Origin of the sequence: Pseudomonas sp. NFX5 (assembly GCF_049132125.1) — a bacterium.
In the GTDB taxonomy this organism is placed as follows: Bacteria; Pseudomonadota; Gammaproteobacteria; order Pseudomonadales; family Pseudomonadaceae; genus Aquipseudomonas; species Aquipseudomonas marginalis.
This window is the reverse complement of sequence record NZ_JAFMZG010000028.1, coordinates 281,963-339,633: the sequence shown is the minus strand read 5'-3', so window position 1 is coordinate 339,633 and position 57,671 is coordinate 281,963. Positions and strand designations below refer to the sequence as shown.

Here is a 57,671-nt window from a genome sequence, read left to right as displayed (position 1 = left end):
TCCGGGTCGAGCAGCGCATACAACGCCAGGCTCTGGTAGATGTCACGCGGTTTCAGGCCCCAGGCTTCCTGGTGCAACAGGGGTTCCTGATGCAGGTCGAGGATCAGCAGCTTGTCGACCTGGATCTCTTTGATCCAGCCCACGAAGCCCTGTTCGTCGACAATGAATTCATTGATATGCACGGCCGGCAGGTTGTCGATCAGTTGTACCTGGTGCCAGGTACGGCCATGGTCCTGACGGGTTTCGACCTTGCTGACACGGTCCCAGAACGAGCCGGTCATCATGTGATAACCACGGGACAGCATCGACACGTCGTCGACCAGTTGGTCGGTACTGTAGTCCTCGGCAGCGATCCCACACGCTCGTGCCTTGAGGCGCATATTGATGTCTTTGGTCACCAGCACCACGCGCAGGTCCTTGTCACGAGCGTGCAGGTCGATCAATTGGTTGATGATTTTGTTGTCGTTCAGGTTTTCCGGCAGCAGGCTGTTGGGCTCGCTGCGCTTGCTCATCAGGATCGACAGCAAGCCCTTGGGCCCGCTTTTGCCGCGCTGGATCGGCACGCCGACCTCAACGTCCTCGGGTGACGCTTCGCCCAGGGTCTTGTCGATCAGGCGGATGGCCTGGCGGCATTCGGCAGCCACGCTGTGGTGCCCGCTTTTGAGTTTGTCGAGCTCCTCAAGCACGATCATCGGGATGGCGACGTGGTGTTCTTCGAAGTTAAGCAGTGCGTTTGGATCGTGGATCAGTACATTGGTATCAAGCACATAAAGGATTGGCTGGTCGGAAGAAGGGTTACGTCCATGATCATCCATACTCGGTCACCTTTGTGGGAGCCAGTCGACGCAATACCACAACAGTGCTGCGCCTCGATTCGACCACCGACTGCACCTGAGTGACGTCAAGCGCAGTGCCCACATGAGGAGTCTTGGAAGACGCCACCTGTGTTGCAGGTTTCGGCGATCTGACTTCGTAATACCGCAAAACCCATGACAGGAAAAAGTACTTTGACGCTTTTTTGAAGTTTATTTTTCAGGATGACGAATAGCACTAGCCGAGTGCCCGACGCACCGTTAAAGTCGGAAGTCCGCCTGCATCGAAATGTCGCACAAAATCAGCGCCAAAATGCCTCCAACCCAACAGGGCCGGGCACTTCATCCTTTTAACGAAACGCCTCCCGGCAGTCCTGCCAACCCAGCCCACTCTGCGCCGTTGCCTGCAGCAACATCGGCAGTGCTACCCGCGCCTTGTCCTGGGTGTCGTGAAACACAATCACGCCTTTGCGCCACAACAGCATCAACGTCAGCACCCGTTGCGCCGACTCATCGGCCTTGAGCTTGCCCGGCTCGTCCTGGGAATCGATGTCCCATAACGCCACCTGCAAGCCCTGGGACTGGAAGAACCCCTGGCTGTCCGCGCGCCGCTGCCCGTAAGGCGGGCGGAACAGCGGCACGTAGTTTTCCGGCATCAGGTTCTGCACCAACTGCGCGCTGCGGGTGATGGAACTCTGCCAGTCCACCCAATGGCTGTGGGAACGGTACTGCCAGCCCTCGGTACCGACGCACTGTCCCTGGTACAACGCCTCCACCTCAGCGGCAGAACTGCGCTCCACACGGTTTTGCAGGCTGCTGCCGAGGACAAAGAAGGTGGCGTTCATCTTCTGCTTGCGCAGGTAGTCGGCGAGCCAGTCGGTGTTGCCGCTGACCGGTGCCGGACCGCCGTCGAAGGTCAGCAGGAACAGGCGGTCGTTGAACTCATCGCCATTGCGTTCATGGTCGCCAAAGCGCGCGACTTCGCTGCTGATCTGCGGAAACAGCGCGGCCTTGCGCAGCAGTTCGTCCAGATAACGCTCGTGGAAAGCATGGCTGGGGGCGGCCCAGCCTATATAGAAGGAGTCTTCGCTGATCGCCAGCTTGCCGGCCTGCTCGCGCAGGTCGTCCATGTTCTCCACCAGGTAGCAGAACGAGGCGTCGACTTCGCAGCTCTGCTGGGCGAACGTGTAGTTCTCCAGCAGGCGCTGCCAAAGCTCGCGACGCAGATCGTCGATGGCGGCCAGGTTGATGATCTTCAAGCCCAGGCGCTGCTTGAGTGCGGTTTCATCCTGGGATTCACTGGCCAGCAGGCTGTGGGCGAACATCAGGATTTCCGCACGCGAAGCCACGTCGAACAGGGCGGGACTGCTGAGTTTTTCCGGCCAGGTGCCACGGTCCAGGCTGGCTACATCCACCGGCGCCGCCTGGGCATTCAGGCACAGCAGGCACGCCGACAATAAAAGCGCTATTCGCACGCAGGGGTCTCCCTCTCCAGAGTCACCGGCCATCATAGCGGATCGCGCCTATCGCCATCATAGGTGGAGTCAAAACGCCCAACCCCCTAGAATCCCCGCACGATTTACAGGAGACGACTTCATGCTGATGGTGATTTCCCCCGCCAAGACCCTCGATTTCGAGACCCCAGCGGTGACCCAGCGCTTTACCCAGCCACAGTACCTTGACCATTCCCAGGTGCTGATCGAGCAACTGCGCGAGCTGAGCCCGGCGCAGATCAGCGAATTGATGCACGTGTCCGACAAGATCGGTGGCCTCAATGCCGCCCGCTTCGGCAGCTGGACCCCGGCCTTCACCCCCGAGAATGCCAAGCAGGCCTTGCTGGCGTTCAAGGGCGACGTGTACACCGGCCTCAACGCCGAGACCTTCAGCGATGCCGACTTCAGCTACGCCCAGGACCACCTGCGCATGCTCTCGGGCCTATACGGCCTGCTGCGCCCCCTGGACCTGATGATGCCGTACCGCCTGGAGATGGGCACCAAACTCGCCAACGCCCGTGGCAAGGACCTGTACGCCTTCTGGGGCACGCGCATCAGCGAATGGCTGAACGAAGCCCTGGCCGAACAAGGCGACGACGTGCTGCTCAACCTGGCCTCCAACGAGTACTTCTCGGCGGTCAAGCGCACGGCCCTGAACGCGCGGATCATCAACACCGAGTTCAAGGACCTGAAGAACGGCCAGTACAAGATCATCAGCTTCTACGCGAAAAAGGCCCGGGGCATGATGAGCCGCTTCGTGATCGAAGAGCGCATCAACGATCCGGCCAGGCTCAAGCAGTTCGATGTGCAGGGTTACCGCTTCAATGCGGAGCAGTCCAAGCCGGACAATCTGGTGTTCCTGCGCGATCACGCACCGGAATAAGGCCGTACCAACCTCTTTCAGACAATGACATCCAAATGTGGGAGGAGGCTTGCCCCCGATTGCGGTGGTTCAGTCACGAATCTATCGACTGATGCACTGCCATCGGGGACAAGCCCCCTCCCACATTTTTGTCCGCGCTTCACACCAAGAATCGTCATTTATTTGACGTCAAAAAATATCCAGACACATCCCTAACATTTCTTTCACTCGACTTTTCCGATTTTTTTTCGTAGTGGCACCACTTTTTTAAAACACTAGTGGCACAAAACTATCCCTTCGCGCCAACTACCCGTAACTACTGGCCCAGATAGCAAGTGCTATCAATATAGTACCAGTGCCATCTTTACCTATATTTCAAGAAATTTCGGGAAACAGGATGAGCGGCCCGGAACTTCGTCCTGAAGCGCCGCTCATACCACCGGTAACGAAATTCTCTGTTTCTGTAGGAGATGACTTACAAGGCGGACCAACGGAAGTAGCGAAGTTGTCATATTCAACTTTGACTCAGTGGTCACATTACCAACCGATTAGTTGAGAGCGGCGATAAGGATCCATTGCCACGAACTATAAGGCCAAGGCTGTGCTTACCCTAATGGGTCAGTGAGACAACCCAAGGCATTGATATGTAAAGGCTTACAGCCTCTATCAAGGCCCTGCGGCACTGGCGCCAGGCCCTTCTCCCAGGAAGGCTGGCTGCATTTCAGGGCAGGCCCCAATAACAAGGCCAAGTTGCGCACAACTTGAGTGCAATAGTTAGTCACTCGTTATTCAACATGCCTGTACGCGGCAAGTCGGCGTCTATTCGCCCAACTTTCGCGGCATTTGTGACGTTTGCAAACATGAACTCCGGCCATCTAATGGCATGATTTAAATACAGAGGTAATTGCGATGCGCATCAGCATATTTGGTTTGGGTTACGTTGGCGCAGTGTGTGCCGGTTGCCTGTCTGCCCGTGGCCACGAAGTGGTCGGCGTAGACATCTCCAAGGAAAAGATCGACCTGATCAACGCCGGCAAATCGCCGATCGTCGAGCCGGGTCTGGGCGAACTGTTGAGCCAGGGCATCGCAAACGGTCGACTGCGCGGCACCACCAACTTCGCCGACGCCATCCGTGATACTGACCTGTCGATGATTTGCGTCGGTACGCCGAGCAAGAAGAACGGCGACCTGGAACTCAACTACATCGAATCGGTATGCCGCGAGATCGGTTTTGTCCTGCGTGACAAGACCACCCGCCACACCATCGTGGTACGCAGCACCGTGTTGCCGGGCACCGTCGCCAACGTGGTGATCCCAATCCTCGAAGACTGCTCCGGCAAGAAAGCCGGCGTCGACTTCGGTGTTGCGGTCAACCCGGAATTCCTGCGCGAATCCACCGCCATCGCCGACTACGACCTGCCACCGATGACCGTTATCGGCGAATTCGACAAAGCCTCCGGCGATGTCCTGCAGTCGCTGTACGAAGAACTCGACGCACCGATCATCCGCAAGGACATCGCCGTAGCCGAGATGATCAAGTACACCTGCAACGTGTGGCACGCCACCAAGGTCACCTTCGCCAACGAGATCGGCAACATCGCCAAGGCGGTCGGCGTCGACGGTCGCGAAGTGATGGAAGTGGTCTGCCAGGACAAGACCCTCAACCTGTCCCAGTACTACATGCGCCCAGGCTTCGCCTTCGGCGGCTCGTGCCTGCCAAAGGACGTGCGCGCCCTGACCTACCGCGCCGGCTCCCTGGACGTGGAAGCGCCGCTGCTCAACTCGCTGATGCGCAGCAACGAGTCCCAGGTGCAGAACGCCTTCGACATCGTCGCCGGCCACGACAAACGCAAAGTCGCCCTGCTGGGCCTGAGCTTCAAGGCCGGTACCGACGACCTGCGCGAAAGCCCGCTGGTCGAGCTGGCGGAAATGCTGATCGGCAAGGGCTACGACCTGAGCATCTACGACAGCAACGTCGAGTACGCCCGTGTCCACGGTGCCAACAAGGACTACATCGAAGGCAAGATCCCCCACGTGTCGTCCCTGCTCAACTCGGACTTCGATGATGTGATCAACAACTCCGACGTGATCATCCTCGGTAACCGCGACGAGAAGTTCCGCGCCCTGGCGCAGAACGCACCGCACGGCAAGCAAGTGATCGACCTGGTGGGCTTCATGTCCAAGGCCACCAGTACGACAGGCCGTACCGAAGGCATTTGCTGGTAACAGCAACGGTAAGTTTCGAGCTGCAGGCGTACCAATCCCCAGCGCTTGCAGCTCGAAGCCTTCTTCACCTTCGGATGACGCTTATGTCCAAGTTAAAACACGTACTGCTCCAATCCGCCGGCTGGCTGTTCTTTCTGAGCCTGCTGATGGGTCTCGCCCTGCTGTTGCCGGCGAGTACGTTCGACTCCGAGTCGAAGAATTTTATTTTCCTGATTGGCGCTGTCGGTATCTGGCGCTACTCGATGGGTGCTACGCATTTCTTTCGCGGCATGCTGTTCCTGTACGTGGTCTACCCGCACCTGCGCCGTAAAGTGCGCAAGCTGGGCAAGGCTGCCGATCCGTCCCACGTGTTCCTGATGGTCACCAGCTTCCGTATCGATGCGCTGACCACCGCGCAGGTCTACAGCTCGGTGATTCGCGAGGCCATCGAATGCGGCTTCCCCACCACCGTGGTCTGCTCGCTGGTGGAAATGTCCGATGAGCTGCTGGTCAAGAGCCTCTGGGAACGCATGAACCCGCCGGATCACGTCAAGCTCGACTTCGTGCGTATCGCCGGTACCGGCAAGCGCGACGGCCTGGCCTTCGGTTTCCGCGCCATCTCTCGCCACCTGCCGGACGACCGCGCCGTGGTTGCCGTGATCGATGGCGACACCGTGCTCGCCGAAGGCGTGGTGCGCAAGACCGTGCCGTGGTTCCAGCTGTTCGGCAACGTCGGCGGCCTGACCACCAACGAATTCTGCGAAGTGCGCGGCGGCTACATCATGAGCGAGTGGCACAAACTGCGCTTCGCCCAGCGCCACATCAACATGTGCTCCATGGCCCTGTCCAAGCGCGTGCTGACCATGACCGGCCGCATGTCGGTGTTCCGCGCCAACGTCGTGACTGACCCGGGCTTTATCGCCGACGTGGAAAGCGACTCGCTGCAGCACTGGCGCCTGGGCCGCTTCAAGTTCCTCACCGGTGACGACAAGTCCAGCTGGTTCAGCCTGATGCGCCTGGGCTACGACACCTTCTACGTGCCGGACGCCGCGATCCACACCGTGGAACACCCGCCGGAAAAGAGCTTTATCAAAGCCAGCCGCAAGCTGATGTTCCGCTGGTACGGCAACAACCTGCGCCAGAACTCCCGAGCCCTGGGCCTGGGTGTGCGTCGGCTGGGCCTGTTCACCAGCATCGTGTTGTTCGACCAGCGTGTGTCGATGTGGACCTCCCTGCTCGGCCTGACCGTGGCAATCATCGCCACCTTCAAGTACGGCGGCGCGTTCATCCTCGCGTACCTGCTGTGGATCGGCATCACCCGCCTGATCCTGACCCTGCTGCTGTCGTGCTCCGGCCACAAGATCGGCCCGGCTTACCCGGCGATTCTCTATTACAACCAGATCATGGGCGCGTTGGTGAAGATCTACGTGTTCTTCCGCCTTGATCAACAGTCCTGGACCCGCCAGGACACCAAACTGACCCGCGATTTGGCCAGCTTTCAACGTTGGTTCAACACCTGGTCGTCTCGGACCATGACCTTCTCCGCCGGCAGCATCTTCGTTGCCGTGTTGCTGATGATGGTCTGACCCTGCCAAGCCTGAATTAACCAAGGAATTACACCGTCATGAACAGCCAAGTAAATGCCAACGTTGTCCACGAGTCCGAAGCCCAGCGTCAACATGCCCGGGTCAAAATCCCGGCCAAGCTGCGCTTCTTCAACACTGACCGCACCCAGACCGAAGCGCGGGTGATCGACCTGTCCGCCGGCGGCCTGGCGTTCACCGCCACCCAGCCGTTGACCGTGGGTGAAGTGCACAAGGGTCGCCTGCAGTTCGTCATCGATAACCTCGGCCTGGCCATGGATGTGGAGCTGCAGATCCGCTCCTACGACCGCCAGACCGGCCGCACCGGTTGCCAGTTCCAGAACCTCGACGCCCAGGATATTTCCACCCTGCGCCACCTGATCACCTCGCACCTGTCCGGCGACATCGTGACCATGGGTGACGTGCTGGCGACCCTGCAACGCGACAACTTCACCAAGGCGCGCAAGGTCAAGGACAGCGGCAGCAACATGAGCGCCTTCGGTCGCCTGCGCGCCGTGACGTTCAGCCTGGCGATCTTCCTCGTCGGCCTGGCAGCCTTCGGCTTCGTGTTCAAATCGGTGTACGGCATGTACTTCGTCAGCCACGCCCAGGCGGGCCTGGTCAGCGTGCCCGGCATGAACGTGACCATGCCCCGCGACGGCACCGTGCAAAGCCTGCTCAAAGGTGACGCGGTGGCGGCCAAAGGTGCGCCACTGGCGACCTTCAGCACCAGCATGCTGGATGTGCTCAAGGGCCACCTGGACGAAGACCAGCTGCAGCCGGCCAAGGTCGAAGAGCTGTTCGGCAAGCAAATGACCGGCACCCTCACCTCGCCATGCGATTGCGTGGTCGCCCAGCAACTGGTCGCCGACGGCCAGTACGCCAGCAAAGGCGACGTGATCTTCCAACTGGTGCCACGCGGCAGCCAGGCTAACGTCGAAGCTCGCTTTACCTATCGCCAGTTCGGTGACGTGCGCCCAGGCACCCCGGTGAGCTTCCAGGTGGCCGACGAAGAACAGACCCGCACCGGCACCATCGTCAGCAGCACCAGCCTGAACAGCGCCGACCTGTCCTCCGACATCCGCGTACAGATCAAGCCTGACGCCCCGCTGGACAGCGCCTACGCCGGCCGCCCGGTGGAAGTGACCAGCGACCGTGGCCCATCCCTGAACTGGCTGATCGATAAAGCCATGGCTGCGGGTCTTTAATCATGAGCGCCCTTCGAACCCTGCCGGTGCCCCTGGCGCTGGCCATCGCCCTCGCCGGTTGCGCCGGCCTGCCCGACCAACGCCTGGCCAATGAAGCGCTCAAGCGTGGCGACACCGTCACCGCGCAGCAGAATTACCAGCAACTGGCAGAACTGGGTTACAGCGAGGCCCAGGTGGGCCTGGCCGATATCCAGGTAGGCACCCGCGATCCGGCGCAAATCAAACAGGCCGAGGCCACCTACCGCGCTGCGGCGGATACCTCGCCGCGCGCCCAGGCCCGCCTCGGTCGCCTGCTGGTGGCCAAGCCAGGCTCCACCGAAGCCGAACACCATGAAGCCGAAGGCCTGCTGAAAAAAGCCTTTGCCAATGGCGAAGGCAACACCCTGATCCCGCTGGCGATGCTGTACCTGCAATACCCCCACAGCTTTCCCAACGTGAATGCCCAGCAGCAGATCAGCAAGTGGCAGGCCGCCGGTTACCCGGAAGCCGGCCTGGCCCAGGTCCTGCTGTATCGCACCCAGGACACCTACGACCAGCATCTGGATGATGTGGAGCGCATCTGCAAGGCCGCGCTGAACACCACCGATATCTGCTATGTCGAGCTGGCCACGGTCTACCAGAAAAAAGCCCAGCCGGAAAAACAGGCCGAACTGCTCAAGCAGATGGAAGCCGGCTACAGCCGCGGCACCGTCACCGCCCAACGCGTCGACAGCGTCGCCCGCGTATTGGGCGACGCCACGCTGGGCAAGACCGACGAGAAAACCGCCCAGGCCCTGCTGGAAAAAATCGCCCCCGGCTACCCCGCTTCCTGGGTCAGCCTGGCGCAACTGCTCTACGACTTCCCCGAACTGGGCGACGTCGACCAGATGATGAAGTACCTGGACAACGGCCGCGCCGCCGACCAGCCGCGCGCCGAGCTGTTGCTGGGCAAGCTCTACTACGAAGGCAAGTGGGTGCCGGCGGACGCCAAGGCGGCTGAAGCGCACTTCCAGAAAGCCGTGGGCCGCGAAGTGGCTGCCGACTACTACCTCGGTCAGATCTACCGCCGTGGTTACCTGGGCCAGGTCTATTCGCAAAAAGCCCTGGACCACCTGCTGACCGCTGCGCGCAACGGCCAGAACAGCGCCGACTTCGCCATCGCCCAATTGTTTTCCCAAGGCAAGGGCACCAAGCCCGACCCATTGAATGCCTATGTCTTCAGCCAATTGGCCAAAGCCCAGGGCACGCCAGAGGCCAACGACCTGGCCACGCAGCTCGAAGCCCCGCTTACACCGGAACAACGCGCCCAAGGCCAACGCCTGGTGCAACAGGAACTGGCCGCCCGCGGCACCCTGGCCCAGAGCACGCTGCAACTGCACGCCCTGGAAGAAGAAGACGGCGAGGAATCCCTATGAAGCTCAATCCATTCGTGCAGGCCGGCATCGGCCTGACCTTCGCCCTGCTGTGGTCGTGCCCGACCCTGGCCGCGCTGACCGAAGCCAAGAATTTCGGCCTGGAAGTCAAAGTCACCGGCCAGTCCGAAGATGACCGCGACCTCGGCACCCAGAAAGGCGGCGACGTCAACGGCATCGGCCTCGACCTGCGCCCGTGGATCTACGGCGAAAGCGGCAACTGGAGCGCCTACGCCATGGGCCAGGCGGTTGCTTCGAGCGACATCATCGAGACCGACACCCTGCAACAGTCGGCGGATGACGAAAACCAGCAAACCACCAACAACGACCGCAAGACCAAGAAAAACTACCTGGCCATGCGCGAGTTCTGGGTCGGCTACAGCGGCTTCACGCCCTACCCCGGCGAGATCCTCAAACTTGGTCGCCAACGCCTGCGCAACGACGACGGCCAATGGCGCGACACCAACATCGAAGCGCTGAACTGGACCTTCGACACCACCCTGCTCAAGGCCAACGTCGGCGTCGCCGAACGTTTCAGCGAATACCGTACCGACCTCAAGGAACTGTCGCCCAAGGATAAGGACCGTCAGCACCTCTACGCCGACGCGTCCTACCAGTGGACGCCAGGCCAGTGGATCGGCCTGCGTGGCCACCACACCCATGACAACGGCAAGCTCGACTACCCGGAACCGGGCGTCGCCACCGACTCCCTGGACAAGCGCGAGAACGGCGACCTGACCTGGCTCGGCATCGAAGCCAACAGCGACGCCTACAACTGGCGCAACACCAACACCGTCAACTACTGGGCCAGCATCACCGGCATGAAAGGCGACCGCGACTCGGTCAATGCCTTGAACGCCGACGGCACCCGCCCGACAGAGGCCAAGCGCAGCGATGACGTGAGTGGCTGGGCGACCGACCTGGGTATCCGCCTGCGTCTGGACCCGCAATGGCAAGTGGGTGCGGCCTATGCCCGCGCCAGTGCCGAGTACGAGCAGAACGGCCTGCAAAGCAACCGTTCGAACTGGACCGGTACCCAGTCCCGCGTGCACCGTTTCGGCGAAGCGTTTCGTGGCGAGATGAACAACATGCAGTCCATGAGCCTGTTCGGTTCCTGGCAGCTGCGTGAGGACTACGACGCCAGCCTGGTGTACCACAAGTTCTGGCGCGTCGACGGCAACAAGCCAGTCGGCAGCAACGGCATCGACGCCGTGCAGAACAACACCGATGACGTCACCGGCGCGATCCTGTCCAGCACTTCCCTGCCCCTTGAAGACGGCAAGAAAGACCTGGGCCAGGAGATGGACCTTGTCGTCACCAAGTACTTCAAGACCGGCCTGCTGCCGGCCGCGCTCAGCCAGTCGGTTGACGAGCCATCAGCCCTGGTGCGGTTCCGTGCCGGTGTGTTCAAGCCAGGTGATGCCTATGGCAGCCAGGTCGACTCGTACATGCATCGCGCGTTTGTCGACGTGATCTGGAAATTCTGATGGGAGCCTGCGCAATGAATGCTCAAAGCCTACTCGTCGCGGCAATGCTGATGGCCAGTGCCACAGCGTTTGCCGATACGGCGGCCAAGGCGCCGACCATCGCCAAGGAACTGCAACAGGCCAAGACCTACACCATTTCCAGCCCGCCGACCGCGCCGCTGGAAATGGCCAAGCCAGCCCTGCCTGACCTGTCGGGTTATACCGCCGCAGCGATGGAAAAGAAGATCGTACGCACCAGGCCCGGCAAGATCAGCATCCGCCGCATGATGCAGGAAGACGCCCTCAAGGACTTTATCGGCGGCGACAACAAGATGGCCGAATGGGTGGTGCGCCAGCACGGCATTCCCCAGGCGATCTTTGTCGACGACGGCTACATGAACCTCAAGGACCTGCTGGGCAAAGTGCCCAAGCAGTACTTCAGCGAAACTTCGCCGGGCGTGTTCCTGGCCAAGTTGCCGATCGTGGTCGGGCGCAAGGGCATCCTGGACATCGATAAAAACACCCAGGAGCTGCGCCTGTCCCAGGAGGGTGGTTCGTTCCTGATCAACGACGGTCAGCTGTTCGTGCGTGACACCAAGATCACCGGTTGGAGCGAAAAGGCCAATGGCCCGGCGCTGTTCAAGTCGCCCAAGGAATTCCGCCCGTTCCTGCTGGCCTGGGGCGGCACCGAGACTTACGTCTCCAAGACCAAGATGGCCAGTTTCGGCTATGCCAACAGTAAGTCGTACGGGGTGAGTATTTCCCAGTACACGCCGAACATGGCCAAGGTGCTCAAGCGCCCCGAGCCGACCGGCTGGATCATCGATTCCGAGTTCTCGGACATGTGGTACGGCTTCTACTGCTACGAGACCACGGGCTTCGTGATCAAGGGCAATACCTACAAAGACAACATCGTCTACGGCATTGACCCCCATGACCGTTCCCACGGCCTGATCATCGCGGACAACACCGTCTACGGCACCAAGAAGAAGCACGGCATCATCATTTCCCGTGAGGTGAACGACAGCTTCATCTTCAACAACCGCAGCTACGACAACAAGCTTTCGGGCCTGGTGATCGACCGTAACAGCGTGAACAACCTGATCGCCGACAACGAGATCTACCGCAACCACACCGACGGCATCACCCTCTATGAGAGCGGCGACAACCTGCTGTGGGGCAACAAGGTGATCAGCAACCGTCGCCACGGCATCCGCGTGCGTAACAGCGTGAATATCAAGCTGTACGAAAACACCTCGATGGCCAACGGCCTGACCGGCGTGTACGGCCACATCAAGGATTTGACCGACACCGACCGCGACATCGCCCTCGACCCGTTCGACGCCAAGGTCTCGCTGATCGTGGTCGGCGGTGAACTGGCGGGTAACGGCAGCGGGCCGTTGTCCATCGACTCGCCACTGAGTATCGAGCTGTACCGCGTGTCGATGCTGGCGCCGACCAAATCCAGCGGCATCAGCTTTTCCGGCGTGCTGGGCGATCGCCAGGAAGAAATTCTCGACCTGCTGGTGCGCCAGCAGAAAGCCGTGCTGATCGACCCTGTCGAACGCCAGACCGAAATGCAGGACTGAGGATGACCCTTATGCACCCACACATGATCAAACTGCTGAGCCTCTCGGGTCTGGCCCTCGGCCTGCTCGCGGCCAGCCAGGGCGTGCGCGCCGACGAAATCAAGGCGCCGACCTTCACCGCCGAACCCTGCTGCAGCCTGTGCCCGGCCGCCCATGACGCGAAGAACTACACCACGCGCTACCAGCAGAACTTCACCACCCTGGTGCAAGCCCAGGGCGACTGGCTGTTCCGTACCCAGGAAGACCTGCGCACCGAGTTCGACACCAGCCCGGCCGGCTACAAGCGCATGCAACAACTGCACGACGCGTTCAAGGCCAAGGGCGTGGAACTGGTAGTGGTCTACCAGCCGACCCGTGGCCTGGTGAACCGCAACAAGCTCAACCCCGCGGAAAAAGCCTCGTTCGATTTCGACAAGGCCCTGGGCAACTACAAGACCATGCTCGGCCGTTTCGCCAAGATGGGCTACGTGGTGCCGGACCTGTCGCCGTTGACCAACGAGCAACTGCCGGACGAACTGCCGGCCCACGACTTCTACTTCCGCGGCGACCAGCACTGGACTCCATACGGCGCCCAGCGCACGGCGAAAATCGTCGGCGCCAAGGTGCGTGCAATGCCTGAGTTCGCCGATATTCCCAAGCGCGAATTCGAGACCAAGCGCTCCGGACGCATGGGCAAGACCGGCACCCTGCACAACATGGCCGGGCAATTGTGCGGCACCAGCTACGCGATCCAGTACATGGACCAGTTCACCACCGAGCCGAAAGGCGAAGCCGGCGACGGCGACCTGTTCGGCGATTCGGGCAACCCGCAGATCACCCTGGTGGGCACCAGCCACAGTGGCAAGAACTACAACTTTGCCGGTTTCCTGGAACAGGAAATCGGTGCCGACATCCTCAACGTCGCCTTCCCCGGCGGTGGCCTGGAAGGCTCGATGATCCAGTACCTGGGCAGCGACGAATTCCAGAAGAGCCCGCCGAAAATCCTGATCTGGGAGTTCTCGCCGCTGTATCGCCTGGACCAGGAGACCATCTACCGCCAGATGATGGCGCTGCTCGACAACGGCTGCGAAGGCAAGACCGCCCAGATGAGCGCGAGCACTACATTGAAACCGGGCAAGAACGAATTGCTGGTTAACAGTTCGAACAAAGACCTGCGTAATGCCAATCACCAGGTTGATATCCGCTTCGCCGACCCGTCGGTGAAAACCTTGCAAGCCACCCTCTGGTACATGAACGGGCGCCACGAGGACATCAAGATCGAGAAACCCGAAACATCCGAAACAGACGGGCGTTTCGCCTTTGAACTGCGCACCGATGAAGACTGGGCCTCGCAGAACTTGCTGGCCGTGGAAGTGCAGGGCCCCGAAGCGGGCGCTGCCGCGCAGAAGGTCGAAGCGAAAATTTGCACACGCAACGTATTCCCAGCGGGCGGTCAACAGACTGCCTCGACAGGGCAATGAGGTTACTTATGCAGAAGTTATGGATTCCATCGTTACTGGGCCTGGCGATCTTCGCCGGTTCGGTCAACGCCGCCGCCCCGCTGCGTCCGCCCCAGGGCTACTTCGCACCGATTGAAGCGTTCAAGACCGGCGACTTCAAGGAAAACTGCGACACCATGCCGACGCCCTACACCGGGCCTCTGCAATTTCGCAGCAAGTACGAAGGTTCCGACAAAGCCCGTTCGACCCTGAACGTGCAGTCGGAAAAAGCCTTTCGCGACAGCACCGCCGATATCACCAAGCTGGAAAAAGACACCAGCAAGCGCGTGATGCAATTCATGCGCGACGGTCGCCCGGAGCAGCTCGAATGCACCCTGAACTGGCTGGTGTCGTGGGCCAAGGCCGATGCGTTGATGTCCAAGGACTTCAACCACACCGGCAAGTCCATGCGCAAATGGGCCCTGGGCAGCATGGCGTCGGCCTATGTGCGCCTGAAGTTCTCCGACTCGCACCCGTTGGCCAACCACCAGCAGGAGTCGCAACTGATCGAAGCCTGGTTCAACAAACTGGCCGATCAGGTGGTCAGCGACTGGGACAACCTGCCGCTGGAAAAAACCAACAACCACTCCTACTGGGCCGCCTGGTCGGTGATGGCAACGTCCGTCGCCACCAACCGTCGCGACCTGTTTGACTGGGCCGTCAAGGAATACAAGGTTGGCGTCAACCAGGTCGACGACCAAGGCTTCCTGCCCAACGAGTTGAAGCGTCAGCAGCGTGCCTTGTCGTACCACAACTACGCGTTGCCGCCGCTGTCGATGATCGCCAGTTTTGCCCTGGTCAACGGTGTCGACCTGCGCCAGGAAAACAACAGCGCACTCAAGCGCCTGGGCGACAAAGTGCTGGCCGGGGTCAAGGACCCGGAGATCTTCGAACAGAAGAACGGCAAGGAGCAGGACATGAAGGACCTGAAGCAGGACATGAAATTCGCCTGGCTCGAACCCTTCTGCACCCTCTACACCTGCGCACCGGATGTGATCGAACGCAAGCATGGCATGCAGCCGTTCAAGACCTTCCGCCTCGGGGGTGACCTGACCAAGGTCTACGACCCGACGCATGAAAAAGGCAACAAAGGTTCCTGAGCGAACTCGGTAAAAAATGTGGGAGGGGGCTTGCCCCCGATAGCAGGGTGTCATTCAACACAGATGGCGACTGTTACACCGCCATCGGGGGCAAGCCCCCTCCCACATTTTTGAGCCAGTTTCGTCAGTAGGAATGTTGTACCGCCCTCCCCGTCTTTTCGTGGGGGGGTTTGGGGGGGCTCTGGCCCTTGACTGTTGGTTAAACATGGAGAGATCGGGATGGTTTTCTCGTCCAATGTGTTCCTGTTTCTGTTCTTGCCGATCTTTCTCGGCTTGTACTACTTGAGCGGGCAACGCTATCGCAATCTGCTGCTGCTGATTGCCAGCTACGTGTTCTACGCCTGGTGGCGAGTGGACTTCCTGGCGCTGTTCGCCGCCGTCACGCTGTGGAACTACTGGATCGGCCTCAAGGTCGGTGCCGCCGGCGTGCGCACCAAGCCGGCCCAACGCTGGCTGCTGCTGGGCGTGGCGGTCGACCTGTGCATCCTCGGCTACTTCAAGTACGCCAACTTCGGCGTCGACAGCATCAACGTCATGATGAAGTCGGCCGGCCTGGAGCCTTTCATCCTCACCCACGTGCTGCTGCCGATCGGGATCTCGTTCTACATCTTCGAGTCCATCAGCTACATCATCGACGTGTACCGTGGCGATACCCCGGCGACCCGCAATCTCATCGACTTCGCGGCGTTCGTGGCGATCTTCCCGCACCTGATCGCCGGCCCGGTCCTGCGTTTCCGCGACCTGGCCGACCAGTTCAATAACCGCACCCACACCCTCGACAAGTTCTCCGAGGGCTGCACGCGGTTCATGCAGGGTTTCATCAAGAAGGTCTTCATCGCCGACACCCTGGCGGTGGTGGCCGACCATTGCTTCGCCCTGCAAAACCCCACCACCGGCGATGCCTGGCTGGGGGCGCTGGCCTACACCGCGCAGTTGTACTTCGACTTCTCCGGCTACAGCGACATGGCCATCGGCCTGGGCTTGATGATGGGTTTCCGCTTCATGGAAAACTTCAAGCAGCCGTACATCAGCCAGTCGATCACCGAGTTCTGGCGGCGCTGGCACATCAGCCTGTCCACCTGGCTGCGTGACTACCTGTACATCACCTTGGGCGGCAACCGTAAAGGCACGCTGACCACCTACCGCAACCTGTTCCTGACCATGCTGCTCGGTGGCCTGTGGCACGGTGCGAACATCACCTACATCGTGTGGGGTGCCTGGCACGGCATGTGGCTGGCGATTGAAAAAGCCATCGGCCTCAACACCGCACCGCGCAGTTTCAACGTACTGCGCTGGGCCTTCACCTTCCTGCTGGTGGTGATGGGCTGGGTGATCTTCCGCGCCGAAAACCTCCACGTCGCGGGCCGTATGTACGGTGCGATGTTCAGCTTCGGCGAGTGGTCGCTGTCGGAACTCAACCGCGCCAGCCTCACCGGCCTGCAAGTCGCGACCCTGGTGGTGGCGTACGCAACATTGGCGTTCTTCGGCCTGCGCGACTTCTACACCAACCGCCCTGCCGAGAAAACCAAGCCGGCCGACCCGAGCCTGATCAAGGCCGTGCCGGGCGACAACCCGGGCAGCATCCACGAGCCAGGTTTCACCGTAGGTCGTGACGCTGCCGTGCAACCGGCCTACTGGACCGCTGACTGGCCACGCTACGCCATGCGCGCGGCGGTGCTGCTGCTGTTCGTGGCGTCGATTCTCAAACTGTCGGCGCAGAGTTTCTCGCCGTTCCTTTACTTCCAATTCTGAGGGAGCCGACCATGACCCGTTCATTACGCGTCCTCTATATCGGCCTGTTCCTGGTGCTGCTGCTGGCCCTGGGCGCCTGGTCGCTGCGCAGCTTCCTGGGCTTCAGTACCAACGCCGACGCGACCGTGCTCAACGGTCGCTGGACCAAGGCCGTCGAGACCCATTACGACGAGGAGTTCCCGATCAAGCGATTGGGCACCAACCTCTGGGCCGCGCTGGACTACAAGCTGTTCAATGAAGGCCGCCCTGGCGTGGTGCTGGGCCGCGATCACTGGTTGTACAGCGACGAGGAGTTCAACCCCGCCGTCAACGAAGACCAGAACCTTCAAGGCAACTACGCGCTGGTCGAAGGCGTACGCCAGAAACTCAAGGCCCAGGGCATCCAACTGGTGATGGCGATCGTGCCGGCCAAGGTGCGCCTGTACCCGGAGCACCTGGGTGAAGTGAAACCGGCGAGCATCCACGCCAACCTGTACCAGGACTTCCACGCCCGTGTGGCCGCCGACAAGATCATCGCCCCGGACCTGCTCGGCCCGCTGCAACAGGCCAAGCTGGGCGGCAAGCAGGTGTTCCTGCGCACCGACACTCACTGGACCCCGGACGGCGCCGAAATCGCTGCCAAGCAATTGGCTAAAACCATCGCCGATAAGACCCCGCTCCACGGCGAGCCGCAGCGTTTTGTCACCGAGGCCGAGAAGACCGAGCCGCATAAAGGCGACCTGCGTCTGTTCCTGCCCCTGGACCCGCTGTTCGAAAACCTGATGCCACCGAAAGAGCCGCTGGAAAAACGCGTCACGCACCTGGCCGAAACCAAAGGCGACGACGCGCTGTTCAGCGACAGCGAAACCCCGGTGGCCCTGGTGGGCACCAGCTACAGCGCCAACCCCAACTGGAACTTCGTCGGCGCCCTCAAGCAAGCCCTGGGCAGCGACGTGGTCAGCTACGCCGAAGACGGCCATGGCCCGATCCTGCCGATGCTCAGCTACCTGAAAAGTGACGACTTCAAGAACAGCCCGCCACAGGTGCTGATCTGGGAGTTTCCTGAACGCTATCTGCCCGTGAACAACGAAATCGGTGATGCCGACCCATCGTGGGTTGCGCAACTTAAACAAGCCGGTTCGCGCCAACAAAACATGGCACTGAACACCCCAGCTAAAAACCCAAAATCCGAGACGCCCGACCGGGCGCAAAACTGAAAGAGAGGTAACTCACATGACTTTCACTACTACTCCGCGTCGTCTCGCTAAGACTCTGGCCCTGGCTGCCGGTATGAGCTTGGTATCCCTGTCCGCCTTCGCCGGTGACGCTGCCTTGTACGGCCCAGTCGCACCGAAAGGCTCAAGCTTCGTGCGGATCTACAACGCCTCCAACCAGGAAGTCAGCGCCACTGTCGGCAGCACCAACCTCAGCGACGTGGCCCCTCTGGCCAGCAGCGACTTCAGCTTCATGCCCGGCGGCGACTACAGCGCCAAGGTCGGCAGCCAGACCGTGCCGGTCAAGCTCGCCCCGGACCACTACTACACTCTGGTCAACAACAACAGCGGCCAGCCGCAGCTGATCGAAGAGCCACCGTTCAAGAACAAGCAGAAATCCCTGGTGCGCGTGCAGAACCTCAGCGACAAGGCCCTGACCCTGAAAACCGCCGACGGCAAGACCGACGTGGTCAAGTCGGTGGCCGCCAAAGGCCGTGGCGAACGTGAGATCAACCCGGTGAAGGTGAGCCTGGCGCTGTATGACGGCGACAAGAAAGTTGGCGACGTCAAGCCAGTGGCCCTGGAGCGTGGTGAGGCAGCGGTGCTGTACGTCACCGGTTCGGGTTCGAGCATTTCGCCAGTCTGGGTAAAACGCCCGGTGTCGACCCGCTGAATGAATTTTCCGGGTCGGCTGCGGCCGGCCCGGACACGAGACAAAAACAAGAGTGAAACGACAAACCTTCGTAGCTCTGACCCAAATTGATTCAAGGAGAAACACATGATCCCAGTAATCCTTTCCGGTGGTAGCGGCTCACGTCTTTGGCCGCTTTCCCGCAAACAGTTCCCCAAACAATTCCTGGCCCTGACCGGCGAGCACACGCTGTTCCAGCAAACCCTGGAACGCCTGGTGTTCGAAGGCATGGACTCCCCGATCGTGGTCTGCAACAAGGACCATCGCTTCATCGTCAACGAGCAACTGGCCAACCGTAAACTGGAGTGCCAACGCATCCTGATGGAACCCTTCGGCCGCAACACCGCGCCGGCCGTGGCCCTCACCGCGATGATGCTGGTCAACGAAGGCCGTGACGAACTGATGCTGGTGCTGCCGGCCGACCACGTGATCGACGACCAGAAAGCCCTGCAACGCGCCCTGGCCCTGGCCACCGTGGCCGCCGAGCGTGGCGAGATGGTGCTATTCGGCGTGCCGGCGACCCGTCCGGAAACCGGCTACGGCTACATCAAGTCCACCAACGATTCGCTGCTGCCCGAAGGCGTGAGCCGCGTACAGCAGTTCGTGGAAAAACCCGATGAAAAACGCGCCGTCGAATTCGTCAAAAGCGGCGGTTACTTCTGGAACAGCGGCATGTTCCTGTTCCGCGCCAGCCGCTTCCTGGAAGAGCTGAAAAAGCACGATCCGGACATCTACGACACCTGCGTGCTGACCCTGGAGCGCAGCCAGCAAGACGCCGATACCGTGACCTTCGACGAAGCCACTTTCGCCTGCTGCCCGGACAACTCCATCGACTACGCCGTGATGGAAAAAACCCAGCGCGCCTGCGTGGTGCCGTTGAGCGCCGGCTGGAGCGACGTGGGTTGCTGGGCTTCGCTGTGGGCGGTCAACGATAAAGACGCCAACGGCAACGTCACCAAGGGCGACGTGGTGATCCAGGACAGCAAGAACTGCATGATCCACGGCAACGGCAAGCTGGTGTCGGTAATCGGCCTGGAAAACATCGTGGTGGTGGAAACCAAGGACGCGATGATGATTGCCCACAAGGACAAGGTCCAGGGCGTCAAGCAGATGGTCAACACCCTCAACGAACAGGGCCGCAGCGAAACCCAGAACCACTGCGAAGTCTATCGTCCGTGGGGCTCCTACGACTCGGTGGACATGGGCGGCCGCTTCCAGGTCAAGCACATCTCGGTCAAGCCGGGCGCGTGCCTGTCGTTGCAGATGCACCACCACCGCGCCGAACACTGGATCGTGGTCAGCGGCACCGCCGAAGTCACCTGTGACGAGAACGTGTTCCTGCTCTGCGAGAACCAGTCCACCTACATCCCGATCGCCTCGGTGCACCGCCTGCGCAACCCGGGCAAGATCCCGTTGGAGATCATCGAAGTGCAATCGGGCAGCTACCTGGGCGAAGACGATATCGAGCGCTTCGAAGATATCTACGGGCGCTCGACGCCGGTTGAACGTGGCGTGTCGGTGAAAACTATCGCGCAGTAAAACAGTCGTACAAGAAGCCCTCGCCCAGCCCATTGCGTCCCCTATCCGCAGTGGGTTGGGTGGGGGCTTTTTGTTTGGGATTTACGCTGGCTGGGCGGGCCTCATCGGGGGCAAGCCCCCTCCCACCTTTGATCTGCGAATACATTCAAATGTGGGAGGGGGCTTGCCCCCGATGAGGCCGGCACACCCACCACAGCACTCAAGGTAGCCAATCCCACCTACGCTTAAGTTAGGATGCTCGTTCCCTACTCGAGGTGGTCTCCATGTTCTTCGGCGTTCTACTGATCATCACCTGGCTGATCCTCCTGCTGCGCTACCCGGCCAAGGCATTGCCGGTGTCGTTGGCCGCTGCCGTCGGCCTGGGTCTTGTCGCGGTGTGGGTGGTGTGGCTGGACAACCGCGAAGCCTCGCAACTGGCGCGCCTTGAACTGCGCATCACCTACGCCCCGCAGGAATGCCCGGCTGACCGCCCGCTCAAGCTGACCCTGAACAACGGCAACGACGTCCCCCTCACCGAACTGCGCTGGCGCGTCGCCGCCTATGCGCCGGGCGATACGGTCAACCTGGCCGACAACGTCTACGCCGCCCCGCGCTATCGTGGGCCCGGCGAGTTGCAGGCCGGCGCCACTTGGGACGACTGCCTGCCCACCCCGCCCCTGCGCCCCGGCTACCGCGCGCAAACCCTGGAATTTCGCGCCGAGCATCTGCAAGGCAGCTTCTCGGACTGACAAAGGACTGATCCATGCCCAACGTACTCATCACCGGTTGCTCCAGCGGTATTGGCCGCGCCCTGGCCGAGGCCTTCAAATCCGCCGGTTTCGACGTGTGGGCCAGCGCCCGCCGCCCGCAAGACGTCACCGCCCTCGCCGCTGCGGGTTTCAATGCCGTCGAACTCGACGTCAACGACAGTGCCGCTTTACAGCGCCTGGCCGAACAACTGGGAGAGCTGGATGTACTGATCAACAACGCCGGCTACGGCGCCATGGGCCCGCTGCTCGATGGCGGCACCGAGGCGATGCAGCGCCAGTTCGAGACCAACGTATTTTCCATCGTCGGCGTGACCCAGGCGCTGTTCCCGGCCCTGCGCAGGCGCAAAGGGCTGGTGGTGAATATCGGCAGCGTTTCCGGCGTGCTGGTCACGCCGTTTGCCGGCGCCTACTGCGCGTCCAAGGCGGCGGTGCATGCATTGAGTGATGCACTGCGCATGGAGCTGGCACCATTTGGGGTGAGGGTGATGGAAGTCCAGCCCGGCGCCATCAATACGAGTTTTGCCAAAAACGCCGGCGCCCAGGCCGAGCTGTTAATCAACGAAAAATCGCCGTGGTGGCCGTTGCGCGAGGGCATTCGCGCACGCAGCCAGGCCTCTCAGGACAAGCCCACCCCGGCCGGCGTGTTTGCAGCGGATGTGCTCAAGGCGGTGCAACAACCACAGCCGCCGCGCCTGTTGCGCTCGGGCAATGGCAGCCGGGCGTTGCCGTTGATGGCCGCGTTGTTGCCCAAGGGATTATTGGAAGCCGTGTTGAAAAAACGCTTTGGTTTGAATGGGAGTTTGTAAATGATCGACTACAGCGATTTTTTTGAAGAAGTGATCCAGACCCACGTCGAGATCGAGCAATGGTTTGCCGGGGTTGCGCCGGAAGGCACCCTGCAAAGCCTGCTTGCGCGCTTCTCCCCCGAGTTCAGCATGATCGCCCCCGCCACCGGCACACGCGTCAATGCAGCCGGGGTCAACGCGCTGTTCACTCGCCTGGGTGGTATGCGCCCGGGGTTGAAGATCACCTTGAGTGAAATGGCTGGGATTGACCGGCATGCGCGCGGCGCAACGGTGACTTATCGCGAGCATCAGATCGATGCCAGCGGCACGCAGACAGATCGCCGCGCCACGGTGGTGTTTGAAAAGCAGGCCAGCGGTGCGTTGCTGTGGCGTCATCTGCATGAGACTTTTGTGCCTCAGGCGCGCAGCCAATAATGGCCAACTAGCACCTGTCAGATTTGACAGTAGACGCGGTATCACACCAAGACCAGACTGAAAACGTCGCCGGGTTTGAGCACACGTTGTATCCAGGGGGCAGACTTTCCTCTCCAACCAAAGAAGGGATGCGTTGATGCGTAAGTCAAAAAAACCCTCAAAGACGCAACCCGGCACGCTGGATCCCGACTTCGGTATTGGAGGGGTGCAAGCCCTGGAAAAAATTCTCGAAGATCATGGTGATCTGAACGTTCGCTTTCGCTTCGGAGGACTTGCAACCGCGAAGGATGGCAAGCTTTTGTTCAGCGCCAGCGTGTATAGAAACCACGACGACCAGTACCTATACGGCTTGGGCCGCCTGAACGCCGACGGCAGCCTGGATAAATCGTTTGGAACGAACGGGCTGGTCATCGGTGATTTTTTACCCTCGCTGCCGGCCGGTGGTTCAAGGCTGGCCGTACAATCGGCCGGCAACATCCTGATGCTGGGCTGGACATGGCGCAGTGCATCCAATGGCTGGGCGAACTTGGTGATTGCACGTTTCAACAGCGAAGGTGAGCCCGACACGAATTTTGCCGAGCAAGGGCGGTGCATTCTGCCCACCAAGGACTACGAAGAACTCATAGGAGAATCAGCGACAGTACACGTCCAGAGTGACGGACGTATTTTAGTGAGCGCCAACTATGTAGCCCACGACAATCAGGACCAGACAGTGGGTGTGCTGTTTCGCCTGCAGCCCAATGGTGCACTGGACGAAAGCTTCAACAAAACTGGCAGGCTGGAGTTCAAACTTGCCGGCTCCAATGTGGCCACGGCGGTCAACGCGTGTATCAGCCAGGGCAGTGATCACAAAATAGTGTTTGTTGGACATGCCCGGTTTATCCCCACCCTCAAGACCGCCCTGTTTGCCCGCCTCAACCCTGACGGCAGCCCGGACGCCGGCTTTGGCAGTCCCAAGACGCCGGGGTTTCATCCCATGGACAGTATCAAGGATCACACCACCTTCAACGCTCTGACCGAGCGCGCGGACAACAGTCTTGTTGGCGCCGGCCAAATTGGGCAGGGCGGCGCCGAAAGCACAAAAGGTCTCATGCAGGCGATTACCCCAAACGGCGCCGTGCACCAACTGTTCAACAACGGTAAACCCCTGGTCAGCCAATTCGACAGCAACCACGACAATGGCTGGCAATGCATCATGCAAACCAGCACAGGCAACCTGGTGACGGCGTCAACCGGCAACTGGATCTACATCGCTCAATTCAAAACCCACGGCGTGCTGGATCTGGCCTTCAACAACCAGGGTTACAACGACATGCAGTCCGAACCCAGATCCCCCCCTGTGCTGCTGACCGAACGGGGTGACCAGCGAATCATTGCCGGTGCGAACGTCTCGGGTATCGATGATAAGGGTGTAGGCCAGCTAAGGTGCTTATTCGGCCAGGGGCACGCTATCGACAATCACCGTGCAGGTAATCCCCGCCGCCAATAACACCCCCTGCGGCACTTCATCAATATGAATCCGCACCGGCACCCGCTGGGCCAGGCGCACCCAGTTGAAGGTCGGATTCACATCGGCGATCAGCTCGCGACTCTCCGGGTTGTCGCGGTCGTAGATGCCGCGCGAGATGCTTTCTACGTGCCCCTTCAATGTCTCGCCGCTCATCAGTTGCATGTCAGCTTTGTCACCGACTTTCACATGGGGCAGTTTGGTTTCTTCGAAGAAGCCATAGACCCAGAACGAGTTCATATCCACCACGGCCATCTTGGCTTCGCCGATGCGTGCGTAGTCGCCGCGATGCACGTTGAGGTTGGTGACGTAGCCGTCCACTGCCGCCACGACCTGGGTGCGTTTCAAGTTGAGTTCGGCCGCTTCGAGTTGTGCCAGTGCGTGCTGGTAATCCGCCAGGGCCGAGTCGGCGATGTTGCTGGCGTCGTCGCGGTTTTCCCTGGAGATCACCAGGGCGTCGAGGTCGGCGCGGCGGTGGGCGTTGACCTTGCGCATTTCCCAGGTGGCTTTGCGCGAGGCGACCAGGGATTGCGCCTGTTTGACGGCGATGCGGTAGTGCTCGGGGTCGATCTGCATCAGCAGGTCGCCCTTTTTCACCAACTGGTTATCGCGCACGGGCACGTCGACCACTTCACCGGTGACGTCGGCGGCCACGTTGATGATGTCGGCGCGCACGCGGCCGTCGCGGGTCCACGGCGTTTGCATGTAGTGCACCCACAACGTGCGGCCAATCCAGATCGCCAAGGCCAGTACCAGCAAGGTCGCGAGCAGGCTGAAAAACTTTTTCATCGGGGCATTCTCAACGGTAGACGGTCAGCGCCAGGGCGCCGAACAGGCAAACGAACAGGCTCAGGCGCAGCAGCGCCGGGTGCCAGAAAAACCGGTACAGGTCGAAGCCGGCCAGGAAGCGGTCCAGGGCCCAGGCCAACGCGGCCGCGATCAGGAACATCAGGGTCATGGTCGGCATATAGATGCCGTGGAATGCGATTTCACGAGGCATTCGGGGTTCCTTTGAGGGCCGCCAGCGGTGATTGCGGGTCCAGCAACGAGGTGCGGATAAAGTGCAGGTAGCTTTTCACCCGGCGCAGGGCCGAGGTATCGAAGTGCGGGGCGAAGGGTTCGTCGGTGGCCTGCACGCGGCTGATCGCGTGGTCGACGGCGATCAGGCCACGCTCCAGGTTGCTGGCGCTGGGTTGCAGGAACAGGCGCACCAACGAGCGGCCCATGACCCGGATCGCCTGGCGCCACGGCTGGGACTCGGCATAGGCCGGGTGTACCGGCAGGATCGCCTGTTCCTTGCGCAACTCGATGATCGCGTGGCCGACTTCCAGCACCACGAACATCCAGCGCAGCAGGTCGCGTTGCACTTGCGGCTGGCCGACAGCGAGGCCATAGGCCTGGTGCAGCAGGTCTCGGGTGCGACTTTCGAAACTCGATGCCAGCCCCTTGAGCTTGCCGCTGATGGCATACACCACCTGCTCGCGCAGGTCCTGCTCCAGGCGGCGCCACAGCCAGCGGCTGTTGGGCGGCAGGATGATCGCCCCTGCCGCCGCGCACACCAGCATGCCAATGATCATGGCGATGTAGTCGTTGATAAAGGTGTAGGGGTTGTAGACCGTGAGGTTGTCCGGCACCGAACCGGTGCTGAAGAAAATCAGCAGGCCCACGCCCACACCGGCGTATTGCGGGCGTGAGGCGAGGAACGCGCCGAGGATGATCACCGGGGCGAGCATCACGCATAGCAGCGGGAAGCCGTCGATCCACGGGAACACGAAGAACATTTCCACAAAGCCCACCAACGCGCCGATCAAGGTGCCGCAGGCCATCTGGAACGCCATGCGCTTGGGATTGGGCGTGGCGGCGGACAGGCCGACGGTGGCAGCGGCGATCAGGGTCATGGTGGCGCCGCTGGGCCAGGCCGTGGCCACCCAGTAACTGCCCAGCACAATCAGGATGAACGACGCGCGAATCCCCGAGGCGGCACAGGCCAGCCAGTTGGTCTTGGGGCTGAAGGCTTCGTCCCATTGCTCCCGTGCATGGCTGTGATCGGCCAGGGACGCATGGGTTTGCGCGTAGTTGTGCAGGTCATCGACGAAGCGGTAGAGCAGTTCATAAGCGGTGTGAAAATCCAGCTGTTCGGCCTCACTCGGGTTGCCCTCCTGGAAGGTCGCACGCAGGCTGCGGACTTTGGCGGGCAGGCTGTCCTTGTAGGCGCTGAGCTGGTTGACCAGGCGCGCGGCGTCGGGGCTGGTGAGGGCGCGGCCGGAGAAGCCGTCGAGGACTTCGGCGAGGTCCTGCAGGCCCGGCTTGATCGCCGCCACCACGTGATCCGCGGCGTCCGTGCGCAGGCGTTCGAGCAACTGGTGCAAGGCATTGAAGCGGGTGGTGATGCTCATGAACTCGCTGTTGAGGCGGCTGAGCCGACCGTTGCGCCGGCGCATATGCGGGTCTTCGAACACCGTGAGGCTGCGCAGACCTTCCAGGCCCACGGCCTCGGCGATAAAGCGCACATTGCTGGCCTCGAACCCTTCGCGCTGGCTACGCCCGCGCAGGCCGTCGGTGACGAACAGCGCGAACACGCCAAAGCGCTGATAGAGCGCGTTGCGCATCGCGGCGCTGGAGGTCTGCGGCAGGATCGCCGTGCTGACCAGGGTGGAACACAGGATCCCCAGGGAGATTTCCAGCACCCGCCACACCGCCGCCATAAAGGCGCCGTCCGGATGGGCCAGGGCCGGCAGGCCGACCATCGCCGCCGTATAACCCGCGAGTACAAACCCGTAGGCGCGAAAGTTACGGTTGCGTGTCGCGCCAGCGGTGCAAATGCCGACCCAGATCGCCAGCGCCCCGAGGAACAACTCGGTGTTCTGCGCAAATAACGCGATCAACACCACCATCACCGCCGACCCCGCCAGGGTGCCGAGGAAGCGATAGAAGCTCTTGGCGAACACCTGGCCGCTCTGGGGTTGCATCACGATAAATACGGTGATCATCGCGGTACGTGGTTGCGGCAGTTCCAGGCGCATGGCCAGCCACAGCGTGAGGAACGCGGCGATCAGCACCTTGAAGATGTACACCCAGGTCACGCCGTCGCTGCGTGCCCAGTCGAAAAAACCACGGCGCCACTCAAGGGAATGCAGCCAGCGCAGCGGTGCAGGCAAGGGAGTCATCAAATCCTACTCAGTGATCAAACACGGCAAGCGCCGCCGGGGTCTTGCTCGGGAGGGTCCTGGCGTCCTGCGGTACGTCTTTGCCGGCGTCGAGGCCGCCACCCAGTGCGGTCACCAGTTCGGCATGGGCGCCAAGCCGCGCGGCCTGGACCTGCTGCTCGACCTGTTGCTGGCGAAACAGCAGGGTCTGGGCGTTGAGCACATTGAGGTAATCGGTGAGGCCGCGCTGGTAGGCGATCATCGCGATATCGTAGGTCTTCTGCGCCGAGGCCACCGACTGCGCCGCAAATGAGGCTTGCTTGTCCATGGACTCGCGGCGGATCAACTGGTCGCTGATGCCCTTGAGCGCATTGACCAGGGTCTGGTTGTAGCGCGCCACGGCGATGTCATAGCCGGCGCTGGCTTCCCCCAGCTCGGCACGCAGGCGGCCGCCGTCAAAGATCGGCAAGGTGATGGCCGGGCCGACGTTGTAGTTGAATTTCTTGCCGGCGAGAAACGCCAGCATGCCGCCGCCGGTGGCCATGTAGCCGAGGCTGCCGACCAGGTCGACGTTGGGGTAGAAACCGGCGTGGGCAACATCGATGCCACGGGCTTGCGCCGCGACCTGCCAACGGCTGGCAACCACATCCGGGCGCTGGCCGAGCAATTGCGCGGGCAGGCTCGAGGGCAGTTTCAGTGGTGCGGCAAGGGACAGCGTCGGACGCTGTAACGTGGCCCCCTCCCCCGGGCCTTTACCGGCGAGCGCCGCCAACTGGTTGCGACTCAGGGCGATTTCCTCGTCCAGGGCATCCAACTGGCGATGGGTTTCCGGCAGCGGCGTTTCGGCCTGGCTCACGTCGAAATGGGTGCCGATCCCGGCGTCCAGGCGTTTGTTGGCCAAGTCGAGGATCTGCTGTTGCTGGGCCAGGGTCGCCACGACGATATCGCGGTTGGCGTAATGCAACGACAGCTGGATATAGGCGCGCACCACGTTGTTCTGCAGTTCAAGCTGGGCCTGGCGGGCTTCGGCGGCGCTCATGTGGGCCAGGTCGACGGCACGCTCGGTGGCGTTGCTTTCGCGACCCCACAGGTCGAGGGCGTAGCTCAACCCCAGGGACGCATTGTTGTCCCAGGTGTTGGCACCGCTCAATTCCCCCGGGCCGTAGAACTGATCCTTGGGCCAATTGTGGCGTTTGAGGGTGGTATCAGCGTTGATCTGCAGTGACTCGGCCGACTCGGCAACCCCGGCCATGGCCCGCGCTTCCCGCACCCGCGCGGCCGCCATGGCCATGCTCGGGCTGTTTTGGGTGGCGAGTTCGACCCAGCGGTTGAGCTGGGGGTCGCCGTAGGCCTGCCACCATTGTGCGGTGGGCCAATGGGCGTCCTGGGCGGCGCTGCGGATCGCTTCGTCGGTGGCCAGGGTAGTGGCGTTTAGGGGCTGGCCTTGGGGGGCGATTCCTCCGGTTCCGATGCAGCCGCTGATTGCTAACGATAAAGCGCAAACACTGAGAGCCTTCAGCGCTCGGTTAATGAGAGTCTTCAGCTCTCTGCTGATGCGACGCGGCACGGCGAACGAATTCCTGAGGTGGTATTGCGGGGAGAGGTGGCGCAATTCTAGGCGGCGCCATGGAGGGCGATAAGCTGGCATTCCTGTGAATCTTTGTTACCGTTCAAGCGATAATCCGTTGGTAGGGATCACTGGACGGCGTAACTTTCTGTCACAATTTGGCATCTCCCCTGAGAACTCTCCATGGACACTTTGCAAAACATGCGCGCCTTCAGTTGCGTGGCCGAAGCCGGCAGCTTCACCGCCGCCGCCGCGCAACTGGATACAACCACCGCCAACGTCTCGCGCGCGGTCTCCAATCTTGAGGCCCACCTGCAAACCCGCTTGCTCAACCGCACCACCCGCCGCATTGCCCTCACCGAGGCTGGTAAACGCTACCTGCTGCGTTGCGAGCAGATCCTGGCCTACGTCGAAGAAGCCGAGGCCGAAGCCAGCGACGCCCACGCCCGCCCCGCCGGACAGCTGAAAGTGCACACCATGACCGGCATCGGCCAGCACTTCGTCATCGACGCGATCGCCCGCTACCGCCGCACCCACCCGGACGTGACCTTCGACCTGACCCTGGCCAACCGCGTGCCGGACCTGTTGGACGAGGGCTACGACGTATCCATCGTGCTGGCCAGCGAGCTGCCGGACTCGGGCTTCGTCTCCCAGCGCCTGGGCATCACCTACAGCATCGCCTGCGCCTCGCCGGACTACGTCAAGGCCAAGGGCTGCGCGCAACGGCCCCAGGATTTGCTCAACCACGCCTGCCTGCGCCTGGTCAGCCCGGTGATCCAGTTGGACAAGTGGACCTTCAACGGCCCCGAAGGCCAGGAAAGCGTGGCGATCAATACGTCGCCGTTCCTGGTCAACTCCGCCGACGCGATGAAAACCGCGATCACCAGCGGCATGGGCGTCGGCCTGTTGCCGGTGTATGCGGCCATCGAAGGCCTGCGCAACGGCACATTGGTGCGGGTCATGCCCACCTATCGTTCCCAGGAGTTGAACCTGTACGCCATCTACCCGTCGCGCCAGTACCTGGATGCGAAGATCAAGACCTGGGTGGAATACCTGCGCGGCTCGTTGCCGGAGATCCTGGCGGCGCACCAGGCGGAGCTGGTGGCGTATGAGTTGAGCGGCAGCCTCAGCGGTGCACGGCTGGCGAACTGATTTCTACCAGGCGATACAAGTCTTTAAATGTGGGAGGGGCGGTGTCCTGACAATTGCCGGCAGGAATGTTAGCGTGCTTGGCATTCTTCCGTAGTCGATGAGCCCGCCTGCAATGAAAAAGACCGTCCTCGCCTTCAGCCGTGTCACCCCGCAAATGATCGAACGCCTGCAACAGGATTTCGACGTGATTGCGCCCAACCCCAAGCTGGGCGATATCAACACTCAATTCAATGAAGCCCTGCCCCACGCCCACGGTTTGATCGGCGTGGGTCGCAAGCTGGGCCGCGCGCAGCTCGAAGGCGCGAGCAAGCTGGAGGTGGTGTCCAGCGTGTCGGTGGGCTACGACAACTACGATGTGCCGTACTTCAACGAGCGCGGGATCATGCTCACCAACACCCCGGACGTACTGACCGAAAGCACCGCCGACCTGGCCTTCGCCCTGCTGATGAGCAGCGCGCGCCGAGTGGCCGAGCTGGACGCCTGGACCAAGGCTGGCCAGTGGAAAGCCAGCGTCGGCGCGCCGCTGTTTGGCTGTGACGTGCATGGCAAGACCCTCGGTATCGTTGGCATGGGCAATATCGGCGCGGCCGTGGCCCGGCGTGGGCGCCTGGGCTTCAATATGCCGATCCTGTACAGCGGCAACAGCCGCAAGGCCGCGCTGGAACAGGAACTGGGCGCGCAGTTCCGCAGCCTGGACCAACTGCTGGCCGAGGCGGATTTCGTCTGCCTGGTGGTGCCGTTGAGCGACAAGACCCGTCACCTGATCAGCGCCCGCGAGTTGGGGCTGATGAAGTCCAGCGCGATCCTGATCAATATCTCCCGTGGCCCGGTGGTGGACGAACCGGCGTTGATCCAGGCCCTGCAAAACCACACCATTCGCGGTGCCGGCCTGGATGTGTATGAGCAGGAGCCGTTGGCCGAGTCGCCGCTGTTCCAGTTGAGCAACGCGGTGACCCTGCCGCACATCGGCTCGGCGACCCATGAAACCCGCGAAGCCATGGCCAACCGCGCGTTGGACAACCTGCGCAGCGCCCTGCTCGGCCAGCGCCCGCAGGACCTGGTGAACCCGCAGGTGTGGAAGGGCTGACACGGGCCCAGCCCGACACAAAATCGGGTTAAAGCCTGGCTCTCCCGAGTCGATAACCTTCAATAGAAGTTCGTCATCCCTGATCCACAGAAGGTTTTTATGTCCACCACCAAAGCCCGCGCAGACTCACTCTCGCTTCTGCTCTTTACCTTGCGCAGCGGCAAGCTGATGGCCATCAACCTGCTGAAAGTCAGCGAGATCATCCCTTGCCCGCCGCTGACCAAGCTGCCGGAGTCCCATCCCCACGTCAAAGGCATCGCCACCCTGCGTGGCAATTCGTTGGCGGTGATCGACCTGAGTCGCGCCCTGGGGGAAATGCCCCTGGAAGACCCGAACGGCGGCTGCCTGATCGTCACCGACGTGAGCCGTTCCAAGCAGGGCCTGCATGTGCAGGCCGTGAGCAAGATCGTGCACTGCCTGACCACCGATATTCGTCCACCGCCCTACGGCTCCGGCGGCAACCGTGCGTTCATCACCGGGGTGACCCAGGTGGAAGGCGGCCTGGTGCAGGTGCTGGACATCGAAAAAGTCATCCACGGCATCGCCCCGGCGCCGATTGAAGCGGCGCCTACCGACCTGACCATGGAAGAGGCGGAAGTGCTCGGCAATGCGCGGATCCTGGTGGTGGATGACAGCCAGGTCGCCTTGCAACAGTCGGTGCACACCCTGCGCAACCTCGGCCTGACCTGCCACACCGCGCGCAGCGCCAAGGAGGCCATCGATGTGCTGCTGGAACTGCAAGGCACCGCCGCGCAGATCAATGTGGTGGTGTCGGACATCGAGATGTCCGAAATGGACGGTTATGCCCTGACCCGTACCCTGCGTGAAACCCCGGACTTCCAGGATCTCTACGTACTGCTGCATACCTCCCTGGACAGCGCGATGAACAGCGAAAAGGCGCGCCTGGCCGGTGCCAACGCGGTGCTGACCAAGTTCTCCTCGCCCGAACTGACCAAGTGCCTGGTGGTCGCCGCCCAGACCGTGGCGCAACAGGGGCTGTAACCGGTGGCGGAGTATTTCCAACTGCTGCGCCGCGACCTCACCGGCAGCCTGCCTGCACCGCAATGGCCGGCCCATACACAGTTGGATCACTACCGCGACGAGCTGGCCCCGGCGATCCATGCGGTGCTGCGCATGACCCAGGAGCAAGGGGGTGGCCGCGTTCCCCATCTGCACGCCTGGCAGCATCTGTTCGTCAGCGACGCCGAATTCGACCCCACGCTGTGCCTGGTGGCCAGCAATGGCGATGGCATTCTCGGCGTGGCGCAGTGCTGGACCAGCGCGTTTATCAAGAACCTGTCCGTGCATCCTTGCGCTCAAGGCCAAGGCCTGGGCCGCGCGTTGTTGCTGCACTGCTTCCAGGTGTTCAAGCAGCGTGGCGAACCCTATGTCGACCTCAAGGTGCTGGAGAGCAACCGGCGCGCCCGACAACTGTACGAAAGCGCGGGCATGGTCTTTGTGCTGCGGGATGTGGTCGCCGACGACTGACAGGCGCTGGCGCATAACTTGCTTCCAGAGCAGCACAACGGTGGATAGAGGTAAAAACCCGTCACTGTTCCTGCGTGCCCTCTGACCTAGCCTGGTGACAGATCCGCCATGAACACCCATTTTTCCTGCGTCGGTTGCGGCAAATGCTGCAGCGATCATCACGTCCCCCTGACCCTGCAAGAAGCCCGCCAATGGGCGGCTGACGGCGGTAACGTCATCGTTCTGGTGGAGGGTTTCCTGAGCAATGGCCTGGGCCTGCCTCAACTGCAGCGCGAACATGCCGAGCGCCGTTCGGTGGTGGTGCCCAGCGGCAACACCGAGGCGTTTGTGGCAATCACCTTTGCCGCCTACAACGCCGGGCGCTGCCGGAATCTTGACGCAGACAACCGATGCCGCATCTACGAGCGCCGCCCGTTGGTGTGCCGCATCTACCCGATGGAGATCAACCCCCATATCCCGCTCAACCCCGCCGCCAAGGATTGCCCGCCGGAATCCTGGGAACAGGGCCCGGCGTTGATCGTCGGGGGTGAATTGATGGACCCGGAGCTGGTGGAACTGATCCAACGCTCGCGCCAGGCCGACCGAGACGATGTGCAGACCAAGGAGGCGGTGTGCGCCTTGCTGGGCATCCGCACCACGGCCCTCAAGGGTGATGGGTTTACCGCGTACCTGCCGGACATGGGCGCGTTTGCCCAGGCGATTGAGCTGGCGGTGGACCGGCCGGCCGTGGCCAATGAGTGGGTGTTTCATGTATCGGGGATGGATATCGCCGAACAGTTGCTGGATGCCGGCGCGCAGATTGCCACCGAGGTGCCGGCCAACTATGCGTTTATCTCGCTGCGGGCGGCGTAGACCTTGAAGGCCGCCGATCAGTGCTCTGCAGGAACGGCGTCAAGGCGGTAGGGCTGGATGATCCGCTGGTACTCGCCGCTCTGCTTCAGTTGTTCAAGGGCGCAGTTGAGTTCGTTGCGCAATGCGGTGTCAGGTTTGCGCACCGCGATGGCCACACCATCGCCCAAAAGCTCGGACGAAATGGCAGGGCCGACGAAGTCGAAATCGTGGCCGTCTTCGGTGTCGAGCAAGGCTTCACGAATTTCTACCGTGCCTTGCAGGGTCGCATCAATCTCGCCGGTTTTAAGGCTGCTGACCAATTCATTGTTGAGCCAGAAACTCTTGACGATGACGCCATTCGGCGCCCACATCGAGCGGGCAAACGCCTCACGGCTACTTCCCAGCAACACGCCGATACGCTTGCCCTTGAGCGACTTTACCCGCGGCTGCAAGTTGGACATCCGGCGCGCCACCAGGCGCGTGGTGAAGGGGTAGAGGTTATCGGTGAAGCCCACCCAGCGTTGTCGTTGCGACGTCGGCGCTATCCCCATGATCGCGTCGAACTTCCTGGCTTCAAGGGAGATGAAATCTTCGGCAAGCACCTGGTCGACCCAGATGCAGCGTGCATTCAACTGCACGCACAGGGCGTTGCCCAACTCGATATTCAAGCCGACCAACTGCCCTTGCGGGTCGCGGCTCTGGAACGGGGGGAACTGTGCAGCAACGGCGAAACGGATTTCACGCTGCGGTGGATCATCGGCCGCAGAGGCATCCACCGCAAGCAACAGGGCAAACACTACACAGATGTGTATCAGAGCCAAGGGAGACGTCCTTTTCCGGAAAGACCAGCATCGCCCTGCTTCCCCCTGAAATCACAGGGGCAGAGCAAAGGCTGTGCAAGCTTTCAAGAAACGGTCGTAGGCCTACAATCAGAAATTTCAGCAGAGGCTGTAGGCAATAATCGACACGATGTGCGACTTGTTAATCTCAGCGTTTACCCATCGAACGACGAGTACCCGGCGGTGCCATGCCTGGCGACTTGGTATGGCCGTTCTTGGCGCCGTTTTTGTACCACGGTTGGGCCGCATTCCTGGCCCCAGCCAGCTCACCCGGCTTGAACGGAAACTTGAACGCCGGGATCTCGGCTTTTTCAACGCCTTCGGCGCTGGCCGGATCGACGATGTCGGTCGCTTCAACAGGGGGTTGTGTCGGGGAAGTCATGAAAGCTCCGGGGCGTGCAAAAAATGATGCGGGGCCGGCTTGCGGGCCACACTGGCGCGCAGTATACCTGCGAGCTTCAGATCTTTAACCACCACCGGTACGAATGGTCGGAGTTTGCTGACAGCGCTGTCAGTTAGCCGTCACCGTGCTGACCGGGTTGAAGGGCTATAAAGACCGCTCACTCTCCCCATCCTTTGCCCCGGCGCCTCACCCATGCACATTCAACGAAAAACTGCCCTGATCGTGGGTGTCCTCGTGGTCGTGGCGGTTGCAGCCTGGGCGCTGACCCGCCCAGCCAAGGCCAGACTGGCAGCACCCACCGCGATCCCGGTGCGGGTGGTGAGCGTAGCGCAGCAGGACATTCCACGCTTTGTCAGCGGCATCGGTACGGTGTTGTCCCTGCACAGTGTGGTCATTCGCCCGCAGGTCGACGGCATTCTCACCCAATTGCCGGTCAAGGAAGGCCAGTGGGTCAAGGCCGGTGACCTACTGGCCAGAATCGATGATCGCTCGATCCGCGCCAGTCTCGACCAGGCCAGGGCGCAACTGGGCGAAAGCCAGGCGCAGTTGCAGGTGGCGCTGGTCAACCTCAAGCGCTACAAGGAATTGAGCGTCGACGACGGCGTATCCAAGCAGACCTACGACCAGCAACAAGCCCTGGTCAACCAGCTCAAGGCCACCGTCCAAGGTAACCAGGCCGCCATCGATGCAGCCCAGGTCCAGCTGTCCTACACCCAGATTCGCTCACCGGTCAGTGGCCGCGTCGGTATTCGCAATGTGGATGAAGGCAACTTCCTGCGCACCAGCGATACCCAGGGCCTGTTCTCCGTGACCCAGATCGACCCGATTGCCGTTGAGTTCTCTTTGCCGCAACAGATGCTGCCGACCCTGCAAGGCCTGATCGCCGCGCCTGCCAAGGCCAGCGTCGACGCCTACCTGGGTGCCGACACCGACGGCCAGACCGGTGACCTGCTCGGCGAAGGCCACTTGAGCCTGATCGACAACCAGATCAGCTCCACCACCGGCACCCTGCGCGCCAAGGCCGAGTTCAACAACGCCTTGCAACGCCTGTGGCCGGGGCAACTGGTGACCATCAAGATCCAGACCGCCCTCGACAAAAATGCCTTGGTGGTGCCGCCGACCGTGGTGCAACGCGGCCTGGATTCGCACTTCGTGTACCGGGTCAACGGTGACAAGGTCGACGTGGTGCCGGTGCAAGTCACCTATCAAAACAGCGATATCAACATCATCAAGGGCGTGCAGGCCGGTGATCTACTGGTCAGTGATGGCCAGTCGCGGCTCAAGGCCGGTGCCCAGGTGGAGGTGCTCAAGGAACCCCCGCAGGTGATCCAGACCGTCGATGCCAAGGTGCAGCCATGAACGGCAGCCGTTCGCCCTCGGCCTGGTGCGTCGACCACCCGGTCGCCACCCTGTTGTTGACCTTCGCCCTGGTGCTGCTCGGGATCATTGCCTTTCCGCGCCTGGCCATCGCGCCACTGCCGGAGGCGGAATTTCCGACGATCCAGGTCACCGCACAATTGCCTGGCGCCAGCCCGGACACCATGGCCTCCTCGGTGGCGACGCCGCTGGAAGTGCAGTTCAGCGCCATCCCCGGCATGACCCAGATGACCTCCAGCAGTGCCTTGGGCTCAAGCATGTTGACCCTGCAATTCACCCTCGACAAGAGCATCGACACCGCCGCGCAGGAAGTGCAGGCAGCGATCAACACCGCATCCGGCAAGCTGCCCAGCGACATGCCGAGCCTGCCCACCTGGAAGAAGGTCAACCCGGCGGACAGCCCGGTACTGATCCTCAGTGTCAGCTCCGACAGCATGCCCAGCACCGAGTTGAGCGACTATGTGGAAACCCTGCTGGCGCGGCAGATCAGCCAGATCGACGGCGTCGGCCAGATCAACATTACCGGCCAGCAGCGCCCGGCGATCCGCGTGCAGGCGTCCCCCGACAAACTCGCGGCCATCGGCCTGACCCTGGCCGATATCCGCCTGGCCATCCAGCAATCGAGCCTCAACCTGGCCAAGGGTGCGATCTACGGCGAGAACAGCGTGTCGACCCTGTCGACCAACGACCAGCTGTTTCACCCGGAGGACTACGCCCGACTGATCGTGTCCTACAAGGATGGCGCCCCCGTTCAACTGCGCGATATCGCCAAAGTCATCAACGGTTCGGAAAACGCCTACGTGCAGGCCTGGTCCGGCGACACTCCGGGGGTCAACCTGGTGATCTCGCGCCAGCCCGGCGCCAACATTGTCGAGACGGTGGACCGCATCCAGGCCGAACTGCCGCGCCTACAAGGCATGCTGCCGGCTTCGGTGCAGGTCAGCGTATTGACCGACCGCACCAAGACCATCCGCGCGTCCCTGCATGAAGTGGAAGTCACCCTGCTGATCGCCATCCTGCTGGTGGTGGCGGTGATGGCGCTGTTCCTGCGCCAGTTGTCGGCGACGCTGATTGTGTCCAGCGTGCTCGGCGTGTCGCTGGTCGCCAGTTTTGCCCTGATGTACCTGATGGGCTTCAGCCTGAACAACCTCACACTGGTGGCGATCGTGATCGCCGTGGGCTTTGTGGTCGACGATGCCATCGTGGTGGTGGAGAACATTCACCGCCACCTCGAAGCGGGGCTCGACAAGCGCGAAGCGGCGATCAAGGGCGCCGGCGAGATTGGCTTTACCGTGGTGTCCATCAGCTTCTCGCTGGTGGCGGCGTTTATTCCGCTGCTGTTCATGGGCGGTGTGGTCGGACGGTTGTTCAAGGAGTTCGCGCTGACGGCCACTTCGACCATCCTGATTTCGGTGGTGGTCTCCTTGACCCTGGCACCGACATTGGCCGCGCTGTTCATGCGCGCCCCGACCCATCCGGCCCACGACAAACCCGGCTTCAGCGAACGCCTGCTGGCCGGCTACGCGCGCAACCTGCGTCGCGCGCTGGCCCATCAGCGCAGCATGGCCGCGCTATTCGTGGTGACCCTGGCCCTGGCCGTGGCCGGCTACGTGTTTATCCCCAAGGGCTTCTTTCCGGTACAGGACACCGGTTTTGTGCTCGGCACCAGTGAGGCGGCGGCGGATGTGTCGTACCCGGACATGGTCGCCAAGCACAAGGCCCTGGCCGAGATCGTCAAGGATGACCCGGCGGTGCAGGCTTTTTCCCATTCGGTGGGGGTGACCGGCAGCAACCAGACCATCGCCAACGGGCGCTTCTGGATCGCCTTGAAAGACCGCGGTGATCGCGACGTGTCCGCCAGCCAGTTCATCGACCGCATCCGGCCCAAGCTCGCGAAAGTGCCGGGCATCGTGCTGTACCTGCGCGCGGGCCAGGACATCAACCTCAGCTCCGGCCCCAGCCGTGCCCAGTACCAGTACGTGCTCAAGAGCAACGACGGCCCGACACTCAACACCTGGACCCAGCGCCTGACCGAAAAACTGCGCGCCAACCCGGCGTTTCGCGACCTGTCCAACGACCTGCAACTGGGCGGCAGCATCACCCATATCAGCATTGATCGCCAGGCCGCCGCGCGCTTTGGCCTGACCGCCACCGATGTCGACCAGGCGCTCTACGACGCCTTCGGCCAGCGCCAGATCAACGAGTTCCAGACCGAGATCAACCAGTACCAGGTGGTGCTGGAGCTGGACAGCCAACAGCGCGGCAAGGCCGAAAGCCTGAACTACTTCTACCTGCGCTCGCCACTGACCAATGAGATGGTGCCGTTGTCGGCAGTGGCCAAGGTCGACCCACCGACCGTGGGGCCTCTGTCCATCAGCCATGACGGCATGTTCCCCGCCGCCAACCTGTCGTTCAACCTGGCACCCGGTGTGGCGCTGGGTGACGCGGTGATCATGCTCAACCAGGCCAAGAATGAAATCGGCATGCCGACCACCATCATCGGCAACTTCCAGGGCGCGGCCCAGGCGTTCCAGAGTTCGCTGGCCAGCCAGCCGTGGCTGATCCTCGCGGCGCTGGTGGCGGTCTACATCATTCTGGGTGTGTTGTATGAGAGCTTCGTGCACCCGCTGACGATTATCTCCACCTTGCCCTCGGCGGGGCTGGGCGCGCTTATCATGCTGTCGCTGATGGGCCAGGACTTTTCGATCATGGCGCTGATCGGCCTGGTGTTGCTGATCGGCATCGTGAAGAAGAACGGCATCCTGATGATCGACTTTGCCCTGGACGCCCAGCGGGTGCGCGGGCTACCGCCGGAGGAGGCGATCTATGAAGCCTGCATCACGCGGTTCCGGCCGATCATCATGACCACCCTCGCCGCCCTGCTGGGCGCGGTACCGCTGATGCTCGGCGCCGGCCCTGGCGCGGAAATGCGCCAGCCCCTGGGCATCGCGGTAGTCGGCGGCTTGCTGGTGAGCCAGGCGCTGACGCTGTTCACCACACCGGTCATATACTTGTACCTTGAGAAATTTTTCCACCGGCCCAAACCAGCGGCTGAGCTGGCAACCACACATTGAGGCCAAGGCACCGTCCTGGAGCAAAAGGCTCATGCGCGTACTGATTGTTGAAGATGAAGAAAAAACCGCCGATTACCTGCACCGCGGCCTGACGGAGCAAGGCTACGCCGTCGATGTGGCGCGCGAGGGTGTCGAGGGCCTGCACCTGGCGCTGGAGAACGATTACGCGGTGATCGTGCTCGACGTGATGCTGCCCGGCCTCGATGGCTTTGGCGTGCTGCGTGCATTACGCGCGCGCAAACAGACGCCGGTGATCATGCTCACCGCCCGCGAGCGCGTGGAAGACCGTATCCGCGGCCTGCGCGAAGGCGCCGACGATTACCTCGGCAAACCGTTTTCCTTCCTCGAACTGGTGGCGCGCCTGCAAGCCCTGACCCGCCGCAGCGGCGGCCATGAACCGGTGCAGGTCACGGTCGCCGACCTGTGGATCGACCTGATCAGCCGCAAGGCCAGCCGCAATGGCGTGCGCCTGGACCTGACCGCCAAGGAGTTCTCGCTGCTCAGCGTATTGGCGCGGCGCCAGGGCGAAATCCTCTCCAAGACCTCGATTGCGGAAATGGTCTGGGACATCAATTTCGACAGCGACGCCAACGTGGTCGAGGTGGCCATCAAGCGCCTGCGCGCCAAGCTTGACGGGCCGTTCGAACACAAGCTGCTGCACACCATTCGCGGCATGGGTTATGTGCTGGAGAATCGCAGTGTCGGCTAACTCCATTGCCCTGCGTCTCAGCAGCATGTTCACCCTGGTGGCGGCGCTGATATTCCTGTTGATCGGCGGCGCGCTGTATCAGCAGGTGGACCGCAGCCTGGGCTTGCTGCCAGGGGCGGAGCTGGACGCGCGCTACAGCGTGTTGGAATCCTCTGTGAACCGCTTCGGCACGCCGGACCATTGGGTGAAGATTCAAGCCAAGCTCAAATTACTCGGCGAGGAAGACAAGCGCATCCGCTTCTGGGTCGTCAGCAGCGATCCGACCTACGAGTATGGCAACCCCGATGCGCAGATCCGCGCCTTCGCCGAGGGCCCGACCGGCAAGCGGGATCTGCGCCTGCCGGGGCGCGAGTACCCGTTCAAGGTGCTGGTGAGCCAGTTCCCGGCCAAGGACCAACGCCCGCCGCTGCGCTTCATGATTGCCATCGACACCGAAAACTTCCGCGCCACCCAGCACCACCTGCTGGTGGCGCTGGTCAGCCTGGCGCTGGTCGGCGTGGTGCTGGCGGCGCTGCTGGGGTTCTGGGTGTCGCGCATTGGCCTCAAGCCGCTGGGCAAACTCTCGGATGAAGCACAGAAACTGGCGCCACCGAAGCTCTCCGGGCGCCTGCAACTGTCGCCGCTGCCGCCGGAGCTGAGTCAGTTCGTCAACTCGTTCAACGCCACTCTGGACCGCGTGGAACAGGCCTACTCGCGCCTGGAGTCGTTCAACGCCGACGTCGCCCACGAACTGCGCTCGCCGCTGACCAACCTGATCGGCCAGACCCAGGTTGCCCTGACACGCGGGCGCTCGGCCGAGCACTACTTCGAGGTGCTGCAATCCAATCTCGAGGAATTGGAACGCCTGCGTTCGATCATCAACGACATGCTGTTCCTCGCCAGCGCCGACCAGGGCAGCAAGGCCACCAAGCTGAGCGAAAGCTCCCTGGCCGATGAAGTGGCGACCACTCTCGACTACCTGGACTTCATCCTTGAAGACGCCCAGGTTCAGGTACGCGTGCATGGTGACGCCCGGGTGCAGATCGAAAAAGCCCACCTGCGCCGCGCCCTGATCAACCTGCTGAGCAATGCGGTGCAGCACACCGCGCCGGGGCAGGTGATCGATGTGAACATCGACGTGCTGGAGCATCAGGTGGCAATCGGCGTGACCAACCCTGGTGACGTGATTGCCAGCGAACACCTGCCCCGGCTGTTCGAACGCTTCTATCGGGTGGACGCGTCGCGCAGCAACAGCGGGGCGAATCACGGCTTGGGGCTGGCCATCGTCAAGGCGATTGCCTTGATGCACGGCGGTGATGTGTTCGTGCGCAGCGATGTCAGCGGCAATACCTTTGGCATTACCCTGCCGGTCTAGACATCTCCCCCATGGCCCTCAGCATCACTGTTGCTGTTTTGGCAACAGTCATTATCTTGTTACACTCTGTATCGCAGCGCTCGCCTGCGTTAATTTGACGCATCGATGAGCGCGACGGCAAAGGCAGCTGACCCGCTTACCCGAATTTCCCTCGACTTATTTCCAGGGCTCTACACTGGGAATCTGTCTTAAAGCCGCTGACTTCAGCGGCTTTTTTTTGCGGTAAAAAAAGGCCAGGCACACCCCCACGACACTGGCCGTTTTCGATTGACCAAAGGAGCTCCACCGGTGAAGAACTCGCTGACGTTCACCCCGTTATTCCTCGCGATTGCAGCAACGATCGTTCCCCTTGCCCACGCGGCAGACACCACCCCCGCCGACGGATTCGTCGAAGGCTCGCACCTCGACATCAACACCCGCAACTACTACATGAACCGCGACCGTCGCGACCTCCACACCGATGACAGCAAGGAATGGGGCCAAGGTTTTATTGGCACCTTCGAATCCGGCTACACCCAGGGCACTGTCGGCTTCGGCCTGGACGCCCACGCCATGCTTGGCCTCAAGCTCGACGGCGGTGGCGGCACCGACGGTTCCAGCATCCTTCCCTACGGCAGTGCTGACGGCAGCGGCAAAGCGCCCGGTGCGTTCTCCACCGCAGGGGGCACCTTGAAGATGCGCGCCTTCGACACCGAGCTGAAGGCCGGTGACCTGTTCCTCAACAACCCGGTGATCGCCGGCGGCATGACGCGCATGCTGCCGCAGACTTTCCGTGGCGTGAGCCTGAGCAACCACAGTTTCGACGGCTGGATGCTCGAAGGCGGCCAGGCCAGCTTCACCAAGCTCTACAACCAGAGTGGTCACCGACGCATCGGCACCAGCTATGGCGCATTGCCCAGCAACGCTGACAGCCAGCACATGAATTGGGCGGGCGTGTCGTTCAGCGGCATCCCGGGAGTGACCAGCAACCTGTACGCTTCCGAACTCAAGGACGTGTGGCACCAGTACTACTACGACCTGGACTACACCTACGCGCTGAACGACCTGGTCAGCCTCAACCCGGGCCTGCACTACTACCACACCCAGGACACCGGCCAGTCGCTGCTCGGGGATATCGACAACAACACCTACAGCCTGCACTTCACCGTCGGCGTGGGCCACCACAGCGTCACCGCCGCCTACCAGCGGGTCAACGGCAACACGCCGTTCGACTACATCAGCCAGGGCGACAGCGTGTACCTGGACAACTCCCAGCAATACTCGGACTTCAACGGCCCCAATGAGCGCTCATGGAAGCTCAAGTACGCCTACGACTTCGCGGGCCTCGGCATGCCTGGCCTGACCTCGGCGGTGTCCTACATCAGCGGTAAGACCGACCTGACCAAAGTCGACCCGCAAAGCCGTGGCTACAGTGCCTGGTACAGCGCCGATGGCAAGGACGCCAGACACTGGGAACGGGATATCGATGTGAAGTATGTGGTGCAGGGCGGCAAGGCCAAGGATCTGGCGATGCGCCTGCAATGGGCAACCAATCGTGGCAGTCATGGCTACTCGGCGGTGGACCGGGATGTGGATGAGTACCGAGTGATCGTCGACTACCCGATCAACGTGTTCTAACGCGCAGATCTTTCTTTTTAACCGAGTATTTAATTTTCATCGGGTAGAACTAAACTGCCAGCATCCACATCGCTGAAGTCTGCCCGATGAGTCAACGCCGTGTCCGTACCCTGGCCGCACGCCCAGAACTGTTAATGGTTCTGGGCAGCGGTATCACTGTTGTCTTGATCGTGGTCATCGTCGCCGCGTTGCTGATCCGCGAACACGCCAGCACCCTGCAGGCCGCTACGCGCTCAACCACCAATATCGCCCAGTTGATCAACGCCGACGTGCTACGGAACGTCGAGCTCTACGACCTGGCACTCAAAGGGTTGATTGCCGCCAAACAACGCGAAGACCTGTCCCAGGTTACGGCGAATATCCAGCACCTGGTGCAGTTTGACTTGTCCACTGCCGCACCTTTCAAGGGTGAAGTGCTGTTGTTGGACGCCGACGGCGCGGTGATCGCGGACTCTTCCACCCTGCAGCCCACCCCGCGCAACTTTGCCAGCCGCGATTACTTCCAGGTGCATGCCAAAGACGCCCAGGCCGGTTTGTTCATCAGCCGACCGTTCAAGATCCACTGCGATTGCGACCAGGTCTGGCGCATGGCGTTCAGTCGGCGCGTATCAGGCCCCAATGGTGAATTTGCCGGCGTTGCCGTCGCAACCATGCGCCTGGCGTACTTCGATCAGCTTTTCAGTACGCTCACCATCGGCAACGGCAGCAGCGTCAACCTGCTGAGCAACCGAGGCATTTTGCTCGCCCAGCAACCGCTGCTGGAGCGCGACATGATCGACAAGGACCTGAGCGAACGTCCCAACTTCAAGCGCATGCTGCGCGAAGGCAGTGGCAGCTTCCAGGCCATCTCTGCCATCAGCGGCAAGGAGCGCCTGTACACCTTCACCAATGTCGGAGAGCTGCCGCTGATTGTGGTGGTGGCCCTGTCCAGTGAAGATGTATTCGCCCCCTGGAAGCGCGCCGCACTGCTGACCAGTGGCGCCACGGGTATCCTGTGTATCGGCTTGTTATGGCTGACCTGGATGCTGCGCCGGGAACTGCGCCGCCGTTATCGCGCAGAGCGCGTCCTGTCAGAACTGGCAGCCACCGACGCCCTGACCGGCCTGGCCAACCGCCGCATCCTCGACGAACGCCTGCGCCTTGAATGGGACCGGGCGCAACGTTCGCTCGAACCACTGACTGTGCTGATGATCGACGTGGACCACTTCAAGGCCTTCAACGACCGCCACGGCCATCATGGTGGCGATGCAGCACTGCGCACGGTGGCCCAGGTTATCAGCGCCAATATCCGCCGCCCTGCCGACCTCGCAGCGCGTTACGGCGGCGAGGAGTTCGCGGTGGTGCTGCCCAATACGGACGCCAAGGGCGCGTGGGTCATCGCCGAGCATATCCGCAGCAGCATCGAACATTTGCCGCGGGTGGCGGGGGATGAGCAGCCGATCACGGCGAGCATCGGCATGAGCACCCGGGACAAGCGCAGCCGGATGTCCCTGGAGGGCTTGCTGCTCAGTGCGGACCGGGCGTTGTATGAGGCCAAGCACACGGGGCGCAATCGGATTGGATGCCAGTGAGGGGTGATGATCGCCACCACGCTGCGCATGGGAACGAGGGAGGCGCGTCACAGGCACATAAAAAAAGGCCACCCGAAGGCAGCCTTTAAAAACTAAAGAAAGAGAGTTGTTACTTACACCGCCGCAACGGGACGCATGTAAGAGATCGGTGCGGTGCTGGCATCTTCGAAGGTCACGACTTCCCAAGCGTCTGTCTGCTCAATCAACTTGCGCAGCAGCTGGTTGTTAAGGGCGTGGCCCGACTTGAAGCCTTTGAACTCGCCTATCAGGCTATTGCCCAGCAGGTAGAGGTCACCGATTGCATCGAGGATCTTGTGCTTCACGAATTCGTCTTCATAGCGAAGGCCGTCTTCGTTCAGTACACCATCCGCGTCGACCACAATGGCGTTTTCAACGCTGCCGCCGAGTGCGAGGTTGTGCTTGCGCAGGTACTCGATGTCACTCATGAAACCAAAGGTACGGGCGCGGCTGACTTCTTTTACGAACGAAGTGCTGGAAAAATCCACGCTTGCACTCTGGGTGCGGTCACGGAATACCGGGTGATCGAAATCGATCTCAAAGCTCACTTTAAAGCCTTCGAACGGGACGAAGGTGGCGCGCTTGTCGCCGTCTTCTACTGTCACTTCCCGCAGAATGCGTATGAACTTCTTGGCTGCGTCCTGTTCTTCCAGGCCGGCAGATTGAATCAAGAATACGAAGGGTCCAGCGCTGCCATCCATGATCGGGACTTCGGACGCGGAGAGCTCGACGTAGGCGTTATCGATGCCCAAACCGGCCATGGCCGAGAGCAAGTGCTCCACCGTGTCCACTTTGACGTCACCGTTGACCAACGTGGTCGACATCGTGGTTTCGCCAACATTTTCCGCGCGAGCAGGAATCTGCACCACAGGGTCCAGGTCGGCACGCACAAACACGATGCCGGTGTCGACAGGTGCAGGCTTGAGGGTCAGGTATACCTTCTCCCCGGAGTGCAGACCTACACCTGTGGCACGAATAATATTCTTCAGGGTGCGTTGTTTAATCATGGCTTGGACCGCTTCAGCGCAAATTGCGAACTGGTATCAACAAAGGCTGGCGATAATAGCAGACCAGACCTTTGCTGAACACCAATCACCTTCATAGCCCTGATACATTCCATTAATCGGCCTGACGACGCAGGAATGCCGGGATGTCCAGGTAGTCCAGATCATCTTGCGGATTCGGGCTACGGGACGCCGCAGCACCGGCCTGAGCCTGGTTGCGCATCACGGTCGGACGATCCAGGTCACGGTAGTTCACCGACGGCAGTTCCTGGCGCGAAGGCGCTGGAGCGGCAGCCGCTTGGCTCGCGTGGCTGGCCTGGCTGTTATGCAGGGTGTTGTCGATGACCTTCACAGGCTTCTCGATTTTCGCGCCCAGGCCGGTGGCAACCACGGTCACGTGCAGCTCGTCGCGCATGTCCGGATCGATAACGGTACCGACCTTGACCATGGCGTGCTCGGAAGCGAAGGCTTCGATGATGCTACCCACATCGGAGTACTCACCCAGGGACAGGTCAGGACCGGCGGTGATATTCACCAGGATGCCGCGTGCGCCTTGCAGGTTCACGTCTTCCAGCAACGGGTTGCGGATGGCCGCTTCGGTGGCTTCGCGTGCACGGTTCGGACCGCTGGCGCAGCCAGTGCCCATCATCGCCATGCCCATTTCGCTCATGACAGTACGGACGTCGGCAAAGTCGACGTTGATCATGCCCGGGCGCTTGATGATGTCGGAGATACCGCGAACGGCACCGGCCAGTACATCGTCAGCCTTGGCGAATGCGGACAGCAGGCTCGCGTCCTTGCCCAGGATGGTCAGCAGCTTCTCGTTGGGAATGGTGATCAACGAGTCGACGCTTTCAGACAGCAGACGGATACCTTCGTCGGCGATCTGCATGCGCTTGCGGCCTTCGAATGGGAACGGACGGGTCACGACCGCGACCGTCAGAATCCCCATTTCCTTGGCCACTTCGGCAATGATCGGCGCTGCACCGGTACCGGTACCGCCGCCCATGCCCGTGGTGATGAACACCATGTTGGTGCCCTGCAGCACTTCGGCAATACGCTCGCGGTCTTCCAGGGCGGCTTGACGGCCGACTTCCGGATTGGCGCCGGCGCCGAGGCCCTTGGTCACGGCTGTGCCCAATTGCAGGATGGTCCGCGCGCCGATGCTTTTCAGCGCCTGGGCGTCAGTGTTGGCGCAGATGAATTCAACGCCTTCAATGTTGCTCTTGACCATATGGTTGACAGCGTTGCCGCCGCCACCGCCGACACCGATCACTTTGATGACCGGGCTGGCGGGGATGTTGTCTACGAGTTCGAACATGTTCCCTCTCCTTTCGTTTTCTCTAGTTTTTTCGCCTACTGCTTGTTTCGGTGCTGCGGTGTTGCGGTAAATCTTTAGAAATTGCCTTTGACCCACGCCTGCAGCCGCTCGAACAACGGCGCCTTGGCCTCGTCGTCGCTGCGGTAGCTGTCACGGTTGCTCGGGCCCGACAGGGAAATGCCGTCGGTCTGCTTTTGCAGCCCGTACAACAGCAAGCCCACACCGGTGGAATAAATCGGGTTGCGCACCACGTCGCCCAGGCCTTTGACGCCATGGGGAACACCCAGGCGGACCGGCATGTGGAAGATTTCCTCGGCCAGTTCGACCGCGCCTTCCATCTTCGAGGTGCCACCGGTCAGCACGATGCCGGCCGGGATCAAATCTTCGTAGCCGCTGCGGCGCAGTTCAGCCTGGATCAGGGTGAACAGCTCGTCGTAGCGCGGCTCGACCACTTCGGCCAGGGCCTGGCGCGACAACTCACGCGGTGGACGGTCGCCCACGCTTGGCACCTTGATGGTTTCACCGGCACCGGCCAGCTTGGCCAGGGCGCAGGCGTAGCGGATCTTGATTTCTTCGGCGTACTGGGTCGGTGTACGCAGCGCCATGGCGATGTCGTTGGTCACCTGGTCGCCGGCAATCGGGATCACGGCGGTGTGACGGATCGCACCCTCGGTGAAGATCGCGATGTCGGTGGTGCCGCCGCCGATGTCCACCAGGCATACGCCCAGTTCTTTTTCGTCGTCGGTCAGTACCGAATACGCGGAGGCAAGCTGCTCGAGAATGATGTCGTCGATTTCCAGGCCGCAGCGGCGCACGCATTTTTCAATGTTCTGCGCGGCGTTGACGGCACAGGTCACCACGTGGACCTTGGCTTCCAGACGTACGCCCGACATGCCCAGGGGCTCGCGGACGCCTTCCTGGTTATCGATCACGTAGTCCTGCGGCAGGGTGTGCAGCACGCGCTGGTCAGCCGGGATCGCCACGGCCTGGGCGGCGTCGAGGACGCGCTCAAGGTCGGCGGCGCTGACTTCACGGTCGCGAATCGCCACGATGCCGTGGGAGTTCAGGCTGCGGATATGGTTGCCCGCCACGCCGACGAACGCCGAGTGAATCCGGCAACCGGCCATCAGCTGCGCTTCTTCGATGGCGCGCTGGATCGATTGCACGGTGGACTCGATGTTGACCACCACGCCCTTCTTCAGGCCACGGGACGGATGCGTGCCAATACCGACGATTTCGATCGTGCCGTCTTCCCCGACCTCGCCCACCAGCGCCACCACCTTGGAGGTGCCGATATCGAGACCGACGATCATTTTGCCGCTTTGCACGTTTGCCATGGGTCCTGCCTCTTCTTAATTCTTCGCGACAGCGGGTTGCGCTGCCGTGGGCGCAGCCGGTTCACGCCAGCCGACGGCAAGGCCGTTGGCGTAACGCAGGTCGACGCTCGCAATGTTCGTAATCTGTTCTTTCAAGGTCTTGTCATAGATGGCGATGAAACGGCGCATCTTTTCCACCAGGCGGTCGCGTCCCAGCAACAACTGGATGCCCGGGCCGGAACTGCCTGCCCCGGTCGTCAAAAACCAGCTGCCCCGTTCACGCAGTTCCAGGCGTGCAATGGAGAAGCCCATTGGCCGCAGCATCTGGCTCAGGGCCTGGTACTGCTGCATCACTTGCTGCTGCGCCCGCTGCGGCCCGAACAGCTGCGGCAGGTGCTCGTAGTTGGCCAGCTCACGCGGAGTGAACGCCTGGCCCTGGTTGTTCAACAGCGCCTCATCGCCCCAACGGGCCACGGGCAGTTGCTCTTCCAGGCGGATCGTCACCTGGTCCGGCCAGACGCGGCGGACTTCGGCGTGGGCGATCCACGGCATCTGCTCCAGCTCCCGACGCATACCGGCCAGGTCAATGGTGAAGAAGCTCGCGGCCAGGAACGGGCCGATACGCTGCTGCACCGCTTGCTGGCTGATGTAGCTCAGGTCGCCCTGCACGCTGATCTTGGTGATCGGCCGGTCGGCGTACGGCAATAGACGCTGCGCGCCCTCGTAAGTGCCGAAGCCCAAAACCACCAGCATCACCGGCCAGAACAGCGCCTTGAGGAAACCAAAGTTGGCTTTCGGCAGGCGCGCCGACATCGGCTCTTTAGCCACCATTCGACTGGCACCCCGTGGCACCGGCTTGCGGCTCGGTGCTTGTGGGGGCTGATGACGAAGCGATGCGCCTTTCATGTCCTTAGCCTCTTGGCTCGATGCTGGCGGCCAGAATCGCCAGCACTAACTGCTGGAAATCCAGGCCGGCTGCGCGAGCGGCCATCGGTACCAGGCTGTGGTCGGTCATGCCCGGTGCGGTGTTGACTTCCAGGAACCAGAAATTCCCTTGGTCATCCTGCATCACGTCTGCCCGTGCCCAACCGGCAATACCCAACGCCTCACAGGCTTTCGCCGTGAGGTCCATCAATTCCTGTTCTTTGGTTGCGTCAAGGCCGCACGGGATCCGGTACTGGGTATCGGAGGCCAGGTACTTGGCGTCGTAGTCGTAAAAGGTGTGGGGCGTGCCCAATGCGATGGGCGGCAATACCTGGCCACGCAGGGTGGCGATGGTGTACTCGGGACCCTGGATCCACTGTTCCACCAACACTTGCGAATCGTAGGTACTTGCCGCTTTCCATGCGTCGATCAATTCGGCGGCCGAGTTCACTTTAGCCATGCCGATACTGGAGCCTTCATGGGCAGGTTTGACGATCAAAGGCAGGCCCAGTTCCTTGGCTGCAGAAATACAATCGTCTTCGCTGCACAGAACACTGTGACGCGGGGTTGGAATACCCAGGCTGTGCCACACCTGCTTGGTGCGCAACTTGTCCATGGCCAGTGCCGAAGCGAGGATGCCGCTGCCGGTGTAAGGGATACCGGCACACTCCAACAGGCCCTGCATGCTGCCGTCTTCACCGCCACGGCCGTGCAGGATGATGAAGGCACGGTCGATCTTCTCGGCCTGCAGGCGGGCGAGGAAGTCATCGCCCACGTCGATCCCGAACGCATTCACGCCGGCACTTTGCAGCGCTTCGAGCACGGCGTTGCCGGACTTGAGCGACACTTCGCGCTCGGCGCTCTTGCCGCCGAACAGCACGGCCACGCGGCCGAAGTCGGCTGGCGCGATTGTCGAAAACAGGGAGCCGTAGTCAGCAGTCATTTCGACGCCCCCTTCTTGGCGGCCGCAAACAGCGGGCTCGCCAGCAACTTAGGCGCAAGGCCACCGATATCACCGGCACCCTGGCACAGCAGGATGTCGCCGGCGCGCAGCAGCGGCTTGACGATCGGCGCCAGGTCCACACCGCGCTCGATGTAGATCGGGTCCAACTGGCCGCGCTGGCGGATGCTGTTGCACAGCTTGCGGCTGTCGGCGCCGGGGATCGGTTCTTCACCGGCCGGGTAGACTTCCATCAGCAGCAGCACGTTGGCATCGGCCAATACATTGACGAAATCGTCGTACAAATCGCGGGTGCGGCTGTAGCGGTGCGGCTGGTAGACCATCACCAGGCGACGCTCCGGCCAGCCACCGCGCACGGCCTTGATCACCGCGGCAACTTCGGTCGGGTGGTGGCCATAGTCATCCACCAGCATCACGTCACCGCCTTCCACCGGCAGTTGGCCGTAGACCTGGAAGCGTCGGCCGACACCGGCAAAGCGCGACAGGCCCTCGACGATGGCTTCATCGCTGACGCCCTCGTCGGAGGCGATGCAGATGGTCGCCAGGGAATTCAATACGTTGTGGTTGCCCGGCATGTTCACCGACACATCCAGCGGCTCGCGGTCGGGACGCAGCACGGTGAAGTAGGTCTGCATGCCTTCCTGGCGCACATTGATCGCGCGCACGTCGGCGTCTTCGCTGAAGCCGTAGGTCACGGTCGGACGCTTGACCTGGGGCAGGATTTCACGCGCCACCGGGTCGTCCAGGCAAAGCACGGCCAGACCGTAGAACGGCAGGTTGTGCAGGAACTCGACGAAGGTTTTCTTCAACTTGTTGAAGTCACCGTCGTAGGTGGCCATGTGATCTTCGTCGATGTTGGTGACCACAGCGACCAGCGGTTGCAGGTGCAGGAAACTGGCGTCGCTTTCATCGGCTTCGGCGATCAGGTAGCGGCTGGTGCCGAGCTGGGCATTGGTACCGGCCGCATTCAGGCGGCCACCGATGACGAAGGTCGGGTCCAGGCCACCGGCGGCGAACACCGAGGCAATCAGGCTGGTGGTGGTGGTCTTGCCATGGGTACCGGCGACGGCGATGCCGTGGCGATAGCGCATCAGCTCGGCGAGCATCTCGGCGCGTGGCACCACGGGAATGCGGCGCTCAAGGGCAGTGGCCACTTCCGGGTTGGAGGTGTTCACGGCGCTGGACACCACCAGCACGTCAGCCTCGGCAGCGTTCTCGGCGCGGTGACCGATAAAGATCTGCGCGCCAAAGGACTTCAGGCGCTCGGTAACCGGCGACTCTTTCAAATCCGAGCCGGACACCTGGTAGCCCAGGTTCAGCAACACTTCGGCGATGCCGCACATGCCCACGCCGCCGATACCGACGAAGTGGATGCGACGGATGCGGCGCATTTCCGGTTGTGGCATGGCTTTCTGATTCTCAACCATGGGCCACCTCTAGGCAGATATCGACCACGGTGCGGGTTGCGTCAGGTTTGGCCAGGCGGCTTGCGGTGCTCGCCATGTTGTTGAGTCGTTCCGGTTGCATCAAAACCTCGGTCAGGCGTGCGGCCAAATCGGCGGCGCCAGTCGTTCTTTGCGGCAGCAGGAAGGCAGCGCCCTCCCCGGCCAAATATTCGGCGTTGCGGGTCTGGTGATCGTCGATGGCGTGGGGCAAGGGCACCAGCAAGGACGGCAGACCGGCAGCAGCCAGTTCACTGACGGTCAGCGCACCCGCGCGACAGACCACCAGGTCGGCCCAGCCATAGGCATGGGCCATGTCTTTGATAAAGGGCTGCACATTGGCCGCCACACCGGCTTCGCGATAACGCGTGGCGGTGACTTCATCGTGGTTCTTGCCGGCCTGGTGGAAGATCTCCGGGCGCAATTCCACGGGGAGTTGCGCCACGGCTTCCGGCAGCAATTTATTCAGCGGCTCGGCACCCAGGCTTCCGCCCAGGATCAGCAGGTGCGCCTTGCGCCCCGCCAGTGCTTCGCGGGCGATATCCATAAACAGCTCGGTGCGCACCGGGTTGCCGGTGGTACGGCGCTTATCCGACACACTGAAGGTGTTGGGGAACGCCTCGCACACCCGCGCAGCCAGCGGCACCAGCAAACGGTTGGCGGTACCGGCCACGGCGTTCTGCTCGTGCACGATCACCGGCACGCCGGCAAGTCTGGCGGCGACGCCACCGGGGCCGGTCACATAACCACCGAAGCCGAGCACACACACCGGCTGCAATTCACGGATGACCTTGCGCGCCTGCCACACCGCCTTGAGCAACACGAACGGTGCCTTGAGCAGGGACAACGTGCCCTTGCCGCGCAGGCCCGTGACGTTGATCAGGTGCAACGGCAATCCCGCATTCGGCACCAACTCGTTTTCGATGCCGCGCGGTGTACCCAGCCAGTGCACGGTGTAGCCACGGTTCTGGAATTCCCGCGCGCACGCCAGGGCCGGGAACACATGGCCCCCGGTGCCGCCGGCCATGATCAGCACGTTAGCGCCCATGGGTCGGCTCCTCGGCGAAGTCGCTTTCGCTGAACTCCATCTCTTCGCTGCCCAGGTGGGTTCGACTCTCCCACTCGATGCGCAGCAACAAGCCAAGACAGGCGCAGCAGATCACCAACGAACTGCCGCCATAGCTGAGGAACGGCAAGGTCAGGCCCTTGGTCGGCAGCAGGCCGACGTTCACCCCGATGTTGATCAGGAACTGGCCGATCCACAGGAACGACAAGCCGTAGGCCACATAGGCGGCGAAATACTGTTTGGCCTTCTCGGCCCACAGGCCGATGTACATGCCGCGGACACACACGAACACGAACAGGGCGACGGTGCACAGCGAGCCGACCACGCCGAGTTCTTCGGCGAGTACGGAGAACACGAAGTCGGTGTGCGCTTCCGGCAGGTAGAACTGCTTCTGCACGCTGTTGCCCAGGCCCACGCCCAGCCATTCGCCGCGACCGAAGGCGATCAAGGCCTGGGTCAATTGGTAGCCGGAACCGAACTGGTCGGACCAGGGGTCGGTAAAGGTGATCAGACGCGCCATCCGGTACGGTTGTGCCTGTACCAGGATGGTCACCGCCGCCACCGCCAGCACCACCATCAAGCTGAAGCGGAACAAGCCCACGCCGCCGAGGAACAGCATCGCCGCGGCCGCGCCCATCATCACCACGGTGGCGCCGAAGTCAGGTTCCATCAGCAACAGGCCGGCCATGGGCAGCAGCACGATGAATGGCTTGAAGAAGCCCATCCAGCTTTCGCGCACTTCCTTCTGGCGACGCACCAGGTAACCGGCCAGGTAGATCACCACGAACACCTTGGCGATTTCCGACGGCTGCACGTTGAACGCACCGAAGCCAATCCAGCGCATCGAGCCGTTCACCTCGCGGCCGATGCCGGGCAGGATCACCATGACCAGCAAGCCGAACGCGCCGATCAGCATCAGCCAGCCCAGGCGCTGCCAGGTGGCGATGGGGATCATCATCGTAACGATGCACGCGCCCAGGCCGATAATCAGGTACACCAGGTGACGGATCATCATGTACAGGGTATTGCCCGATTGCACGGCGGCCACTTCGGAAGAAGCCGAGGTGATCATCACCAGGCCCAGGCCCAGCAGCGCGAGGCAACCGGCGAGCATCGGGAAATCAAGGTCGATGCCGCGCCCGGTAATGATCGGCGACGGGTACGGCTTGATGATGTTTCTGAAGTCAATGCTCATGCCAAGCCCTCCACGGTGCGGGCGAACAACTGGCCGCGCTCTTCGTAGTTCTTGAACATGTCGAAACTGGCGCACGCCGGCGACAGCAGTACCGCATCGCCTGGCTGGGCCAGGGCTTGGCACTGGGCAATAGCGTCGTCCAGGGAGGTGGCACGCACCTGTGGCACGGCATCGCCAAGCGCGGCGGCGATCAAATCGGCGTCGCGGCCCATCAACACCACGGCGCGGCAATGGGCAGCCACCGGTGCCTTGAGGTCCTTGAAATCGGCACCCTTGCCATCGCCACCGGCGATCAGCACCAGTTTGCCTTCGATATCGGCGCCCAGGCCTTCGATGGCGGCCAATGCGGCCCCCACGTTGGTGGCCTTGGAGTCGTTGTAGTAACTGACACCATCAAGGTCGCGGACCCACTGGCAGCGATGTTCAAGGCCGCCGAAGGTGCGCAGGCTCGACAGCATGGCGTCGAACGGCAAGCCCACGGCGTGCCCCAAGGCCAACGCGGCCAAGGCGTTGGATTGGTTATGGGCGCCACGGATTTTCAGCTCGCGCACCGGCATCAGGTTCTGGAATTCGAAGGCCAGGTACTTCTCGCCGTTCTCTTCACGAATGCCGAAGGCCTTGAAGTCGGGTTTGCCCAGGCCGAAGGTCCAGCACGGCATGCCCTCGCCCATCAGCGGACGGCTCAGCGCATCCTGGCGATTGACCACAAATTGCTTGGCGCCGCGGAAGATCCGGTGCTTGGCCAGGTGGTACGCCGGCAGGCCGCTGTAGCGGTCCATGTGGTCTTCGCTGACGTTCAACACGGTGGCCACTTCAGCGCCCAGGTCGTGGGTGGTTTCCAGCTGGAAGCTCGACAGTTCCATCACGTACAACTCGACGTCGTCGCTGAGCAGGTCCAGCGCCGGCGTGCCGAGGTTGCCGCCCACGGCCACGCGCTTGCCGGCCGCCATCGCCATCTCGCCGACCAGGGTGGTCACGGTGCTTTTCGCGTTGGAACCGCTGATGGCCACGATCGGCGCCTTCGCATTGCGTGCAAACAGGTCGATGTCGCCGGACAGCTTCACGCCACGGGCCGCTGCGGCTTGCAGGGCCGGTGTCGCCAGGGCCAGGCCGGGGCTCACGTAGAGCTCATCGGCGCGGCACAGAAACTCGACATCCAGCTCGCCACAACGCACTTCCACGTGCGGGTAGTCACGGCGCAGCGTGACCAGCTCCGGTGGATTTTCCCGCGTATCGGCCACGGCAAACGACGTGCCCCGGTTCGCCAGGAAGCGAACCAGGGACATGCCGCTCTTGCCGAGGCCGACAACGATGCGGAAGTGGTCTGAAGCGATCAGGGACACTCGTTTCTACCTCAGTTTCAGGGTGGCAAGGCCGACCAGGACCAGAATCACGGTGATGATCCAGAAACGGACAATCACACGCGGCTCAGGCCAGCCCTTGAGTTCAAAGTGGTGGTGAATCGGCGCCATGCGGAACACGCGGCGCCCGGTCAACTTGAAGGACGCCACCTGGATGACCACCGACAGGGTTTCCATCACGAACACACCGCCCATGATGAACAACACGATTTCCTGGCGAACGATCACCGCGATGGTGCCCAGGGCCGCGCCCAGCGCCAGTGCGCCGACGTCGCCCATGAAGACTTGTGCGGGGTAGGTGTTGAACCACAGGAACCCCAGGCCGGCACCGATCAAGGCGCCGCAGAACACGATCAGTTCACCCGCGCCCGGTACGTAGGGGATCAGCAGGTATTCAGCGAATTTCACGTTACCCGACAGGTAGCAGAAGATACCCAGGGCGCCGCCCACCATCACCGTCGGCATGATCGCCAGGCCGTCGAGGCCGTCGGTCAGGTTCACCGCGTTGCTGGAGCCGACGATCACGAAGTAGGTCAGCACCACGAAGCCGATGCCCAACGGGATGCTGGCGTCCTTGAGCATCGGGATGATCAAGGTGGTTTCCACTGCGCTTGGCGCCGTGGTGTAGAGGAAGATCGCGGCGGCAAGGCCGAACACCGACTGCCAGAAATACTTCCAGCGGCTTGGCAGCCCCTTGGAGTTTTTCTCGATCACTTTGCGGTAGTCATCGACCCAGCCGATGGCGCCGAACAGCAGGGTCACCAGCAGCACCACCCATACGTAGCGGTTGTGCAGGTCGGCCCACAGCAAGGTGCTGATACCGATGGACGACAGGATCAGCGCACCGCCCATGGTCGGGGTGCCGGACTTGGACAGGTGCGACTGCGGGCCGTCATTACGAACCGATTGACCAATTTGCAGGTTCTGCAGGGTGCGGATCATCCACGGCCCTAAAAACAGCGACAAAGACAGCGCGGTCAGCACACCCAGGATCCCGCGCAGGGTCAGGTACTGAAAGACCGCGAAGCCTTTGTGGAACTGTTGCAGATACTCAGCCAGCAGCAGCAGCATTAATGTTTCTCCGTACTTGAGCCACACAAGGCCGCGACGACGTTTTCCATCACCGCGCTGCGCGATCCCTTGATCAAAATGGTTGTGTGTTTGTCTTGTTCTGCCACGCCCAGTGCCTGGATCAACTCGGCCTGGGTGGCGAAATGTCGCGCACCGGGGCCGAAGGCAGCCACGGCATGGGCCATGTTCGGGCCGACGGCGTAGAGGGCGTCGACTTTACCGGTGGCATAGGCCCCGACTTCACGATGACCTTGTTCAGCCCAGTCGCCCAACTCGCCGATATCGCCCAACACCAGTACCTTGCGCCCATCGAAGCCTTTGAGCAGGTCGACAGCGGCGTTGACGGACGATGGATTGGCGTTATAGGTGTCATCGATCACACGCATGCCGTTGCTCGCCAGTTGCGCAACAGTGCGGCCCTTGACCGGCTGCACCGCGCCCAGGCCCGTGGCGATACCGAACAGCGACACGCCCAAGGCGCCAGCCGCAGCCGCAGCGGCCAGGGCATTGGCGACGTTATGGTTGCCGAGCAAATTCAGTTGCACGTGCTCGCTACCTTGCGGTGTGTGCAACGTGAAGGACGGGCAGCCACGGGCATCGACGGTGATGTCGGAGGCATGGAAATCAGCCGCGGCGTTAAGCACGGCAAACGTCAGGACCTTGCGACCGGCGGCGCGTACACGCCAGGTCTCGAAGGCCTTGTCGTCCAGGTTCAGGACTGCGGTGCCCGATGCAGCGAGGCCCTCGAGGATTTCACCCTTGGCCTCGACGATTTTTTCCGGGCCGCCGAACTCGCCGACGTGGGCCGTACCGGCGTTATTGATAATGGCGACGTGGGGCTTGGTCAGCGCCACGGTGTAGGCAATTTCGCCGATGCGCGAGGCACCCAGTTCGATCACTGCCGCCGTGTGTTCCGGGGCGAGTTCGAGCAGGGTCAGCGGAGCGCCGAAATCATTGTTCAGGTTGCCACGGGTGGCCAGCACGGGGCCGCGCGTACGCAGGATACCGGCGAGCAGTTCCTTGACCGTGGTCTTGCCGCTGGAGCCGGTGATGGCGGCAACGGGCTTGTCGAAAGCGGCACGGTTCAGCGCCCCCAATTGGCCGAGGGCCAGGCGGGTGTCGGCGACCAGCAGTTGCGGCAAGGTGGAATCAGCCACTTCGCGCTGCACCAAGGCACCTGCGGCGCCTTTGGCGGCGACTTCGTTCAGGTAGTCGTGACCGTCGAAACGCGGGCCGGCCAGGGCGACAAACAGTTGCCCCGGCTGGATCGCGCGGCTGTCGATGCTCACGCCGCTGAAGCTGCAATCGCTCGACAGTACGCGTGCCGACAGGGCCTGGGTCAGTTCGCTGAACGTCATCGCCTTAAGCATGGGCAACCTCCCAGGCGGTCAAGGCATGATCGGCCTCGACCAGATCGGAGAAGGCATGACGCTCGCCGTTGATTTCCTGGTAATCCTCATGCCCCTTACCGGCCAGCACGACCACGTCGTCAGCACTGGCGCTGGCGATCAACCGGGCGATTGCCGCGCCGCGACCGGCGACGAAGGTGGCCTTGGATGCATCTTTGAAGCCGGTGCGAATGTCATCGAAAATCCGGCCTGGGTCTTCGCTGCGCGGGTTGTCGTCGGTGACGAGCACACCATCGGCCAGGCGTTCGACGATCTCGGCCATCAACGGCCGCTTGCCGCGATCACGATCACCGCCACAGCCGAACAGGCAGAGCAACTTGCCCTTGGCGTGAGGGCGCAGGGCTTCGAGGACTTTTTCCAGCGCATCCGGGGTATGGGCGTAGTCAACCACCACCAGCGGCTGCGTACCGCCACCCAGGCGTTGCATGCGACCGGCCGGGCCTTCCAGCTTCGGCAGCACCTTGAGAATCTCGTCCAGTGCGTAATCCAGGCCGAGCAGCGCGCCGATGGCGGCAAGCACATTACTCAGG

48 protein-coding genes (2 of these 48 running past the window's edge) are annotated in these 57,671 nt (G+C 61.9%); 28 read left to right on the top strand and 20 right to left on the bottom strand.

Translation table 11 applies throughout. The features are described 5' to 3' along the window. Together J1N02_RS18665 and J1N02_RS18660 are read right to left on the bottom strand one after the other, a co-directional pair. On the bottom strand, positions 1–815 hold the 5' portion of the coding sequence (locus J1N02_RS18665; RefSeq protein WP_005785025.1) for a PhoH family protein. The gene continues 580 nt to the left of window position 1, outside the view; 815 of the gene's 1,395 nt are visible here — the first part of the coding sequence; it begins with the start codon at positions 813–815; the stop codon falls past the left edge of the window. A gap of 347 nt (positions 816–1,162) precedes the next feature. After that, a complete protein-coding gene (locus tag J1N02_RS18660) occupies positions 1,163–2,287 on the bottom strand; it encodes a polysaccharide deacetylase family protein (protein ID WP_027604722.1) in 1,125 nt (374 codons plus the stop codon). Between the two features lie 121 nt (positions 2,288–2,408). On the opposite strand from J1N02_RS18660, the gene yaaA reads away from it, so the two are divergent. From yaaA to J1N02_RS18575, 17 genes are all read left to right on the top strand, one after another. Beyond that, a complete protein-coding gene (gene yaaA / locus J1N02_RS18655; protein WP_027604723.1) occupies positions 2,409–3,188 on the top strand; it encodes a peroxide stress protein YaaA in 780 nt (259 codons plus the stop codon). 888 nt (positions 3,189–4,076) lie between these two features. Beyond that, positions 4,077–5,393, top strand: coding sequence for a nucleotide sugar dehydrogenase (locus J1N02_RS18650; RefSeq protein ID WP_092487137.1), 1,317 nt, complete (start codon positions 4,077–4,079; stop codon positions 5,391–5,393). 83 nt (positions 5,394–5,476) lie between these two features. Next, positions 5,477–6,958: a mannuronan synthase gene (gene alg8 / locus J1N02_RS18645; RefSeq protein WP_161985711.1), complete on the top strand. Its 1,482-nt coding sequence runs from the start codon at positions 5,477–5,479 to the stop codon at positions 6,956–6,958. A gap of 38 nt (positions 6,959–6,996) precedes the next feature. Then, positions 6,997–8,163 (top strand): alginate biosynthesis protein Alg44, encoded by a 1,167-nt coding sequence (locus J1N02_RS18640; protein ID WP_027604726.1) that lies wholly within the window; start codon positions 6,997–6,999, stop codon positions 8,161–8,163. 2 nt (positions 8,164–8,165) lie between these two features. Beyond that, a complete protein-coding gene (gene algK, locus J1N02_RS18635; protein WP_027604727.1) occupies positions 8,166–9,557 on the top strand; it encodes an alginate biosynthesis TPR repeat lipoprotein AlgK in 1,392 nt (463 codons plus the stop codon). Then, on the top strand, positions 9,554–11,041 hold the full coding sequence (locus J1N02_RS18630) for an alginate export family protein (RefSeq protein WP_027604728.1): 1,488 nt from the start codon (positions 9,554–9,556) through the stop codon (positions 11,039–11,041). Before algK ends, J1N02_RS18630 begins: the two co-directional genes overlap by 4 nt. Then, on the top strand, positions 11,041–12,609 hold the full coding sequence (gene algG, locus J1N02_RS18625; protein ID WP_098480350.1) for a mannuronan 5-epimerase AlgG: 1,569 nt from the start codon (positions 11,041–11,043) through the stop codon (positions 12,607–12,609). Before J1N02_RS18630 ends, algG begins: the two co-directional genes overlap by 1 nt. An 11-nt stretch (positions 12,610–12,620) precedes the next feature. Beyond that, positions 12,621–14,069: an alginate O-acetyltransferase gene (locus J1N02_RS18620; RefSeq protein WP_027604730.1), complete on the top strand. Its 1,449-nt coding sequence runs from the start codon at positions 12,621–12,623 to the stop codon at positions 14,067–14,069. A gap of 8 nt (positions 14,070–14,077) precedes the next feature. Next, entirely contained in the window at positions 14,078–15,187 is a 1,110-nt protein-coding gene (locus tag J1N02_RS18615) for a mannuronate-specific alginate lyase (protein WP_083236343.1), read from the top strand. Positions 15,188–15,406: 219 nt separating this feature from the next. Then, positions 15,407–16,939, top strand: a complete 1,533-nt coding sequence (locus tag J1N02_RS18610; RefSeq protein ID WP_027604732.1) for an MBOAT family O-acyltransferase — start codon at positions 15,407–15,409, stop codon at positions 16,937–16,939. A gap of 11 nt (positions 16,940–16,950) precedes the next feature. Continuing rightward, entirely contained in the window at positions 16,951–18,135 is a 1,185-nt protein-coding gene (locus J1N02_RS18605) for an alginate O-acetyltransferase (RefSeq protein WP_027604733.1), read from the top strand. Between the two features lie 16 nt (positions 18,136–18,151). Beyond that, complete coding sequence (locus J1N02_RS18600) at positions 18,152–18,805, top strand: alginate O-acetyltransferase AlgF (RefSeq protein ID WP_027604734.1); 654 nt, start codon at positions 18,152–18,154, stop codon at positions 18,803–18,805. A gap of 105 nt (positions 18,806–18,910) precedes the next feature. Then, a complete protein-coding gene (locus tag J1N02_RS18595) occupies positions 18,911–20,362 on the top strand; it encodes a mannose-1-phosphate guanylyltransferase/mannose-6-phosphate isomerase (RefSeq protein WP_027604735.1) in 1,452 nt (483 codons plus the stop codon). A gap of 263 nt (positions 20,363–20,625) precedes the next feature. Then, positions 20,626–21,090 carry a hypothetical protein gene (locus J1N02_RS18590; RefSeq protein WP_027604736.1) on the top strand — a complete coding sequence of 155 codons (465 nt, stop codon included), beginning with the start codon at positions 20,626–20,628 and terminating at the stop codon, positions 21,088–21,090. A 14-nt stretch (positions 21,091–21,104) separates the two neighbouring features. Further along, positions 21,105–21,917, top strand: coding sequence for an SDR family oxidoreductase (locus J1N02_RS18585; RefSeq protein WP_405126201.1), 813 nt, complete (start codon positions 21,105–21,107; stop codon positions 21,915–21,917). Beyond that, a complete protein-coding gene (locus tag J1N02_RS18580) occupies positions 21,918–22,331 on the top strand; it encodes a DUF4440 domain-containing protein (protein ID WP_065924239.1) in 414 nt (137 codons plus the stop codon). It abuts the gene before it with no gap. 136 nt (positions 22,332–22,467) lie between these two features. Further along, entirely contained in the window at positions 22,468–23,820 is a 1,353-nt protein-coding gene (locus J1N02_RS18575; RefSeq protein ID WP_421147558.1) for a hypothetical protein, read from the top strand. Here the strand turns inward: J1N02_RS18575 and J1N02_RS18570 are convergent. From J1N02_RS18570 to J1N02_RS18555, 4 genes are read right to left on the bottom strand one after another with little or no spacing between them, the layout of a single operon-like run. After that, on the bottom strand, positions 23,761–24,627 hold the full coding sequence (locus tag J1N02_RS18570; RefSeq protein ID WP_027604740.1) for an HlyD family secretion protein: 867 nt from the start codon (positions 24,625–24,627) through the stop codon (positions 23,761–23,763). The two genes, J1N02_RS18575 and J1N02_RS18570, sit on opposite strands and share 60 nt — an antisense overlap. 10 nt (positions 24,628–24,637) lie before the next feature. Next, positions 24,638–24,838 (bottom strand): DUF1656 domain-containing protein, encoded by a 201-nt coding sequence (locus J1N02_RS18565; protein WP_027604741.1) that lies wholly within the window; start codon positions 24,836–24,838, stop codon positions 24,638–24,640. Then, positions 24,828–27,005, bottom strand: coding sequence for an FUSC family protein (locus J1N02_RS18560; RefSeq protein ID WP_421147557.1), 2,178 nt, complete (start codon positions 27,003–27,005; stop codon positions 24,828–24,830). Before J1N02_RS18560 ends, J1N02_RS18565 begins: the two co-directional genes overlap by 11 nt. Before the next feature lie 10 nt (positions 27,006–27,015). Then, positions 27,016–28,551: an efflux transporter outer membrane subunit gene (locus tag J1N02_RS18555; protein ID WP_421147556.1), complete on the bottom strand. Its 1,536-nt coding sequence runs from the start codon at positions 28,549–28,551 to the stop codon at positions 27,016–27,018. Positions 28,552–28,734: 183 nt separating this feature from the next. Here J1N02_RS18555 and J1N02_RS18550 point away from each other — a divergent pair, with 183 nt between their 5' ends. The 5 genes from J1N02_RS18550 (at position 28,735) to J1N02_RS18530 (ending at position 33,130) form a co-directional block, all read left to right on the top strand. Further along, positions 28,735–29,703, top strand: coding sequence for a LysR family transcriptional regulator (locus J1N02_RS18550; protein ID WP_027604744.1), 969 nt, complete (start codon positions 28,735–28,737; stop codon positions 29,701–29,703). 112 nt (positions 29,704–29,815) lie between these two features. Next, positions 29,816–30,790 (top strand): 2-hydroxyacid dehydrogenase, encoded by a 975-nt coding sequence (locus J1N02_RS18545; RefSeq protein WP_098480355.1) that lies wholly within the window; start codon positions 29,816–29,818, stop codon positions 30,788–30,790. A gap of 99 nt (positions 30,791–30,889) precedes the next feature. Then, positions 30,890–31,792 carry a chemotaxis protein CheV gene (locus J1N02_RS18540; protein ID WP_027604746.1) on the top strand — a complete coding sequence of 301 codons (903 nt, stop codon included), beginning with the start codon at positions 30,890–30,892 and terminating at the stop codon, positions 31,790–31,792. Between the two features lie 3 nt (positions 31,793–31,795). Then, positions 31,796–32,278, top strand: coding sequence for a GNAT family N-acetyltransferase (locus J1N02_RS18535; RefSeq protein ID WP_065938570.1), 483 nt, complete (start codon positions 31,796–31,798; stop codon positions 32,276–32,278). A 108-nt stretch (positions 32,279–32,386) separates the two neighbouring features. Then, complete coding sequence (locus J1N02_RS18530) at positions 32,387–33,130, top strand: YkgJ family cysteine cluster protein (protein ID WP_027604748.1); 744 nt, start codon at positions 32,387–32,389, stop codon at positions 33,128–33,130. A 17-nt stretch (positions 33,131–33,147) separates the two neighbouring features. On the opposite strand, the gene J1N02_RS18525 is transcribed toward J1N02_RS18530, so the two are convergent. After that, the gene (locus J1N02_RS18525; protein WP_421147555.1) at positions 33,148–33,930 is read right to left on the bottom strand and encodes a transporter substrate-binding domain-containing protein; all 783 of its coding nucleotides are present in this window, start codon (positions 33,928–33,930) and stop codon (positions 33,148–33,150) included. A gap of 166 nt (positions 33,931–34,096) precedes the next feature. Then, positions 34,097–34,330 (bottom strand): hypothetical protein, encoded by a 234-nt coding sequence (locus J1N02_RS18520; protein WP_027604750.1) that lies wholly within the window; start codon positions 34,328–34,330, stop codon positions 34,097–34,099. 213 nt (positions 34,331–34,543) lie between these two features. On the opposite strand from J1N02_RS18520, the gene J1N02_RS18515 reads away from it, so the two are divergent. From J1N02_RS18515 to J1N02_RS18490, 6 genes are all read left to right on the top strand, one after another. Next, positions 34,544–35,710: an efflux RND transporter periplasmic adaptor subunit gene (locus tag J1N02_RS18515; RefSeq protein WP_098480357.1), complete on the top strand. Its 1,167-nt coding sequence runs from the start codon at positions 34,544–34,546 to the stop codon at positions 35,708–35,710. Then, positions 35,707–38,802 carry a multidrug efflux RND transporter permease subunit gene (locus J1N02_RS18510; RefSeq protein WP_421147554.1) on the top strand — a complete coding sequence of 1,032 codons (3,096 nt, stop codon included), beginning with the start codon at positions 35,707–35,709 and terminating at the stop codon, positions 38,800–38,802. The genes J1N02_RS18515 and J1N02_RS18510 overlap by 4 nt, the downstream gene beginning before the upstream one ends. Before the next feature lie 31 nt (positions 38,803–38,833). After that, a complete protein-coding gene (locus J1N02_RS18505; RefSeq protein ID WP_027604753.1) occupies positions 38,834–39,511 on the top strand; it encodes a heavy metal response regulator transcription factor in 678 nt (225 codons plus the stop codon). Beyond that, positions 39,501–40,865 carry a heavy metal sensor histidine kinase gene (locus J1N02_RS18500; RefSeq protein ID WP_027604754.1) on the top strand — a complete coding sequence of 455 codons (1,365 nt, stop codon included), beginning with the start codon at positions 39,501–39,503 and terminating at the stop codon, positions 40,863–40,865. Before J1N02_RS18505 ends, J1N02_RS18500 begins: the two co-directional genes overlap by 11 nt. 288 nt (positions 40,866–41,153) lie before the next feature. After that, the gene (locus J1N02_RS18495) at positions 41,154–42,482 is read left to right on the top strand and encodes an OprD family porin (RefSeq protein WP_027604755.1); all 1,329 of its coding nucleotides are present in this window, start codon (positions 41,154–41,156) and stop codon (positions 42,480–42,482) included. A gap of 86 nt (positions 42,483–42,568) precedes the next feature. Next, the gene (locus J1N02_RS18490; RefSeq protein WP_421147553.1) at positions 42,569–44,053 is read left to right on the top strand and encodes a sensor domain-containing diguanylate cyclase; all 1,485 of its coding nucleotides are present in this window, start codon (positions 42,569–42,571) and stop codon (positions 44,051–44,053) included. A gap of 113 nt (positions 44,054–44,166) precedes the next feature. Here the strand turns inward: J1N02_RS18490 and lpxC are convergent, their stop codons facing one another. From lpxC to J1N02_RS18430, 12 genes are all read right to left on the bottom strand, one after another. Beyond that, positions 44,167–45,078, bottom strand: coding sequence for a UDP-3-O-acyl-N-acetylglucosamine deacetylase (lpxC, locus tag J1N02_RS18485; protein WP_003171886.1), 912 nt, complete (start codon positions 45,076–45,078; stop codon positions 44,167–44,169). A gap of 112 nt (positions 45,079–45,190) precedes the next feature. Then, entirely contained in the window at positions 45,191–46,396 is a 1,206-nt protein-coding gene (ftsZ, locus tag J1N02_RS18480) for a cell division protein FtsZ (protein WP_017526184.1), read from the bottom strand. A gap of 74 nt (positions 46,397–46,470) precedes the next feature. Beyond that, on the bottom strand, positions 46,471–47,733 hold the full coding sequence (gene ftsA / locus J1N02_RS18475) for a cell division protein FtsA (RefSeq protein ID WP_027604757.1): 1,263 nt from the start codon (positions 47,731–47,733) through the stop codon (positions 46,471–46,473). 15 nt (positions 47,734–47,748) lie between these two features. Continuing rightward, on the bottom strand, positions 47,749–48,618 hold the full coding sequence (locus J1N02_RS18470; RefSeq protein WP_027604758.1) for a cell division protein FtsQ/DivIB: 870 nt from the start codon (positions 48,616–48,618) through the stop codon (positions 47,749–47,751). A gap of 4 nt (positions 48,619–48,622) precedes the next feature. Then, positions 48,623–49,579, bottom strand: a complete 957-nt coding sequence (locus J1N02_RS18465; RefSeq protein ID WP_065938561.1) for a D-alanine--D-alanine ligase — start codon at positions 49,577–49,579, stop codon at positions 48,623–48,625. Further along, positions 49,576–51,024: a UDP-N-acetylmuramate--L-alanine ligase gene (gene murC, locus J1N02_RS18460; protein ID WP_421147552.1), complete on the bottom strand. Its 1,449-nt coding sequence runs from the start codon at positions 51,022–51,024 to the stop codon at positions 49,576–49,578. Before murC ends, J1N02_RS18465 begins: the two co-directional genes overlap by 4 nt. Further along, on the bottom strand, positions 51,017–52,087 hold the full coding sequence (gene murG, locus J1N02_RS18455) for an undecaprenyldiphospho-muramoylpentapeptide beta-N-acetylglucosaminyltransferase (RefSeq protein WP_027604761.1): 1,071 nt from the start codon (positions 52,085–52,087) through the stop codon (positions 51,017–51,019). The genes murC and murG overlap by 8 nt, the downstream gene beginning before the upstream one ends. Then, complete coding sequence (gene ftsW, locus J1N02_RS18450; protein WP_027604762.1) at positions 52,077–53,300, bottom strand: putative lipid II flippase FtsW; 1,224 nt, start codon at positions 53,298–53,300, stop codon at positions 52,077–52,079. Before ftsW ends, murG begins: the two co-directional genes overlap by 11 nt. Continuing rightward, on the bottom strand, positions 53,297–54,643 hold the full coding sequence (gene murD, locus J1N02_RS18445) for a UDP-N-acetylmuramoyl-L-alanine--D-glutamate ligase (protein ID WP_027604763.1): 1,347 nt from the start codon (positions 54,641–54,643) through the stop codon (positions 53,297–53,299). Before murD ends, ftsW begins: the two co-directional genes overlap by 4 nt. 6 nt (positions 54,644–54,649) lie before the next feature. Continuing rightward, positions 54,650–55,732, bottom strand: a complete 1,083-nt coding sequence (gene mraY, locus J1N02_RS18440) for a phospho-N-acetylmuramoyl-pentapeptide-transferase (protein WP_003171875.1) — start codon at positions 55,730–55,732, stop codon at positions 54,650–54,652. Beyond that, positions 55,732–57,102: a UDP-N-acetylmuramoyl-tripeptide--D-alanyl-D-alanine ligase gene (locus J1N02_RS18435; RefSeq protein WP_098480360.1), complete on the bottom strand. Its 1,371-nt coding sequence runs from the start codon at positions 57,100–57,102 to the stop codon at positions 55,732–55,734. Before J1N02_RS18435 ends, mraY begins: the two co-directional genes overlap by 1 nt. After that, a protein-coding gene (locus tag J1N02_RS18430; protein ID WP_421147551.1) for a UDP-N-acetylmuramoyl-L-alanyl-D-glutamate--2,6-diaminopimelate ligase crosses the window boundary here: on the bottom strand, positions 57,095–57,671 show its 3' end. It continues 887 nt past the right edge of the window; only the last 577 of its 1,464 coding nucleotides appear in the window; its start codon lies beyond the right edge, outside the window; the stop codon is at positions 57,095–57,097. Before J1N02_RS18430 ends, J1N02_RS18435 begins: the two co-directional genes overlap by 8 nt.

What these genes read in the sequence shown, in the direction of transcription:
- algK (WP_027604727.1), top strand. Translation starts at nt 8,166, where the DNA reads ATGAGCGCCCTTCGAACCCTGCCGGTGCCCCTGGCGCTGGCCATCGCC.
- J1N02_RS18620 (WP_027604730.1), top strand. Translation starts at nt 12,621, where the DNA reads ATGCACCCACACATGATCAAACTGCTGAGCCTCTCGGGTCTGGCCCTC.
- J1N02_RS18600 (WP_027604734.1), top strand. Translation starts at nt 18,152, where the DNA reads ATGACTTTCACTACTACTCCGCGTCGTCTCGCTAAGACTCTGGCCCTG.
- J1N02_RS18575 (WP_421147558.1), top strand. Translation starts at nt 22,468, where the DNA reads ATGCGTAAGTCAAAAAAACCCTCAAAGACGCAACCCGGCACGCTGGAT.
- J1N02_RS18650 (WP_092487137.1), top strand. Translation starts at nt 4,077, where the DNA reads ATGCGCATCAGCATATTTGGTTTGGGTTACGTTGGCGCAGTGTGTGCC.
- yaaA (WP_027604723.1), top strand. Translation starts at nt 2,409, where the DNA reads ATGCTGATGGTGATTTCCCCCGCCAAGACCCTCGATTTCGAGACCCCA.
- J1N02_RS18515 (WP_098480357.1), top strand. Translation starts at nt 34,544, where the DNA reads ATGCACATTCAACGAAAAACTGCCCTGATCGTGGGTGTCCTCGTGGTC.
- murC (WP_421147552.1), bottom strand. Translation starts at nt 51,024, where the DNA reads ATGGTTGAGAATCAGAAAGCCATGCCACAACCGGAAATGCGCCGCATC.
- J1N02_RS18435 (WP_098480360.1), bottom strand. Translation starts at nt 57,102, where the DNA reads ATGCTTAAGGCGATGACGTTCAGCGAACTGACCCAGGCCCTGTCGGCA.
- J1N02_RS18505 (WP_027604753.1), top strand. Translation starts at nt 38,834, where the DNA reads ATGCGCGTACTGATTGTTGAAGATGAAGAAAAAACCGCCGATTACCTG.
- J1N02_RS18550 (WP_027604744.1), top strand. Translation starts at nt 28,735, where the DNA reads ATGGACACTTTGCAAAACATGCGCGCCTTCAGTTGCGTGGCCGAAGCC.
- ftsZ (WP_017526184.1), bottom strand. Translation starts at nt 46,396, where the DNA reads ATGTTCGAACTCGTAGACAACATCCCCGCCAGCCCGGTCATCAAAGTG.
- J1N02_RS18585 (WP_405126201.1), top strand. Translation starts at nt 21,105, where the DNA reads ATGCCCAACGTACTCATCACCGGTTGCTCCAGCGGTATTGGCCGCGCC.
- J1N02_RS18615 (WP_083236343.1), top strand. Translation starts at nt 14,078, where the DNA reads ATGCAGAAGTTATGGATTCCATCGTTACTGGGCCTGGCGATCTTCGCC.
- ftsW (WP_027604762.1), bottom strand. Translation starts at nt 53,300, where the DNA reads ATGAGCATTGACTTCAGAAACATCATCAAGCCGTACCCGTCGCCGATC.
- mraY (WP_003171875.1), bottom strand. Translation starts at nt 55,732, where the DNA reads ATGCTGCTGCTGCTGGCTGAGTATCTGCAACAGTTCCACAAAGGCTTC.
- J1N02_RS18595 (WP_027604735.1), top strand. Translation starts at nt 18,911, where the DNA reads ATGATCCCAGTAATCCTTTCCGGTGGTAGCGGCTCACGTCTTTGGCCG.
- J1N02_RS18565 (WP_027604741.1), bottom strand. Translation starts at nt 24,838, where the DNA reads ATGCCTCGTGAAATCGCATTCCACGGCATCTATATGCCGACCATGACC.
- J1N02_RS18560 (WP_421147557.1), bottom strand. Translation starts at nt 27,005, where the DNA reads ATGACTCCCTTGCCTGCACCGCTGCGCTGGCTGCATTCCCTTGAGTGG.
- J1N02_RS18570 (WP_027604740.1), bottom strand. Translation starts at nt 24,627, where the DNA reads ATGAAAAAGTTTTTCAGCCTGCTCGCGACCTTGCTGGTACTGGCCTTG.
- J1N02_RS18530 (WP_027604748.1), top strand. Translation starts at nt 32,387, where the DNA reads ATGAACACCCATTTTTCCTGCGTCGGTTGCGGCAAATGCTGCAGCGAT.
- murG (WP_027604761.1), bottom strand. Translation starts at nt 52,087, where the DNA reads ATGGGCGCTAACGTGCTGATCATGGCCGGCGGCACCGGGGGCCATGTG.
- J1N02_RS18520 (WP_027604750.1), bottom strand. Translation starts at nt 34,330, where the DNA reads ATGACTTCCCCGACACAACCCCCTGTTGAAGCGACCGACATCGTCGAT.
- J1N02_RS18545 (WP_098480355.1), top strand. Translation starts at nt 29,816, where the DNA reads ATGAAAAAGACCGTCCTCGCCTTCAGCCGTGTCACCCCGCAAATGATC.
- J1N02_RS18630 (WP_027604728.1), top strand. Translation starts at nt 9,554, where the DNA reads ATGAAGCTCAATCCATTCGTGCAGGCCGGCATCGGCCTGACCTTCGCC.
- lpxC (WP_003171886.1), bottom strand. Translation starts at nt 45,078, where the DNA reads ATGATTAAACAACGCACCCTGAAGAATATTATTCGTGCCACAGGTGTA.
- J1N02_RS18640 (WP_027604726.1), top strand. Translation starts at nt 6,997, where the DNA reads ATGAACAGCCAAGTAAATGCCAACGTTGTCCACGAGTCCGAAGCCCAG.
- J1N02_RS18465 (WP_065938561.1), bottom strand. Translation starts at nt 49,579, where the DNA reads ATGACTGCTGACTACGGCTCCCTGTTTTCGACAATCGCGCCAGCCGAC.
- algG (WP_098480350.1), top strand. Translation starts at nt 11,041, where the DNA reads ATGGGAGCCTGCGCAATGAATGCTCAAAGCCTACTCGTCGCGGCAATG.
- J1N02_RS18470 (WP_027604758.1), bottom strand. Translation starts at nt 48,618, where the DNA reads ATGAAAGGCGCATCGCTTCGTCATCAGCCCCCACAAGCACCGAGCCGC.
- J1N02_RS18540 (WP_027604746.1), top strand. Translation starts at nt 30,890, where the DNA reads ATGTCCACCACCAAAGCCCGCGCAGACTCACTCTCGCTTCTGCTCTTT.
- J1N02_RS18605 (WP_027604733.1), top strand. Translation starts at nt 16,951, where the DNA reads ATGACCCGTTCATTACGCGTCCTCTATATCGGCCTGTTCCTGGTGCTG.
- J1N02_RS18510 (WP_421147554.1), top strand. Translation starts at nt 35,707, where the DNA reads ATGAACGGCAGCCGTTCGCCCTCGGCCTGGTGCGTCGACCACCCGGTC.
- J1N02_RS18590 (WP_027604736.1), top strand. Translation starts at nt 20,626, where the DNA reads ATGTTCTTCGGCGTTCTACTGATCATCACCTGGCTGATCCTCCTGCTG.
- ftsA (WP_027604757.1), bottom strand. Translation starts at nt 47,733, where the DNA reads ATGGCAAACGTGCAAAGCGGCAAAATGATCGTCGGTCTCGATATCGGC.
- J1N02_RS18490 (WP_421147553.1), top strand. Translation starts at nt 42,569, where the DNA reads ATGAGTCAACGCCGTGTCCGTACCCTGGCCGCACGCCCAGAACTGTTA.
- alg8 (WP_161985711.1), top strand. Translation starts at nt 5,477, where the DNA reads ATGTCCAAGTTAAAACACGTACTGCTCCAATCCGCCGGCTGGCTGTTC.
- J1N02_RS18580 (WP_065924239.1), top strand. Translation starts at nt 21,918, where the DNA reads ATGATCGACTACAGCGATTTTTTTGAAGAAGTGATCCAGACCCACGTC.
- J1N02_RS18610 (WP_027604732.1), top strand. Translation starts at nt 15,407, where the DNA reads ATGGTTTTCTCGTCCAATGTGTTCCTGTTTCTGTTCTTGCCGATCTTT.